Raw genomic sequence first — 57,545 nt, forward strand, 5'->3', positions numbered from 1 at the left:
TTCAGGCGCACCGCCTCTTCGACCGCGATCTCGTCGAAGGGGTTCATGCTCATCTTCACGTTGGCAATGTCCACACCGGTGCCGTCGCTCTTCACGCGCACCTTGACGTTGTAGTCGACGACCCGCTTGACGGGGACAAGAATCTTCATGGGGGTTGCTCCTTCGGTTCTGAAATTATTCGAGCTTGGCGCCCGATTGCTTGATCAGGCGCTCCCAGACCGGGCGCTCCTGCTTGTAGGCGGCAGCGAAGGCCTCGGGCGAGCTGTCCTTGAGCTCGAAGCCCATCGCCGCGACTTTCGCCTGCACGTCGGGTTGCTGCGTCGCCTTGCGCACCTCGTCCGCGAGGCGCTGCACAACGGGCTTGGGCGTGTGGGCCGGCGCCGCGATGGCGAGCCAGCCGGTGACGCGGTAAGCCTCGTCCTTGAGGCCCTGCTCGGCCAGGGTCGGCACATTGGGCAGCGTGCTCATGCGGCGCTCGCCGGTCACGCCGATCGCCTTGAGCTTGCCGGCCTCGATGTGCGGCTTGGCCACCAGCGCGCTGGCATAGGCCATCTGGATCTGGCCGCCGATGAGGTCCTGCAGCATCGGCGCCTCGCCCTTGTAGGCCACGTGGTTCATGTCGGCTTGCTGGGTCAGGCTCATGTGGGCGCCGGCCAGGTGCGGGTAGGCGCCCACGCCGTAGGAGCCGTAGGCCACCTTGCCCTTGTTCGCGCTCACGTACTTGAGCAGCTCGGGGCCGGTCTTGGCCGGCACGCTCGGGTGCACCACCAGCACCAGCGGCGCCATCGCGATCTGGTAGACCAGCGTGAGGTCGCGCTGTGCGTCGTAGGGCAGCTTCTCGTACAGGAACTGGTTGGTCATGAGCGAATTGCTCAGCGACAGCACGATGGTGTAGCCGTCCGGCGCCGCCTTGGCGACCGCATCGGTGCCGATGATGCCGGCCGCGCCGGGCTTGTTGTCGATGATCACGGGCTGGCCCAGGCCGGCCGCCATCTTCTCGCCGATCACGCGCGCCAGCACGTCGGTGGCGCCGCCGGCCGCGAAGGGCACGACCATCTTGATCGGCTTGGTCGGATAGGTCTGCGCCTGGGCGGGCACGAGGGCGCACAGCGCGGCCGCCGAGGCGGCTGCGCAGAGCCATGCGCGGCGGTTCGAGGGTTGGGGGCTCATGGGGTGTCTCCGATTCATGGCTTGAGAAAAAAGGGGTCTATTGCAGGACGACCTGTGTCTTGAAGGGCAGCCGTCCCAGCGCCTGCTGCAATTGCTGCCGCAGCGGCTCGGCCTGCGGCCCGGCGGCCGAGGCGTCGACGATTACCTTGAGCGCGCTGTCGCCGTCGGCCTGCACCTGCGGCCGGGCCGCAGCGGCGATGCCCATGGCGGCGCAGGCCTCCTCGACCAGCGCCGCGGCCACCTGGCGTGCGGCCAGCGCGCGCAGTTCGGGCTTGTAGATCTTGCCGACATTGGTCATCGGCATGCTCTCGATCAGGGTCACCGAGCGCGGCTTGGCCGGTGCTTCGTCGACCCGTTCGGCCGTGAAGGCCAGCAGCTCGGACTCGGTCGCCGACGCGCCCGGCACCAGCGTCGCGAACACCACCGGGAGCTCGCCGGCGTAGGCGTCCGGCGCACCGACCGCGGCGCAGAGCTGCACCGCCGGATGGGCGCCGAGCGCGTCTTCGATCGTCTTCGGGTCGATGTTGTGGCCGCTGCGGATGATCAGGTCCTTCGAGCGGCCGCTGAGGTTGAGCCGGCCCTCACCGTCGATCCATCCGAGGTCGCCGGTGGCGAGCCAGCCGTCGGCCGTGAAGGCCTTCGCGTTGTCGGCCGGATCGACGAAGCCCGAGAACAGGTTGGGCGACTTGAACAGCACCATGCCCTGCTCGCCGGCCGGCAGGTCGCGCTCGCTGGCGTTGCCGTTCTCGTCGAGCGCCACGATGCGCAGCTGCGAGTAGGGCAGCCGGAAGCCGACGCAGCCCGCCGGGCCGACCACGCCGGGCGGCGTGATGGTCGAGATGCCGGCCATCTCGGTCATGCCCAGGCTTTCGTGCACGTGCAGGCCGAACAGGCGCTCGAAGCGCGCGGCGAGTTCCGGCGCCAGCACCGCGGCGCCGGTGCGGCAGTAGTTGATCGAGGAGATGTCGGCGCCCGCCAGCGGCACGTTGGCCAGCGCAGCCAGCACCGTGGGCACCGCCGACAGCGAGGTCGGACGGTATTTCTCGACCAGCCGCCAGTAGTTGGCCAGCACCTGCTTGTTGCGCAGCAGCGCGGTGGTCGGAACGATCACCTCGACGCCGGCCGACAGCGAGGCCAGCGACGCCGGCAGCACGCCGGCCACGTGGAACAACGGGTAGCCGTTGATCGACGCGTCCTTCGGGCCCTGGCCGGTCATGTTGACGCTGGCCCAGGCCGTGAACACCTGGGCGCCATGGCTGTGGCGCGCGAGCTTCGGCGCGCCGGTGGTGCCGCCGGTGTGAAAGTAGGCGGCGATGTCGTCCGGCGCGATGTCGCGGCCGCTCACCAGCCGGTCGTCGGGCTCGGCGGCGCGCAAGGCGGCGAAGTCGGCCACGCCATCGGGCAGGTCGCCGGCGCTGCCGGGCGCCTCGTCGTGCGGCGCCACGCGCAGCACGGTGGTCAGCGTCGGCACCTGGCCGCGCAGCCGCATGGCCTTGGCCCACATGCCCGAGTCGGCATCGCTGCCATAGGCGATCAGTACCTTGGCGCGGCCCGCGGTCATCAGCGCGACCAGCTTGTCGTCGGTCAGGAGCGGGTTCAGCGGCTGCACGATGCCGGCCGCCTCGCCGCCCCACAGCGCCAGGTGGTAGTCGAGGCAACCCGGCAGCAGCACGGCCACCGCGTCGTCGGGGCCGACGCCGAGACGGTGCAGCAGGTTCGCGGTCTGGTGGATGCCGGCCAGCAGTTGGGCGTAGGACCAGCGGATCGGCTCGTCGGCCGGGTCGCCGGTGCGCAGGAAGGTCAGCGCCGGCTTGTCGCCGAAGGCCGCGCCGGAGTTGCGGAAGATCTCGTAGGTGCTGCGCACCGTGAGCGCCTCGGCCAGCGGCGTGGCCTCGAGCCGTCGGATGTCATCGAGGCCGCGAATCGGAAACGATGCGCTGAAGGGCGCTGCACTCATGGTCCTGTCTCCTGCAAATGTCGTCCCGCGATCATGCGCCGGGCGGGCCGCGGCGCATACCGCCGGCTACTGGTTCTTGATGTTGTTGTCGCGGATCACCTTGCCCCAGCGCTCGTAGTCCTGGCGCATGCGCGCGGCCATCTGCTCGGGCGTCTGGAAGGCGGCGAAGGTGCCGACGCCTTCGAGCTTCTGCTGCACTTCCTTGTCGGCCAGCGCCTTCTGGAGCTCGGCATTCAGGCGGACGATCACGTCCTTGGGGGTTCCGGCCGGGGCCAGCATGCCGCCCCACGAGGTGGCGTCGAAACCGGGGAAGCCCTGCTCGGCCACGGTCTTCACGTCGGGCAGCAGGCTCAGCCGCTTGGACGAGCCGACCGCGATGGCGCGCAGCGTACCCGAGCGGATGTGCGGCAGCACCGCGATCAGGTCCGAGAACATCATCGGCACCTGGCCGCCGATCAGGTCGGTCACGGCCGGCGCGCTGCCGCGGTAGGGCACGTGCTGCATGTCGAAGCCGCCGGCGGTCTTGAGCATCTCGGTCGTCAGGTGGCCGAAGCTGCCGTTGCCGGCGGTCGTGTAGTTCAGCTTGCCGCCGTCGGCCTTGGCCCTGGCGATCAGCTGCGGCAGCCCCGTGACCTCGGGCATCGCCTTGGGGTTCACGACCATCACGATCGGCAGGTCGTAGGTGGTGCCGACGGGCGTGAAGCTCTTGAAGATGTCGTAGCTGGTGGGACCATAGAGGTGGCCCGCCAGCAGCGTCGGCGTGGCCAGCATCACGAGCGTGTAGCCGTCGGGTGCCGCCTTGGCCGCGGCGGCCGCGCCGATGGTGCCCGAGGCGCCGCCGCGGTTGTCGATCAGCACCGGCTGCTTGAGCCCGAGCGCCATCTTCTGGCCGATGATGCGGGTCGCGACGTCGGTCGGGCCGCCGGCCGGGAAAGGCACGATGATGGTGATCGGCTTGGCCGGAAAGGCCTGGGCGAAAGCAGTGCCCGCGATGAGCGGCAGTGCCAGGGCGAGCAGGGCGCGGCGCGCGGGGTTGCGCACGGAGGAAGCAAGGCGAGAGGACATCGGGATCGGTTCGATGGCGTCAGAGGACGCCGTTGGATTTCAGTTGGGAGAGCTTGTCGTCGGACAGCCCCAGCAGCGACTGCAGCACCTCGTGCGTGCCTTCGCCGAGCTGCGGCGGCGCGTTGCGCACCGGCAGCCGTTCGCCGTCGAAGCGATAGGGCGGCGCCAGCACGTTGACGCTGCCGGCCACCGGATGCGGCTGCGTGGTCACCAGGCCGCCATCGGTCGCGCGCTTCGAATTGAGCGCCTCGAGCAGGCCGAGCACCTCGCCGCAGGGAATGCCCGAGCGGGTCAGCTGGTCGAGCAGCGCGCGGCGCTTGCGCTTGCCGAGCTCGCGGTGGATCTCGGGCATCAGCGCCTCGCGGTTCGCCGCGCGCAGGATATTGGTCTTGAAGCGCTCGTCGGCCGCCAGGTCGGGCCGCTCGATGACGTCGGTGCAGAAGCGCGCGAACTGGCTGTTGTTGCCGACCGTGATCACCAGCGGGCCGTCTTCGGCGTCGAACACGCCATAGGGCACGATCGACGGATGGGCATTGCCGTAACGCGGCGGGTCCTCGCCCATCAGCAGCGCCTCGAGGCCGTAGTAGGCGGTGATCATCAGGCCGCAGTCGAACAGCGCCATCTCGACGTGGCGGCCACGGCCGGTCTTCTGGCGCTCGAACAGGGCTGCGAGGATCGCCTGCGCCGAGTACATGCCGGTGAACAGGTCGACCGCGGCGACGCCGAACTTCAGCGGCGGCTGGTCGGCCTCGCCGTTGAGCGCCATCAGGCCGGCCTCGCCCTGCACGACCAGGTCGTAGCCGGGGCGCGCGGCTTCGGGGCCGGTGCGGTCGTAGCCCGAGATCGAGCAATAGACCAGCCCCGGATTGAGCTCGCGCAGCGCCTCGTAGCCGAGGCCGAGCTTGTCGATGCCGCCGAACTTGAAGTTCTGGATCAGCACGTCGCTTTTCTTCGCCAGTTCGCGCACGATCTCCTGGCCTTCCGGCGTCTGCAGGTCGATGCCGATCGAACGCTTGTTGCGGTTGACGCTGTTGAAGTAGGCGGTCTCGGTGTTGCCGATGCGCAGGCCCCAGTCGCGCGTGTCGTCGCCGCGGGCCGGATGCTCGACCTTGATCACTTCGGCGCCGAGGTCCGCGAGCACCATGCCGCACCAGGGGCCGGCGAGGATGCGCGAGAGATCGAGCACGCGGACGCCCGCGAGCGGAAGGGTGCCGTTCATAGGGGGACCTCCCTGCCGAGTGCGATGTAGCGCTGCAGGTGATGGTCCTCGTCGCCCAGTTCATGGTCGATCATCACGAGCCGCTTGGCGTAGTGGGCCAGCGGCAGCTCCCAGGTCATGCCGATGCCACCGTGCAGCTGGATGCTCTCCTCGGCGACCAGCGTGCCGATGCGGCCGACGCTGAATTTGGCCGCCGACAGCGCGCGTTCGCGCGTGACGCGGTCGGCATCGATCGCCGCTGCCGCATTGATCACGGCCGAGCGCGCCTGCTCGATCTCCAGCAGCAGGTCGGCCATGCGGTGCTGCAGCGCCTGGAAGCTGCCGATCAGCAGGCCGAACTGCTTGCGCGTGCGCAGGTACTCGAGCGTGGCCGTCTTGGCCGCTTCCATGGCGCCCAGCGATTCCGCGCTGAGGGCCAGCAGACCGCGGCCGATGGCGCGCTCGAGCGTCGCGTGGCCCTGGCCTTCGGAGCCGAGCAGTGCGTCGGCGCCGAGCCTGAGCTGGTCGAAGGAGAGCTCGGCCACGCGGCCGCCGTCGATGGCCGGGCAGTCGCGCAGCACAAGGCCCGGCGTTGTCGCCGGCACCAGGAACAGCGAGATGCCGGCCTCGTCGTCGACCGCGCCCGAGGTGCGGGCCGAGACCACGAACAGCTGCGCCCGCGCGCCTTGCGGGACGACCGACTTGGCGCCGTTCAGCACCCAGCCGTCGCCGCTGCGTTCGGCGCGCGTCTGCACGCGGGCGAGTTCATAGTGACCCTCGGGCTCGTCATGCGCGAGCGCCGCGATGGTGGTGCCGCCGATGATCTCGGCCAGCAGGCCCTTCTGCGCCGCGTTGCCCGCGGTCGAGATCGCCTCGCCGGCCATCACGGCGCCCAGCAGCGGCTCGACCACCAGGCCGCGGCCCAGCGCCTCGAAGACCACGGCGATGTCGAAGCCGGCGCCGCCGAAGCCGCCATCGGCCTCGCTGAACAGCGCGCCGATCACGCCGAGCTCGGCGAACTGCCGCCAGATGTCGGTGCTGAAACCCTCGGGCGACCTGGCGATGCGGTCGCGCGTCTCGAAGGCGTACTGCTCGGCGATGAAGCGGTTCAGGCTGTCGGCGAGCATGCGCCGGTCTTCGGTGTGTTCGAAGTTCATGCCGTTTCCTTTACAGACCCAGAATCATCTTGCTGATGATGTTCTTCTGGATTTCATTGGAGCCGCCGAAGATCGACAGCTTGCGGTTGTTGAAGTAGCGGGCCGCCGCAGGGGCCGCATAGGCGGGGCCGAACGGAACGCCGTCGTGGCCTTCTTCCAGCGCCTCGGCCACGAAGGGCCGGGCGTACGGGCCCATCGCACGGCGCGCCAGCGAGGAGATCTCCTGGCGGATCTCGGTGCCGCGGATCTTGAGCATCGAGCTCTCGGCGCCCGGCACGCCGCCGCCGGCCACGGCCGCGATCACGCGCAGGTTGGTCGTCTTCATGTTCTCGAGGTCGATCTCGACGCGCGCCATGCGGGCGGCGAAGCTCGGGTCTTCGGCGAGCGGCCGGCCGTTCTTCATCTGCTTCGCGGCGATCGCCTTAAGCTGCTCCATCGCGGCCACCGAGAAGCCGACGCCGGCGATGTTGGTGCGCTCGTAGGTCAGCAGGAACTTGGCGCAGGTCCAGCCCTTGTCCTCCTCGCCGACCAGGTTCCCGGCCGGCACGCGGACGTCGGAGAAGAACACCTCGTTGACCTCGTGCTCGCCGTCGAGGGTGATGATCGGGCGCACCTCGACGCCGGGCGACTTCATGTCGATCAAGAGGAAGCTGATGCCCTCCTGCTTCTTGGCTTCGCGGTTGGTGCGCACCAGGCAGAAGATCATGTCGGCGTGCTGGCCCAGCGTGGTCCAGGTCTTCTGGCCGTTGACGAGGTAGTGATCGCCCTGGGCGTCGATGCCGCGCACGGCCGAGGTCTTGACCGAGGCCAGGTCGGAACCCGCGCCGGGCTCCGAGTAGCCCTGGCACCACCAGTCGGAGCCGTCGAGGATGCGGGGCAGCCAGTGGCGCTTCTGCGCCTCGTTGCCGTACTTGATCAGTACCGGGCCGAGCATGTTGACGCCGAAGGGCACGATGCGCGGCGCATGGGCCAGCGCGCATTCGTTCTCGAAGATGAACTTCTCGACCGCGGTCCAGCCCGGGCCGCCGTACTGTTCGGGCCAGTGGTTGGCGAGCCAGCCGCGCGTGTTCAGGATGGCGTGCCATTCCTGCATGTCGGCCTTGGAAAGATGCTTGCCGGTCGCGACCTTGGCCGAAAGGCGTACGGGCAGCTTGTCGGCCAGGAAGGCGCGCACTTCACTGCGGAAGGCCTCTTCTTCGGGGGTGAAGTTCAAGTCCATGACGAGTCTCAGTAGATTTCGAACAGGCCTGCCGCGCCCATGCCGCCGGCGATGCACATCGTGACCACGGCGTACTTCGCGCCGCGCCGCTTGCCTTCGATCAGCACGTGGCCCGCGAGCCGCGCGCCGGTCATGCCGAACGGGTGGCCGATGGAGATCGCGCCGCCGTCGACGTTGAGCCGCTCGGACGGAATGCCCAGCTTCTCCTGGCAGTAGATCGACTGCGAGGCGAAAGCCTCGTTGAGTTCCCACAGGTCGATGTCGTCGACCTTGAGGCCGTGGCGCGCCAGCAGCTTGGGCACCGCGAACACCGGGCCGATGCCCATCTCGTCGGGCTCGCAACCGGCCACGGCGAGGCCGCGGAAAGCGCCGAGCGGCTTGAGGTTGGCGCGTTCGGCGTCCTTGGCTTCCATCAGCACGCAGGCCGAGGCGCCGTCCGAGAGTTGCGAGGCATTGCCCGCGGTGACGAACTTGTCCGCGCCCATCACGGGCTGCAGCTTGGCGAGCGCCTCGTAGGTGGTGCCGCGGCGGTTGCAGTTGTCTTCCGTGGCAGTGACTTGGGCGTGCGTGACGGCCTTGGTCTCCTTGTCGGTCACGGCCATCGTGGTGGTGCAGGCCACGATCTCTTCCTTGTAGCGGCCGGCGAGTTGCGCCTCTTCGGTCTTGCGCTGGCTCTCGGCCGAGAAGCGGTCCTGCGTCTCGCGGCCGATGCCGTAGCGCTGGGCCACGATGTCGGCGGTCTCGATCATCGCCATGTAGAGCGCGGGCTTGTGTTCCTGGATCCACGGGTCGATGCCGCTGTCGCCGGCGTCGGTGGCGCTGCGGCTGCGGATCTGCGAGATGCTCTCGACGCCGCCGGCGATCATCGCCGGGGCGCCGTCGACCACGATGCGGCCCGCGGCCATCGCGATCGCCTGCAGGCCCGAGGCGCAGAAGCGGTTGACCGTGGTGCCGGCGATCGAGATCGGCAGGCCGGCGCGGATGATGCTCTGGCGCGCGATGTTGCGGCCGGTGGTGCCTTCGGGGTAGCCGCAGCCGAGGATCGCGTCCTCGATCAGCGCCGGATCGAGCCCCGAGCGCTCGACCGCGGCGCGCACCGCGAAGGCGGCCAGCGTGGCGCCGGAGGTGATGTTGAATTCGCCGCGGTGCGCCTTGGTGAGCGGGGTGCGGGCGGTGGAAACGATGACGGCTTCGCGCATGGGGTGTCTCCTGGGACGGGTTTGGGCGTTTACTCGGATTGATTCAGGCTGGCGAAATCGGCGCCGCGTTCGACCAGCTCGACCAAGAGCGGCGAGGGCTTCCAGAACACCGGGTCCTGCTGGGCGAATTCGCGGATGTCGGCCAGCACCTTCGGCAGGCCCACCATGTCGGCGTACTTCATGGGCCCGCCGCGAAAGCGCGGGAAGCCGTAGCCGTAGAGGAAGGTGACGTCGACGTCGAGCGGCCGCAGCGCGATGCGCTGGTGCACCACGTTGGCGCCCTCGTTGATCATCGCGGCCATGTAGCGGCGCATGATCTCGTCGTCCGTGAAGCTGCGCGGCGTGACGCCGGCGCGCTGGCGCTCGGCGTCGATGATCGCCAGCACCTCGGGGTCGGGCGAGCCGGTGCGGGCGCCCTCCGGGTAGAGGTAGTAGCCGCGCTGGGTCTTCTGGCCGAACCAGCCGCGCTCGCAGATGCGGTCGGCCACCTGCACGTAGCGCGCCTTCGGGTCGCGCGTGGCGGCCTTGCGCTTGCGCGTGGCCCAGCCGATGTCGCCGCCGGCCAGGTCGGCCACCTGGAACGGGCCCATCGGGTAGCCGAAGTCGCGCACCGCCTGGTCGATCTGGTAAGGCGAGGCGCCGTCTTCCATCATGTGGTCGGCCGCCTGGCGATAGACCGCGAGGATGCGGTTGCCGATGAAGCCGTCGCAGACGCCGGCGCGCACCGGCACCTTCTTGAGCTTCTTCGCCAGTTCGAAGCCGGTCGCGACCACGTCGGCGCTGACCTTGGCGGGCACCACGATCTCGAGCAGCTTCATGATGTTGGCCGGCGAGAAGAAGTGCAGGCCCACCACGTCGCCCGGGCGCGAGACGCTGGCCGCGATCTCGTCGATGTCGAGGTAGGAGGTGTTGGTGGCCAGCACGGCGCCGGGCTTGCAGACCCGGTCGAGTTCGGCGAAGACGGCCTTCTTGACGCCCATGTCCTCGAACACGGCCTCGACCACGATGTCGACCTGCGCCAGGGCGTCGTAGGCGGTCGAGCCCGAGAAGCGCGCCATGACCGCGGCCTTGGCCTCGGCCGTCATGCGGCCCTTCTGGATCAGGCCGTCGTAGACCTTCTCGACGTTGGCGCGCCCGCGCGCGAGCTGCGCTTCGTCGCGCTCGATCATCGTGACCGGCATGCCGGCGTCGAGCATCGCCACCGCGATGCCGGCGCCCATGGTGCCGCCGCCGACGATGCCGGCCGAATCCAGGGCGCGCGGCCTGGCGGCCCTGGTCTCGGGCGCCTTCAGCACCTCGCGCTCGGCGAAGAAGGCGTGGATCAGGCCGGCGCGCTGCGGGCTGTCGATGCACTGCAGGAAGAGCTTGCGCTCCAGCGCCATGCCGTCGGCGAAGGGTTGCGTGAGCGCGGCTTCCACGGCTTCGATGATCTTCATCGGCGAGAACAGGCCGCGGCTCTTCTTCGCGGTCTCGGCGCGCGCGGCATCGAGCGCGGCGCGGCTGGCTTCGGTGTCGGCCAGGGCCCCGGCATCGCGCGTGCGGCGCACGGGCGCCTTGGCGGCCACCAGCTCCTGCGCGTAGGCCAGGCCCGGGGCCAGGGCCTCGCTGCCTTCGGCCAGCCGGTCGATCAGGCCCAGCGCCAGCGCTTCCTTGGCGCTGGCGTGGCGGCCGCTCAGGATCAGGTCGAGCGCAGCCTTGGCGCCGATCAGGCGCGGCGCACGCTGGGTGCCGCCCGAGCCGGGCAGCAGGCCGAGCGCGACTTCGGGCAGGCCGAGCTTGGCCGAGCCCACCGCCAGGCGGTAGTGCGCCGACAGCGCGATCTCCAGTCCGCCGCCGAGGGCCGCGCCCTGGATCGCGGCCACCACGGGCTTGCTGCAGTTCTCGATGGCCGCGCACACCTCGGGCAGCGAGGGCGGCTGCGGCGTCTGGCCGAACTCGCGGATGTCGGCGCCGGCGATGAAATTGCGCCCCGCGCCCACGATCAGCACCGCCTTGGCGCCGTCGTCGGCTTCGGCGGCGGCGATCGCCGCGGCCAGCCCGCGCCGGACGTCGACGCCGAGCGCATTCACCGGGGGGTTGTCGATCGTGACGACCAGCACGTTGGCTTGACGCTCGAAGCGCACGGTCGCGGACGCAGGAAGGGTGGGAGAGATGGCCATGGTGATTGTCTCCGTGAGCGAACCGGAACGGTTCCTTGAGGGTGAGCCCGGCATTCTTGATCCGGGCCGCCGCTTTGACAATTGCATTGCCGATTGACAGACTGTCAAAGAAGTTTTGACAAAATGGCCTCATGGACCTGCAATCGCTGACCCTCCTTGTCGAAATCCTCGACGCCGGCAACCTGAGTGCCGCCGCGCGCCGCCTCAACATGAGCCGCGCCAACGTCAGCTACCACCTGAACCAGCTCGAGCGCTCGGTCGGCGCGCAGCTGGTGCGGCGGACCACGCGGCGGGCCGAGGCGACCGAGATCGGCCTGCGGCTGTACCAGCACGGCCTGGCCATCCAGGGCGAGCTGCTGGCGGCGAAGGAATCGGTGACCACGCTGGGCCAGGGGCTGCAGGGCCGCGTGCGGCTCAGCGTTCCGAGCGGCTACGGCCAGCTCGTGATGTCCGGCTGGCTGATTGCCTTCAAGCGCCTGTACCCGGGCATCGTGCTCGACGTGCTGTTCGAGAACCGCATCGAGGACCTGCTGCGCGACGAGGTCGACATCGCGATCCGCGTCATGGCCGAGCCGCCGCAGAACCTGGTGGCGCGCGAGCTCGGCCCGGTGCGCTACGTGGCCTGCGCATCGCGCGGCTACGCCGAGGCGCATGGGCTGCCGACCCAGCTCGACCAGTTGCAGGGGGCGCCGGTCGTGACCTCGGCGGTGATCGGCCGGCAGCTGCGCGTGTCGGCCTACCAGGGCGAGGAGCGGCGCGAGGTAATCCTCGAGCCGACGCTGATCTCGGAGAACTTCCTGTTCCTGCGCCAGGCCGTGCTCGCCGGCCTGGGCATCGGGCTGGTGCCCGACTACGTGGTGCAGGACGACCTGCAGCGCGGGGAGGTCGTGACCACGCTGGACGACTGGCGGCTCAGCATCTTCGGCACCGGGATGTACATGCTCTACATGCCGAACCGGCAGCACACGCGGGTGGCGCGGACCTTCATCGATTTCATTCTGGAGCGGGTGCGGGGCGCGGCGACCACGATGGGACAATCGGCGCCATGACCACCCCTGCCGACACCCTCACGATCACCCGCCCCGACGACTGGCATCTCCACGTGCGCGATGGCGCCGCGCTCCAGGCCGTGGTGCCGCACTCGGCACGCCAGTTCGGCCGCGCGTTGATCATGCCCAACCTGCGCCCGCCGGTGACCACCGCGCAGCAGGCGCTGGACTACCGCGCCCGGATCCTCGAAGCGGTGCCGGCCGGCCTGCGCTTCGAGCCCGTGATGTCGCTCTACCTGACCGACAAGCTGCCGCCCGAGGAGATCGAGCGCGCCGCGGCGGCCGGGGTTCGAGCCCTCAAGCTCTACCCCGCCGGCGCCACCACCAACAGCGATGCCGGCGTGACCGACATCAAGAAGACCTACGCCACGCTCGAGGCGATGCAAAAGCACGGCCTGCTGCTGCTGGTGCACGGCGAGGTCACCGACCCGGCGGTCGACCTGTTCGACCGCGAGGCGGTGTTCATCGACCGCGTGATGATCCCGCTGCGGCGCGACTTCCCCGAGCTGAAGGTGGTGTTCGAGCACCTGACCACGAAGGAGGGCGCCCACTACGTGCGCGACGCGAGCCGCTTCACGGCCGCCACCATCACGCCGCACCATCTGCTCTACAACCGCAATGCGATCTTCACCGGCGGCATCCGGCCACACTACTACTGCCTGCCGGTGCTCAAGCGCGAGAGCCACCGCATCGCGCTGGTCGAAGCGGCCACCAGCGGCAGCGACCGCTTCTTCCTCGGCACCGACAGCGCGCCGCATCCTGCGCACCTGAAGGAGCATGCGCTGGGCTGCGCCGGCTGCTACACCGCGCTGACGGCGCTCGAGCTGTATGCCGAGGCCTTCGACAACGCCGGCGCGCTCGACAAGCTCGAGGGCTTCGCCAGCTTCCACGGCGCGGATTTCTACGGCCTCCCGCGCAACACCGACCGCGTGACGCTGCGGCGCGAAAGCTGGACCGTGCCCGAGACCGTGCCTTACGGCGATGCGACCTTGAAGCCCCTGCGTGGCGGCGAGACCGTGGCCTGGAGGCTCGCATGAGCGCCGCGCCGGGCCGCCCCAAGCAAGCTCGCACCGCAGTGCGCAGCACGGAGGTACTCCAATGAGCCGTACGGCCGCTCCGCGCGTGATCTTGCTGGTCGACGCCGACAACGTGTCGTCCGACGTCATCGAACAGGCGGTGGAGCGCACCCTGTCCGAGCACGGCGCCGTGCACGTGCGCCGCGCCTACTGCAATGCCGAGACCGCGCTCAAGCAGCAGGCGCTCTTCAAGCGGCTGTCGATGCGGCCGATGGTCAATCTGTCGGCCGGCAAGAACAGCACCGACATCGCGCTCGCGGTCGATGCCATCGACCTGGTGATCGCGGAACGGCCGGACATCGTCGTGCTGGTGTCCTCCGATTCCGACTTCGCGCCGCTGGTGATCCGGCTGCGCGAAAAGGGCTGCCGCGTCTGCGGCATCGGCCAGCAGGGCAAGACCGGCGACGAGACCGTGGCCGTCTACGACAGCTTCGTCGACCTGCAGCACCATCCGGCACCCAAGGCGACCAAGGCCCGCGCGGCGGCGGTGGCCAAGCCGGCCGCCAAGCGCGCCGCGCGCGCCCCCCGGCGCACCAAGGCCGAGGCGCCCGCACCAGCCCCTCGCGCACCGGTGCTGCCCGACGACGTGCTGCGCATCCTCGACGCGGTGGTCGAGCTCGGCATGGGCAACAAGGTCGAACTCAATGTCGCGGCCGAGCGACTGCGCGCCGCGAAGCTGCTCGGCAAGAGCGCGAGCTCGCCCAAGCTGTTCAAGAAGCACCCCGAGCTGTTCCTGCTGACACCCGAGAAGACGCCGAACAAGGTGCAGTACGTCGGCCCGATGCCGGCGTGAATCCGGTGGCCGGCGGCGTGATCGTCGATGCCTCGCCGCCCTGGCTGGCGCCCCTGGCGCCGTGCGCGCAACGGGTGGCCGCGAAGACCGCAGCCGGCGACAGCGTGGCCCGTGCGCTGTCGGCCGAGCCGGTGGCCATCGAACTGCCCGCCGGGCCGCTGAGCTTCGTGCCCGGCGACAGCGCGGCGCCGGGCGAAGCCTACGAGGCCTTCATCTTTCGCACCGCCTGCGTGCCGACGCGCGACAACCTGCACGATCTTCTCAATGGCCTGGTCTGGCTGCACTTCCCGCGCGCCAAGCGCCGCCTGAACGAACTGCAGGCCGCCGAGATCGCGCGCACCGGCATCGGCGGCACGCGGGGCCCGCTGCGCGATGCGCTGACCCTCTTCGACGAGAACGGCGCCGTGCTCGACGCGCCGCCGGCCCTGTGGGAGGCACTGGTCGCCCGCGACTGGCAGCAGCTCTTCGTCACGCGGCGCAGCCTGTGGCGCGAAGCGCGGCTGCTGGTGTTCGGCCACGCGCTGCTCGAAAAACTGCACACGCCCCGCAAGGCGGTCACGGCGCATGTGCTGGTGCCGTCGGGCGCGAACCCCTCGCTCGCGATCAGCGACGCTTCGATCGCGGCCGCCCTGGACGCCGGGCACCTCGCCACCAAGCCCTTCGTGCCGCTTCCGGTGCTCGGCGTGCCCGGCTGGTGGCCGCCCAACGAGAACTTTTCCTTCTATGATGACTCGGAGGTTTTCCGACCTCGCAGGGTTCCACAACCAAAGCCAACCAAACCGGCCCTGCAGCCTGGCTCCGCTTGAAGCGGGCCGCCCCGTCCCATCTGTACACGTCGTTTCCCCACGGAGAATCCAACTTGAAACGCATCCTTCTGTTTGTCCTGACCAACGTCATGGTGGTCGCTGTTCTGGGCGTGGTCGCCAGCCTGCTGGGCGTCAACCGCTTCCTCACGGCCAACGGGCTCAACCTCGGCGCGCTGCTCGGCTTCGCGCTGATCATGGGCTTCGGCGGCGCGATCATCTCGCTGCTCATCAGCAAGCCGATGGCCAAGTGGTCGGCCGGCGTGCGGATCATCAACGTCCCGCAGTCGCCCGACGAGGCCTGGATCGTGCAGACCGTGCGCAACTTCGCCGACAAGGCCGGCATCGGCATGCCCGAGGTCGGCATCTTCGAAGGCGACCCGAATGCCTTCGCCACCGGCGCGTTCAAGAACTCCTCGCTGGTCGCCGTCTCGACCGGCCTGCTGCAGAACATGACGCGCGAAGAGGTCGAGGCCGTGATCGGCCACGAAGTGGCGCACGTGGCCAACGGCGACATGGTCACCATGACCCTGATCCAGGGCGTGATGAACACCTTCGTCGTGTTCCTGTCGCGCGTGATCGGCTATGCGGTCGACAGCTTCCTGCGCCGCGACGAGCGTTCGTCGGGCCCCGGCATCGGCTACTTCGTGACCACCATCGTGCTCGACATCGTGCTCGGCTTCGCCGCCGCCATCGTGGTGGCCTGGTTCTCGCGCCAGCGCGAATACCGTGCCGATGCCGGCGCCGCCCAGCTCATGGGCCGCAAGCAGCCGATGATGAACGCGCTGGCGCGCCTGGGCGGCCTGACGCCCGGCGAGCTGCCGAAGTCGGTCGAGGCCATGGGCATCACGGGCAAGCTCGGCAGCCTGTTCGCGACGCACCCGCCGATCGAGCAACGCATTGCGGCGCTGCAGAACTCTCAGGTCTGAGACGCTCACGCCCGCCAGGAAGCCGCCTTCGGGCGGCTTTTTTGCGTCGGACGATTCCGCATCTTCTTCTGTCTTGGCTGATTCCGACGTTTGCCTGATCCAGGCGCGGCGATAGCTCTTAGGGTCGCACCTACGCCATCCCGCCTCGGGTTGCGCGGCAGAGAAAGAACGGAGAGAGACAACCCATGGATTCGACCGAGCATTTCCAGCGCGTCGTCGCGCAAGAAGAAGGCCTGCGGCGCACCTTGACCGGCGCGCAGATGGCCATGATCGCCATCGGTGGCGCCATCGGCACCGGGCTTTTCATGGGCAGCGGATTCGCCATCGGCTTCGCTGGCCCCAGCGTGATCCTCAGCTACGCGATCGGGGCGGTGATCGCGCTGCTGCTGATGGGCTGCCTGGCCGAGATGACCGTGGCCCATCCCACGCCCGGCTCCTTCGGCGCCTTCGCCGACTACTACGTGAGTCCGTGGGCCGGTTTCCTGGTCCGCTACGCCTACTGGGCCTCGATCGTGCTGGCCATCGGTGCCGAGGTCACGGCGGTGGCGATCTACATGCAGTACTGGTTTCCAAGCTCGCCGGCCTGGGTCTGGATCCTGGCCTTCGCGGGCAGCCTGGTGTTCGTGAACGCACTCAGCGTGAACGTGTTCGGCTTTGTCGAATACTGGTTCTGCATGATCAAGATCGCCGCCATCGCGGCCTTCATCCTGGTCGGGGCCTATGTGGTGTACGGCGCGCCGATCGGCGGCGACATCGGCTTCCGGAACTACGTGGTCCACGGCGGCTTCTTTCCCAAGGGGATCTGGGGCACCTGGGTGGCCGTGATCGTCGCGATCTTCAGCTACCTCAGCATCGAGATGATCGCGGTTGCCGCCGGCGAGGCCCGGGAGCCCGAGAAGGCCGTCACCAGCGCCTTCCGCGGCGCGATGGTGCGGCTGGTCGTGTTCTACCTGTTGACCCTGACGCTGATGCTGGCCATCGTGCCATGGACCGAGGCCGGCAGCGCCAAAAGCCCCTTCGTGCAGGCCATGGAGGCGGTGCGCATCCCGGGCGCCGCCCACATCATCAATTTCGTGGTGCTGATCGCGGCCCTGTCGGCCATGAACAGCCAGCTCTACATCACGACCCGGATGATGTTCAGCCTGTCGCGCGGCGGCTATGCCTCGCCGGTGCTGGGCGCCCTCAACGCGCAGGGCGTGCCGGTGAATGCGCTGGGCCTGTCGTGCATCGGCATCGCAGTCGCGGGAGCGCTCAGCGTGGTCTACAAGGAAGCGTCGTTCATGCTGATGATGGCGGTCTCGATGTTCGGTGCGCTGTTCACCTGGATGATGATCTTCATCACGCATTTCTTCTTCCGCCGCCGCTGGGTGCGCGACGGCAATCCGCGCCTGGCGTTCCGGATGTGGGCTTTCCCGTGGTTGACCCTGCTCGGCGCGGCGCTGATGCTGGCCGTCATGGCGACGACGCTGTTCACGGCCGAATTCAGGGCCACGCTGTGGACAGGGGTCCCCTTCCTGCTCCTGCTTTCCGCGGTGTACTGGTGCTTCTACCGCGACACGACGGCGCGGGCCACGGCCTCCGCGACCTTGATACCGTCCACACCCGCCGACAGGATCCCGCCGGCATAGCTCGCGCCTTCGCCGGCCGGGTACAGGCCGCGCACGTTGAGGCTCTGGAAATCCTCGCCGCGCGTGATCCGGATCGGCGACGAGGTGCGGGTCTCGACGCCGGTCAGCACCGCGTCGTGCAGGTCGAAACCCTTGATCTTGCGGCCGAAGGCCGGAAAGGCCTCGCGCATGGCCTCGATCGCGTAGCCGGGCAGCGCGCCGTGCAGGTCGCCCGGCGTCACGCCCGGCTTGTACGAGGGCAGCACGCTGCCGAGCGCCGTGGAGGGCCGGCCGGCGATGAAGTCGCCCACCAGCTGGGCCGGCGCACGGTAGTCGCCACCGCCGAGCACGAAGGCGTTCGATTCCAGCGTGCGCTGCAGCTCGATGCCGGCCAGCGGCGATCCGGCGCGGCCCTCGCCCCAGCCCGGGAAGTCGCCGGGTTCGATGCCCACCACGATGCCCGCATTGGCGTTGCGCTCGTTGCGCGAATACTGGCTCATGCCGTTGGTCACGACCCGGCCCGGTTCGCTGGTCGCGGCCACCACGGTGCCGCCCGGGCACATGCAGAAGCTGTAGACCGAGCGGCCGTTGCTCGCGTGGTGCACCAGCTTGTAGTCGGCCGCGCCCAGGAGCGGGTGGCCGGCATGGCGGCCCCAGCGCGCGCGGTCGATCAGGCCTTGCGGATGCTCGACCCGGAAGCCGATCGAGAAGGGCTTGGCCTCGATGTGCACGCCGCGCGCGTGCAGCATCTCGAAGCTGTCGCGCGAGCTGTGGCCCAGCGCCATCACGACATGGTCGGCGCGCAGCTCGCTGGTCTGGCCGGTGCGCTGGTCGAGCACGACCAGGCCGCGCAGGTGTCTGCCTTCCGGTCCGTCCTCGATCAGCACGTCACTCACGCGCTGCTCGAAGCGGATCTCGCCGCCCAGCGCCGTGATCTGCTCGCGCATGTGCTCCACCACCTTCACCAGCTTGAAGGTGCCGATGTGCGGGTGCGCCACGTAGAGGATCTCGGGCGGCGCGCCGGCCTTGACGAACTCTTCCATGACCTTGCGGCCGAGGAAGCGCGGGTCCTTGATCTGGCTGTAGAGCTTGCCGTCGGAGAAGGTGCCGGCGCCGCCTTCGCCGAACTGCACGTTCGACTCCGGGTTCAGCACGCTCTTGCGCCACAGGCCCCAGGTGTCCCTGGTGCGCTGGCGCACGGTCTTGCCGCGCTCGATCACGATCGGCTTGAAGCCCATCTGGGCCAGCAGCAGCGCGCAGAAGATGCCGCAGGGGCCGAAGCCCACCACCACGGGCCGCAGCGGCAGCTCGGCCGGCGCCTGCGCCGGGGCGTGCCACGCCATGTCGGGCGTCGGTCCGATGCGCGGGTTCTCCGCGAACCTGGCCAGCAGGCTGGCCTCCAGCGCGGGGTCGGACAGCGCCACGTCGACGATGTAGACCTGCAGCAGGTCGACCTTGCGGGCGTCGAAGCTGCGCTTGAAGACCTTGTGCTCGGCCAGGGCCGCGGCGGGGACGCCGAGGATCCCGGCGATGGCCTGGAGCAGCGCCGCGTCGTCGTGGGCGAGCGGCAGTTTGATTTCAGAGATTCTCAGCATGTCGTGGGCTTGTGTTTATCAAGCAGGGACGCCGATTATCGCAACGCCGCCCGGGCCGCGGCGCGGCGCCTCCAGTCCTCCAGTCAGTTGTGGGCGGAGCAAGAACCGCTGCGCGGTTTCTTGGTCTGTCCCGCAATGTCTCACGAGGGCAGGAAACCGTCGACCGACAGGTAGCGCTCGCCGGTGTCGTAGTTGAAGCCCAGGACCACCGCGTCGGCGGCCAGCGAGGGCAGTTTCTGCGCGATCGCGGCCAGGGTGGCGCCGGACGAAATCCCGACCAGCATGCCTTCCTCGCGCGCACAGCGGCGCGCCATTTCGCGCGCCGGCTCGGCATCGACCTGGAGCACGCCGTCGAGCAGGTCGGTGTCGAGGTTCTTCGGGATGAAGCCGGCGCCGATGCCCTGGATCGGGTGCGGCGCGGGCGGGCCGCCGGAGATCACCGGCGAGGCCACCGGCTCGACCGCGAAGACCTTGAGCTTCGGCCACTTCTTCTTGAGCACGCGGGCGCAGCCGGTGATGTGGCCGCCGGTGCCCACGCCGGTGATCAGCACGTCGATGCCGCCCGGGAAATCGGCCGCGATCTCCTCGGCCGTGGTGCGCACGTGCACGTCCACGTTGGCCGGATTGTCGAACTGCTGCGGCATCCAGGCGCCGGGCGTGCCGGCGACGATCTCCTCGGCCCGTGCGATCGAGCCCTTCATGCCCTTCTCGCGCGGCGTCAGGTCGAAGCTGGCGCCGTAGGCCAGCATCAGGCGGCGGCGCTCGACCGACATGCTGTCGGGCATCACCAGCACCAGCTTGTAGCCCTTGACCGCCGCCACCATCGCCAGGCCGATGCCGGTGTTGCCGGAGGTGGGCTCGACGATGGTGCCGCCGGGCTTCAGCGCGCCCGAGCGTTCGGCATCCTCGACCATCGACAGGGCGATGCGGTCCTTGATCGAGCCGCCCGGGTTGGCGCGCTCCGACTTGATCCAGACTTGCTGCGTCGCGTGGCCGAAGAGGCGCTGGATGCGCACATGCGGCGTGTTGCCAATGGTTTGGAGGATGGTGTCTGCTTTCATGCGGTCTCCTTGGGGCTGGCCCCGGCTGAACGAAAAGGGAGCGCCATTGTGGCGATAATCGACGGGTGAAGCGCGCCGGACCGCCGCTGGTGCAAGTCTCGAAAGAGCGCACTGGAGGAACGTCCGGACTGCACAGGACAGCGCAGGAGCTAACGGCTCCCCACCGCGAGGTGAGGATCAGAGCAACAGAGACGAGTCGGCCGGGGGCAACCCCGGTCGGGTGAAACGGGCAATCTCTGCGCGCAGCAACACCAAGTAGGCCAGCGTCGATGTGGTTCCGCAGAGCTGGCGGGTAGGTGGCATCGAGCCGTTTGGCGACAAACGGCCCAGAGTAATGGCGGTCACGCTGGGGTCTCGCAAGAGGCTTCAGTGCACAGAATCCGGCTTACAGGCGCGCTTCACACTTTTTTCGCTCGCCCCCAGGTTGGCTCACTTCGTGTAGCCGCCCACCCCCGACCGGAGGCGGCCCGGCGCGGCGGGCCCCACGAAGGGAGCGTGCCTCGACGGGTCAGAAGCGTTCGTTGGGCGTCAGGTAGCGCCACTGGCCGGCCAGCAGGCCCGACAGCGGCACGCGGCCGATTCGGATGCGCTTCATGGCCAGGATCTGCAGGCCGGCGTCGTCGCAGAGGTGGGCGATCTGGCCCGGGCGGGGGCCCTTGAGGGCGAAGCGCAGGCCGGTGTGGCCTTCGGCCTGCTGGCCGATGCTGACGCGGGCCGGGCCGCGCTCGAAGCGCGCCAGCGTCTCGGGGCCGACCGGGCCGGCGACGTCGACCATGACCTCGTGCTCGAGGACGCCGGCGTCCTCCTGCAGCTTGCGCTCGATGCGCCACTCCTGCGTGAACACCACCAGGCCGCTGGCGCCGGTCTCGAGCGGCGTCATGCAGCGCTGCGCCGCCACGTGGCGCGGCAGGAAGCGCAGGCCGGCGCGCTCGGGCTCGTGATGGTTGGCGGCCAGCAGCAACCGGTGCGCGTGGTCGGTCGGCGTGCCGGCGGGCTTGTGCAGCAGCAGCGTGACCGGCACCACCGGTTCGGGCCGGGCGCCGGCCTCGATCTCGACCTGCTGGTGCGGCAGCACGCGCGCCTGCGGCAACAATGCCGGCTCGCCATCGACGCGCACCGCGCCGTTCTCGATCAGGAGTTCGGCCTCGCGCCGCGAACAGCCTGCCAGCGCCGCCACCCGCTTGGCCAGGCGGATGCCCTCGTCCGCATCTTTCATGGCTGGGTCGTCTGGCGTATGCGCTCGACGTGTGCCGCCAGCGAACGCGCGGCCACCGGCCACATGCGTTCGGGGACGTCGTCGTAGGCCAGCGGCAGCCATTCCTCGGGCGTGCCCTCGGGCCGCTGGCGCATCGCGGCGGCGATCTTGGCCTCGCGCCGCAGGCGGTGCGCCTTCAGGTGGGCGATGGCCGCGCGGGCGTCGCCCAGCACATAGCCGTGCGCGGGCAGGATGAAGCCGACGCCGCCTTCGGCACAGGCGGCGTCGAGCTTGTCGAGCGAGTCGAGGTAGGCGTTCATGTTGCCGTCCGGCGGATCGACCACGGTGGTGCTGCCGTTCAGGATGTGATCGCCCGAGAACAGCAGTCCGTCTTCCTCGAGCAGCAGGCACAGGTGATTGGCCGCGTGGCCGGGCGTGTGGATCACGCGCAGCGTGTGAACGTCCAGCACCAGGCGCTCGCCGTCCTGCAGCACCCGGTCGGGCGTGAAGCGGGCGCTGGCGCGTGCGGTCGGCGCCGACGGCATGCCGAGGATCGGCGGCAGGTTCTTGCACAGCTGCTGCAGCGGCAGGGCGCCGGGCGAGTGGTCCGGGTGCGAATGGGTGCAGACGATCAGACGGATGTCGCCGCCGGTCGCTTGCCACAGCCGGCCGATGTGGTCGACGTCGTTCGGCCCCGGGTCGATCACGATGTAGCCGGTGGCCGCATCGCCCACGATGTAGCTGTTGGTGCCGGGGCCGGTCATCGCGCTCGGGTTGGGCGCGGTCAGGCGCTGCACGTTCTTCAGCAGCGGCACCGCGCGCTCGCTCTGCCAGTCGAGCGCGTGGACGATCTGGCCGTCGGGGCTGACCAGAGCGAGCTCGCCGAACGGCGACTCGGTTTCCATGTAGCGGGCTTCCTGTCCGGCCAGCCAGCCTGCGCGCGGACAACTGGTCCACAGCGGACCTTCGCCCGCATCGCGGTGGCCGCAGGCGTCGAGCACGGCGGCGACCGTCGGGTAGGCGGCCAGCCGCTCGAGCGTGCGCACGGTCGGGAAGATCATGAAGAAGCTGCCCGCCGCATGGCGCGCCAGCGCATCGGCCGGCCGGACCCAGCAGGGTTCGAACTGCTCGGTCTCGTCGGCCGTCGGCGTCTGGCCTTCGGGCATGGGGGCGACCAGGAAGGGCACGTCGAAGCGCTTGGGCAGGTCGCGGTCGGTGATCCAGTGCGCGAAGGTGAACACCTTGTCGGTCGACAGCAGCAGGCCGCGCGCCGCGCACTGGTCGGCGAAGGCGACGGTGGTGCTGGCGGTGCTGCGGTCCATGGCGGCGACTTCCTCGGCGCTCACCGGGCGGCCGTCCGGAAAGTGGGCCAGCAGCACGCCGAGTTCCTCGAAGCTCTCGCGGATCGCGGCGATCGCCTGGGTGAGCTGAGCCTCGCCCTGGGTGGGGCGGCGCGTTGCGATGGCGCGCGCGGTGGCGTCGCCTTCGTCGATGCGTCCGCCCGGGAACACGTAGGCGCTGGGCGCGAAGCTGGCGCTGGCGGAGCGCCGGGTCATCAGCACTTCGATGCCTTCGGGCGTGTCGCGCAGCAGAAGCACGGTCGCGGCGGCGCGCACGGGCGCCGCTTCGCGTTGGGGGTGGAGCAGTTGGGTGGGGCGTACCATGGGTCGAGATTATCGGGAGATCGGCGAACCCGCGTGCAAAGGCGGCGGCGCATAAGCTTCTACACGAATCCCCATGAGCAAAGCGCCACAATCCGGACCTGCCCATTTCGTCACCAGAGATCGCCATGCCCAGCTCTTCTTCAGGCCCCCTGCGCCATCTTGCCGCGTGGTCGGCGCTCGCCCTCTGGGCCCTCGCGCCGGTCGCTTCCGCCCAGCCGGACTGGCCGCACCAGCCGATCACGATGATCATGGGCTTCCCGGCCGGCTCGGGCGTCGACGTGGTGGCGCGGGCGATCCAGGAGCCGCTGCAGCAGAAGCTCGGCCAGCCGGTGGTGATCGACTACAAGTCCGGCGCCGCCGGCAACATCGCGAGCGAATACGTGGCGCGCGCCCGGCCGGATGGCTATACGCTGGCCTTCGGCACCGCGGCCACGCACGGCAGCAATGCGGCGCTCTACAAGAAGCTGCCCTTCGATGTCGAGGCCGACTTCATCCCGGTGGCGCCGGTGCTCGATGTCTCGAACGTGCTCACGATCAACCCGGACGTGATCAACGTGAAGACCCTGAAGGAATTCGTCGAGCTCGTGAAGGCCCATCCGGGCAAGTACAACTACGCCTCCACCGGCAACGGCGCCGGCACCCACATGGCGTTCGCGGAGTTCAACTCGCGCCTGGGCCTGGACATGGTGCATGTGCCCTACAAGGGCGGGCCGGAGGCCATCACGTCGGTGGTGCGCGGCGAGACCTGCTGCATCATGAACCAAGTGCAGACCGTGCTGCCGCAGTACAAGGCCGGCAAGGTGCGGCTGCTGGCCGTCACCACCGCCAAGCCGGTGGCCGCCATCAAGGAGGTGCCGACCATCGCCTCGAGCGGGATCCCGGGCGCCCAGGGCTTCGACAGCTCGATCTGGTTCGGCATCTTCGCGCCCAAGGGCACCGACCCGCGCGTCGTCGAAAAGCTCAACGCCGCCATCGCGTCGGTGCTCGAGCAGCCCGAATTGCGCGAACGCTTCGAAAGCCAGGGCAACACGGTGCGCATCGAGTCGCCGGCGCAGTTCAAGCAGACCGTCCACGCCAACCGCGTGAAGTGGGCCGAGGTCGCCAGGGCGGCGAACATCCAGATAGATTGAGCTCGCCCCCAGGTTGGCTCACTTCGTGTAGCCGCCCACCCCCTACCGGGGGCGCAGTCAGCGGCCCGGCGAAGCCGGTTCCGCGACTGCCCACGAACAGGCGCGCTGCGCGCAGCCGTAGAAAACCCCAGCGCCGATTGCCTTGGCCGGCGCAGCCAGGCCCGTTGGTGGAACACCGCGGAACCGGCTTCGCCGGGCCGCTGGTGTTGCCCCCGGTAGGGGGTGGGCGCCCGGACACGAAGTGCCGGGCAACCTGGGGGCGAGCCCAATGACAGGGGCGAGCTAAGTCTTGTTTCGCTTGTAGGTCTCGATCTTCTCCTTCAGCTCCGTGTACTGCTCGCAAGGCAGCCAGCAGAGCTTGTTGAGCGCCTTCAGATGCACTTCGGCATCTTCGAGACGTCCCACCTGGAGATAGGCTTCGCCCATGTATTCGTGGGCGTCCCGATGGCGGGGATTGATCTGCAGGGCTCTTTCGTAGTGCTTGAAGGAGTTGTCCATGTCGCCCATGTGCCGGTAGGCGAAACCCAGCAGGTTCCAGGCGTCCGCGTTGTTCGGATCGGTCTGGATCACCAGGGTCAGCCGCCCGACGGCGTCGGTCCACTGCTCCGCCTTGATGGCGGCTTCTCCGGCGCGGTAGTTCGGGTCGACGTTCTTCACTTCGGTACCGCCGCCCCCGCCGCCTCCGCCGCCTCCGCCGCCTCCGCCGCCTCCGCCGCCTCCGCCGCCTCCGCCGCCCGCAGGCCATGCCGGAAAGCTCAGGAAGACGAGGCACGCGGCTGCCGCCAATGCTCTCTTTCGCATGATGAGTGCTCCTAGATCGTTGCTTCCCAGCCCTCGCCTTGTGAGTAGTCCGCCAGTTCGCCCCGGCTGAATTCGATCTCCGCGGCGCGCGGGTGTCAACACGCAGCCGCATAGACAACTCGCGTCCATGGTGTTTGGCCGCCCCGGTTGTCTCCTGGTTTCCTGAATGCCCGCGATGTGACAGCGCTCGGCCCGATCCCTAGAATGAGCAATGGCGTACGCCAGAACATGGTTGGTGGGACTGGTCCTCCTTGCCTGCGCGGTGGGAGCGGCCCATGCCCAAGCCGTGCCTGCCACCGCCGCCTCGGCCGACGCCTCTTCCGCCGGGCAAGCCGGCACGGTCGTCCTGATGGAGGTCGACGGCGCGATCGGCCCCGCCGCCGTCGACTACCTGCACCGCGGACTCAGGCTGGCCGACCACGAGCATGCCCGGCTCGCGGTGATCCTGCTCGACACCCCCGGCGGTCTCGACAGCTCGATGCGCCGCATCATCAAGGACATCCTCGCTTCCCCGGTTCCGGTGGCGACCTTCGTGGCGCCGGACGGAGCCCGCGCCGCCAGCGCAGGCACCTACATCCTCTATGCCAGCCAGATCGCGGCCATGGCGCCCGCCACCAACCTCGGTGCCGCGACGCCGGTCGAGATCGGCATGCCGACACCGACGGCCCCGACGGCCAAGCCTGACGGCCAGGGCGCCGGGGCGGCGCCGGATGCCATGGCGGCCAAGCGCCTGGCCGACGCCTCGGCCTACATCCGCAGCCTGGCGCAGCTGCGCGGGCGCAACGCCGACTGGGGCGAGCAGGCGGTGCGCGAATCCGTCAGCCTGTCGGCTTCGGAGGCGCTGGAGAAGAACGTCATCACGCTGATCGCGCTCGACGTCGCCGACCTGCTGCGGCAGGTCGACGGCCGCGAGGTGCGCACCCCGCTGGGCGATGTGCGGCTGGAGACGCGGCACGCCCAGGTGCTGGTGTTCGACGCCGACTGGCGCAGCCGCCTGCTGTCGGTGGTCACCGAGCCCAGCCTTGCGCTGGTGTTGCTGATGGTGGGCATCTACGGCCTGCTGTTCGAGTTCTCCAATCCGGGCTTCGTGCTGCCCGGCGTGGTGGGCGCGATCTGCCTGTTGCTGGCGCTGTACGGGCTGCAGATGCTGCCGGTCAACTATGCCGGCCTGGGGCTGATCTTCCTCGGCGTGGCCTTCCTGATCGCCGAGGCCTTCCTGCCGACCTTCGGTGTGCTGGGGATTGGCGGCATCGCGGCCTTCTCGATCGGCGCCGTGCTGCTGATCGACAACGACGCCCCGGGCTTCGGCGTGCCGCTGTGGCTGATCGCCGTGCTGGCCGCGGCCTCGGCGGTCTTCATCCTCGTGGTGGCCGGCATCGCCGCGAAGAGCCGGCGGCGGCCGCAGGTGGTCGGCGTCGCGACGCTGGTGGGCGCCACCGGCGAACTGGTCGAGTTCGCCAACGGCGAAGGCTGGGCCCAGATCCAGGGCGACTACTGGAAGGTGAGCGGCGCGGACGGCCTGCGTCCGGGGCGGCGCATCCGCGTGACCCGCGTGCAGGGGCTGGCCCTGCAGGTGGCCGAAGACAACCCGGAGGGCCCGGCAAGGGCTTGAACCATGTTCTTCAACTTCAGTGTCGTCCTGGTGGCGCTCCTCATCCTGCTGCTGGCGATGATCGCGGCGGCCTCGCTGCGCATCCTGCGCGAGTACGAGCGCGGCGTGGTGTTCCAGCTGGGGCGCTTCTGGAAGGTCAAGGGGCCGGGGCTGGTGATCCTGATCCCGGGCGTGCAGCAGATGGTGCGCGTGGGATTGCGCGTGATGGTGCTCGACATCCCGAGCCAGGACGTGATCACGCGCGACAACGTGTCGGTCAAGGTGAACGCGGTGCTGTACTTCCGCGTCATCGATCCCGAGAAGGCCATCATCCAGGTCGAGCGCTACCTCGAGGCCACCAGCCAGCTGGCTCAGACCACCTTGCGCGCGGTGCTGGGCAAGCACGAGCTGGACGATCTGCTGTCCGAGCGCGAGCGCCTCAACCTCGACATCCAGAAGATCCTCGCGGCCCAGACCGACCTCTGGGGCATCAAGGTGACCAACGTCGAGATCAAGCACGTCGACCTCAACGAGAACATGGTGCGCGCGATTGCGCGGCAGGCCGAGGCCGAACGCGAGCGGCGCGCCAAGGTGATCCATGCCGAAGGCGAGTTGCAGGCCTCGGCCAAGCTGGCCGAGGCGGCCGAGATCCTGGGCCGCCATCCGCAGGCGCTGCAGCTGCGCTACCTGGAAACCCTCACGGTGATCGCCGCCGACAAGAATTCGACCATCGTGTTTCCGCTGCCGGTGGATCTCATCGGACCTCTGCTGAAGAGGTGGGTCGAGACGCAGGGCGACGCGCCGGGGGGGTAGCGGCTCGCCGGGTCCGACGGCGCTCAGGCGCCCGCTTCCTCGAACGCAAGGCCGACGCCGTAGACCGATCGGATCCCGTCCGCCGCCAGGCGTTCGAGGTTGATCTTCACCGACAACCGGCGCTTCTGACTCAATCCGCGCCGCCGGGCGGCACGTACCAGCGGGTCGCGGCCAGCTCGGGCTCGTCGTGGGCCTGCAGCAGTTCCCAGTGGCGGTCGGCGTCCTCGACGAACAGGTCGCGCGCGATCGCCTGGGCCAGCCGCGTGGCGCCGATCGCGAGGCCGGGAATGTCGCCGGCCAGCGCGCCATGGCTCATGGTCGCACCCCAGTTGAAGAGGCGCATGCGGGCCAGCGCCGGGGCCTTCGGACCCGCCGGCTCGGCGCTGCGCAGCTCGAAGCCCGGTCCCAGGTAAGGAAAGCGCGCCGGTTCGGGATGGTGCTGTGCCTCCGTCGCCGAGACGTGGCGGGCCCAGGTGTCGATCTGCGCGGTGAAGCCTGCGATCTCGGGCCGGTCGATCAGGTCGACGTCGAAACCGGTGCCGAAGATCACCGCGTCGAAGCGCTCGCTGCCGCCGTCCGGCAGGGTGACCGTCACGCCATCGGCGTCGGCTGCCACGTCCTCCCAGGGCGAGCCCAGACGCAGCTCGAAGGCGTCGTGGGCGTCGCAGCGGCGGACGGTTTCCCAGGGCGGCGGCACCTGCTCGTCGAAGATGTAGGTGTAGACCCGCCACTTGCGGGCGTCGTCGAGCCCTTCGAAGCCGCGCAGGAAGCCGTGGCTCGAGGCCGCCTTGCTCTTGTTGACCTGCGGCAGCTCGGTGCGGCGCGCGAACAGGGTGACGCCCGCGGCCCCGGCTTCCAGCGCGCAGGCCGCGTTGTCGAAGGCCGAGGCGCCGGCGCCCAGCACGGCGATGCGCTGCCCCTCCCAGGCCGCGAAATCGATCGCGTCGGCGGAATGGAACACGCGGGCAGCCGCCTGCGGATCGTCGCGGCGCAGCGACGGGAAGGCGGGCCAGCGCGGTGCGCCGCTGCCGTCGCGGCCGAGCGCGAGCACGAGCTGGCGCGTGCGCACCGTCTCGCGCCGTCCCTGCGGGTGTTCGAGCTCGATCGCCAGCAGGCGGCCGTCTTCGGCCTGAGACACCGAGCGCAGCGCGACGCGGTTTTCCACCGGCAGGCCGACCGTGTCGCGCACCCACAGCAGGTAGTCGCGCCAGTCGACCCGGCCGATCTTGTGCAGCGCCTGCCAGCCCGGCGTGGCGCCGTCCGCGGAGGCATCGTCGGCGCCGTGCTGTGCCTCGTACCAGGCGCGAAAGCTCAGCGAAGGCACGCCGAGTTCGGGCCCGCCCACGTGCTTGGGGCTGCGCAGCGTCAGCATGCGTGCGTAGGTGCCCCAGGGCCCCTCTTCGCCGCGCGCGGCCTGATCGACGACGCGGATGTTGGTGACGCCTTCGCGGCGCAAGGCATAGGCCGCCGTCTGGCCGCACATGCCGGCACCGGCGATCAGCACGTCGAGCACCGGCGCTTCGGCGGTCGCCGATTCGGCCGGCAGCACCCAGGCGGGCGGCGGCAGGTTGATGCGTTCGAGATCGTCGCGGGCCTGGGCCGCGAGCCGGGCCAGCGCCGCGGCGTTGCGCGGGCTGGCAATGAATTGCAACGGCACCGGGGGCAGTGCGTCGGAAGAGGAAGCGTCGGAAGCCATGGCCTGAAGATAATCCAGATGGGGCAGCAGATAATCCCCCGATGCGAATCCGCTTCACCAAGATGCAGGGTGCCGGCAACGACTTCGTCGTGCTGGACGAAACCCGCGGCCCGCTCGGCCTCCGCGGAGCGCAATACCGCTTCCTGGCCGACCGCCACTTCGGCGTCGGCGCCGACCAGATCCTCTCGGTGCGGCCCTCGCCGGCCGAGGGCATCGATTTCCAGTACGTGATCCACAACGCCGACGGCGGCGAGGTCGAGCAGTGCGGCAACGGTGCGCGCTGCTTCATGCGCTTCGTGCGCGAGCACAGCCTCACGGCCAAGGATGTGGTGCGCGTGCAGACGCTCGCCGGCGTGATCGAGCCGCGCATGGGCGCCGACGGCCGCGTGACGGTCGACATGGGGGCCCCGGTCTTCGAGCCGGCCCGGGTGCCCTTCGACACCGCGGGCCTCGATCCGCAGCCCGAAGGCGGCTGGCACACCTGGCACCTGGCGCTCGACACCCATGCCGGCAGCGCCATCGTGGCGGTGGCCGTGCTGTCGATGGGCAATCCGCACGCGGTGCAGATCGTCGCCGACGTCGACAGCGCACCGGTCGCCACCCAGGGCCCGCTGATCGAGCACCATCCGCGCTTTCCGCAGCGCGTCAACGCCGGCTTCATGCAGGTGGTCGACCGCGCCCACGTGCGCCTGCGCGTCTTCGAGCGCGGCGCCGGCGAGACCCTCGCCTGCGGCACCGGCGCCTGCGCGGCGGTGGTCGCGGGCATCCGGCTCGGCCTGCTCGAGCGCCAGGTCGACGTCCAGACCCGGGGCGGACTGCTCACCATCGAATGGGCCGGCGACGGCGCACCGGTGCTGATGACCGGCCCCGCGGTTACCGTGTTCGAAGGCAGCATCGAGGTGCCGGACCCGTCATGAACAATTTCAACTCCAACGCCATGAACCCGATCACCGAAGACGATATCGCCAACTACCTGTCGAACACGCCCGACTTCTTCGAGCGCCATGCCCAGCTGCTTGGCCAGGTGCAGCTCACCAGCCCGCACGGCAATCGGGCCGTGAGCCTGCAGGAGCGCCAGGCCGAGATGCTGCGCGAGAAGATCAAGGCGCTGGAGCACCGCGTGATGGACATGGTGCGCCACGGTACCGAGAACGCGGTCACGGCCGACCGTCTGCAGCGCTGGACCCGCGGCCTGCTGACCACCCGCGACCCGCGCGCGCTGCCGGCGCAGATCGCCGCTCAGCTGCAGGCCCTGTTCATGGTGCCGCAGACCGCGATCAAGATCTGGGACTTCGACAGTGCCTACCAGGACGAGGCCTACGCCCAATGGGTCAGCGACGACGTCAAGGCGCTCGCCACCTCGCTGACCGCGCCCTACTGCGGCCTGAACTCCGGCTTCGAGGCCGCCGGTTGGCTCGCCGAGCCGCAGGCGGCGGTCTCGATCGCGCTGATCCCGCTGCGGCCCGAGCCCGAGGCGCCGGCTTTCGGCCTGCTGGTGCTGGCCTCGCCTGATGCCCAGCGCTACAACGCCGAGATGGGCACCGACTTCCTGGAGCGCATCGCCGAGCTGGCCTCGGGCGCGCTGTCGCGCCTGCGTCCTTGAGCCCGAGCCTGCGGCGCGGCCTGCTGGGCGCGGTGGCGGTTCTGCTGCTGGGCTATGTGTCGATCCACGCGATAGTCTGGCGGCATGCGCTCGCGCGCCTCGCAGAGCCACCTCAGCGCCCGGCCGATGCGGCGCTGATCCTGGGCAACCGGGCTTACAAGGACGGCAAGCCGAACCCCTGCCTGACCGGACGGGTCGACGCCGGCATCGCGCTGGCGAAGGCCGGCACGGTCCGCCAGCTGGTGTTCTCCGGCGGCGTCGACAGCGAGGACGGCCGCATCGAGGCCGAGGTGATGGCGCAGCATGCGCGCAATGCAGGCTACCCCGGACGGCTGCTGCTGGAGCCGGTGTCGCAGTCGACCCGCGAAAACCTGTCGATGTCGCGCGCCGTGCTGCAGGCCGCGGGCGTGCGCAGCGTGATCATCGTGACCGAGCCCTACCACCTGTGGCGGGCCGAGCGGCTGGCGCGCGCCTCCGGATTCGACCGCCTGTTCGATGTCCAGTTCGCCGCCGCGCCGACCAGCTGCTGGCAGCGCTGGAGCATGGCCTTCAAGGGCGCGTTGCGCGAGCCGCTGGCCATCGTCAACAATGCAGTGAATGGGTACTTCTAGCTCACCCCCAGGTTGGCTCACTTCGTGTAGCCGCCCACCCCCTTCCGGGGGCAACACCAGCGGCCCGGCGAAGCCGGTTCCGCGGTGTTTCACGAAGGGGCCTGGCTGCGCCGGCCGGAAGGCGCCGGTTTCCGGATTTCTGGCAGGAGCCGGATCTTGAACTCGGGTTGGATCGAAAAGTATCTGGAGCATGTGCGGGTGGAGCGCCGGCTGGCGGCGCGCACGGTCGAGCTCTATGCCCTCCACCTGGCGGTGCTGGCGCAGAACGCCGCCGTGGCCGGCCTGGCGCTGGACCAGGTGCAGACGGCGCATGTGCGGCGCTGGATGGCCCAGCTGCACGGCGCCGGGCGCGAGCCGCGCGGCATCGCGCTGGTGCTCTCGTGCTGGCGCAGCTTCTACCGCTGGCTTGGCCACGAGGGGTTGGTCGGATCGAACCCGGTGCAGGACGTCCATGCGCCCAAGGCCGCCCGGCCGCTGCCGAAGGCGCTCGCGGTCGACGATGCGGTGCGGCTGGCCGAGCTGCGCGACGCCGAGGCCGACCCCTGGGGCGAGGCGCGCGATCGCGCGATCGTCGAATTGCTCTACGGCTGCGGCCTGCGTGTCGGCGAACTGACCGGCCTGGATGTGCGCGCAAGCGGCACGGCGCGCGGCTGGATCGACCTCGACGCCGCCGAAGCCAATGTGCTGGGAAAGGGCAGCAAGCGCCGCCTCGTGCCGGTGGGCAGCAAGGCGATCGAGGCCCTGCAGGCCTGGCTGGCGGTGCGCGACGGCTGCGCGGCGCTCGGGGCCGCGCGGCTGCGCGACCCCGGGAGCGCCGCGGCGCTCTTCATCGGCCGCAATGGCACCCGCTTCTCCGCTCAATCGGTGTGGAAGCAGCTGCGCCAGCGCAGCCTCAAGGCGGGCCTGCCGGCGCCGGTGCACCCGCACATGCTGCGCCATTCGTTCGCCAGCCATCTGCTGCAGTCCAGCAGCGACCTGCGCGCGGTGCAGGAACTGCTGGGCCACGCCAACATCTCGACCACCCAGGTCTATACGCGGCTCGATTTCCAGCATCTGGCCCGCGCCTACGACGCCGCGCATCCGCGGGCCCAGGCCCGCGACGAGGGCCCGCCGCCGATCGGCGAATCATTGCAAAAGAACAAGGGTAGGAATCCATGAAAGTTCTCCGTCTGCGGCCCGGCAAAGAGCGTTCGCTGCTGCGCCGACACCCCTGGGTATTCGAGTCCGCGATCGCGAAAGGCGGCGGCGATGCCGGCGAAACGGTCCGCATCGAGTCGGACGACGGCCGCTTCCTGGCCTGGGCCGCCTACAGCCCGCATTCGAAGATCCGCGCCCGGGCCTGGAGCTTCGACGAGACGCAGCGCATCGATGCGGCTTTCCTGGCGGCGCGGGTCGCGCAAGCGGTCCGGGCGCGCGAGCTGTTCGACCTGCAGAGCGACGGCATGCGGCTGGTCCACGGCGAGGCCGACGGCCTGCCCGGACTGATCGTCGACCGCTACGGCGACACGCTGGTGGCGCAGTTCCTCTCGGCCGGCGTCGAGCGCTGGAAGGCGCCGCTCGCCGACGCGCTGCTCGCCGCCACCGGCCTCGGCAAGCTGTATGAACGCTCCGACGCCAGCGGCCGCGAGCGCGAGGGCCTGAAGCCGGTGACCGGCTGGCTGCGTGGCAGCGGCCCGACCGAGCTCCAGATCCGCGAGCACGACTGGCGACTGGGCCTGGACATCGCCACCGGTCACAAGACCGGCTTCTACCTCGACCAGCGCGACAGCCGCAAGCGCTTCGCCGAGCTGGCCGGGCAGCGCCGCTTCCGCCGGGTACTGAACTGCTTCTGCTACACCGGCGGCTTCACGGTCGCCGCGCTGGCCGGCCTGAAGGCGGCGGGCGCGGTCGAGGGGGCCGAACTGATCTCGATCGATTCCTCCTTGCCGGCGCTGGAGCGTGCCCGGGCCCATGTGGCGCTGAACGGCTTCGAGGGCGCCCGTACCGAGTTCCTCGATGCCGACGTCAACGCCAGCCTGCGCCGCTTCGTCGACGAGGGCCGCCAGTTCGACGCCATCGTGCTCGACCCGCCGAAGTTCGCGCCGACCGTGGCCCACGCCGAGCGTGCCGCGCGCGCCTACAAGGACATCAACCGGCAGGCCTTCAAGCTGCTGGCGCCCGGAGGGCATCTGCTGACTTTCTCGTGTTCGGGCGGCATCGGGGCCGACCTGTTCCACAAGATCGTGGCCTCGGCCGGCATCGATGCCGGGGTGGATGGCTACATCACCGCGCGCCTGGGCGCCGCGCCCGACCATCCGATGACGATCGAGTTTCCCGAGGGCGAGTACTTGAAGGGGCTGGTGGTGGTGCGCAAGTAGGCTTTGCCCCTGCCGCAGCGCGGCCGGGCGCCGCTCGCTAAACTTTCCGCCTTCCCCGACCCCCCCTCGTTTCCCCGGAGCACCCTCAATGGCCCTTATTCCCGCCACCATCCTCACCGGCTTCCTCGGCTCAGGCAAGACGACCTTGCTCAAGCGCATCCTGAGCGAGGCGCACGGCCAGAAGATCGCGGTGATCGAGAACGAGTTCGGCGAGGAGAACATCGACAACGACATCCTGGTCACCGAGTCCAAGGAGCAGATCGTCCAGATGAGCAACGGCTGCATCTGCTGCACGATCCGCGAGGACCTGCGCGAGGCCTTGCAGCTGCTGGCGGCCAAGAAGCGCAAGGGGCTGCTCGACTTCGACCGCGTGGTGATCGAGACCACCGGCCTGGCCGATCCGGGCCCGGTGGCCCAGACCTTCTTCATGGACGACGAGATCGCCGAGAGCTACCTGCTGGACTCGATCCTGACCCTGGTCGATGCCAAGCATGCGCCCCAGCAGCTCAATGACCGCCAGGAAGCGCGCCGCCAGGTCGGCTTCGCCGACCAGATCTTCATCAGCAAGAGCGACCTGGTCGCCGCCGAGGAAACCGATGCGCTGATCCACCGCCTGAAGCACATGAACCCGCGCGCGCCGCAGCAGAAGGTCCATTTCGGCGAGGTGCCGCTCAAGGACGTGTTCGACCTGCGCGGCTTCAACCTCAATGCCAAGCTGGACATCGACCCCGACTTCCTGAAGGAGGAAGAGGCCCACGACCACCATGACCACGCGCATGGCGAGGAATGCGACCACCCCTCGCATGCGGGCGAAGGCCATGGCCACCACCATCACCACGACGACGATGTCAAGAGTTTCGTCTACCGCTCGGACCGGGCCTTCGATCCGGCCCGGCTCGAGGACTTCCTCGGCGCGATCGTCAACATCTACGGTCCGCGGATGCTGCGCTACAAGGGCGTGCTGCACATGCAGGGCACCGAGCGCAAGGTGATCTTCCAGGGCGTGCACCAGCTCATGGGCAGCGACCTCGGCCCGGCCTGGAGCGCCGACGAAAAGCGCACCAGCCGCATGGTGTTCATCGGCATCGACCTGCCGCGCGAGATCCTGGAGCAGGGCCTGGACCAGTGTCTGGTATAGGCTGACCCCCCGAAGCGCCTGCGGCGCCTCCCCCCTTCCGGGGGGCGATACCAGCGGCCCGGCAAAGCCGGTTCCGCGGTATCCCTGGCTTTGCCGGGCGCCGGTTTTGGCGGCTGGGGCGTTCCGGCACCGATCTCTCTATACAATCGCGCGCCTGTTCCGGAGGCTGCGATTGACCTTCTTTGACCAAGTGTGACTTCCGGCATAGGGCCGGGCGCGTTTCCAGGCTGAATTCGGGGGTATAACCCCGGGGTTCGCCATCGGCGAGCACCCATGATTTGAATGCGCGTTCGAGTTCATCGAAGGAGCCAGTCACCGTGAAGAAACCCGCCGCAAAGCCCAAGCCCGCGCCGAAGCCGGCCGTCAAGACGACGGCGGCTGCGAAGCAGGCTGTACCCGCGGCGAAGAAGGTTTCCGCCAAGCCCGCCGCGCCGCCAAAGGCCCCTGCCAAGAGCAAGACCTCTGCCGCCACCGCGAGCGCCCCCTCATCCAAACCGGCCGGCCCCCGTGCCGCGCCACCTGCACCATCGACTCCCATGAAAAAAACGGCTGCCGCCTCCTCCACTTCCGCCCCGGCGACGCCCGCAACGACCGCCGCACCCGCGCCCGCACGCGGGGGCCGCGTGTCGCGGCTGTCGCAGCTGACGGTCCCCTCCATGCCGCAATCGGTGGCGTCCACCGCAGCCAAATCGAGCTTCGTGCAGATCACCTCGAACGCGCTGGTGCCGCCGCCGCCGATCGCGGTCAAGAAGGATCCGAAGCTGGTCAACAACTGGAAGACCAAGTCCGCCGAGGAACTCACCGACGCCGAAGTGATCGCGATGCCGGACACCGAGTACATGAACGACAAGCAGATGGCCTTCTTCCGCCTGAAGCTGCAGGAACTCAAGCGCGGCATCCTCGAGAATGCCGGCGAGACGACCGAGCACCTGCGCGAGGACACGGTGGTCGTGCCCGACCCGGCCGATCGCGCCACCATCGAGGAAGAGCATGCGCTCGAGCTGCGCACGCGGGATCGCGAACGCAAGCTCCTGAAGAAGATCGAGCAATCGATCCAGCGCATCGATGCCGGCGACTACGGCTACTGCGACGAGACCGGCGAGCCGATCGGCGTCGGCCGCCTGCTGGCCCGACCGACGGCCACCCTGTCGCTCGAAGCGCAGCAGCGCCGCGAGCTCAAGCAGAAGATGTTCGGCGACTGATCGCTCGGGGAGCCGGACGGAGACGCTGCGCATGGCCAAGGAAGATTCCGGTCGCTTGCTGTCCAAGGTGGCGAAGTTCGTTCGCAATCCCTTGAAGGATTGGTCCGAGCTCGATGCCGACGAGTCATCGACGCTCGAAAACGGCTACAGCCGCGAGATGCTCAAGGAGATGATCGAGCGGCGGCAGCGCAACGATTTCGTGCGCCGCCGCGAGTTCGACATGCTGCGCAAACTGCGCCAGCGCGAAGCGGCCGGCGAGCGCGACCCCGCCGCCACGCCGTCCTCCTTCAATGTCAGCAGCACCTCCGGCAAGACGGAGGGCAGGGCGCTCACGCTCAAGAAGATCGATGAGATCGAAGAGCAGATGTCTCAGCAATGGTGGAAGGGCCGCAGCCCCCGCGGCGCGCCGGACAGCGAGGGCGCGGCCGCCGATGGCGCGCCCATGGCCGAGCAGCACGCGCGCGCCTATGCCGACACCGTGCCCGGCGTGCCGCAGGGCGGCGTCCAGGGGCTGCAGGTGCAGCTGCCGGCCCACGACGGCAGCATCGAGGAGGCCGCGATCCGCTACGCCCACGGCGACGACGCGGGCGCCGAGGCCATCCTGCTGCAGGCGCTCGCGCCCGACAGCCCGTCCGGCGAGCATGACGACACCTGGCGGACGTTGTTCGATCTCTATCGCGCCATCGGCGATGCCGAGAAGTTCGTGGCCGCCAGCACCCGTTATGCGCAGCGCCTGAAGCAGCCGGCGCCCGATTGGATCTCTTTCCGCACCCTGGCCAACACCCTTCGGGCCTCGATCACGACGCAAACCCCGACAGGGCCGGTGCCGGCCGGTGACGCCGACTGGGCGAGCCCGCCGCGGCTCTCTCGCGAGGGTCTGCTGGGCCTGACGCGTGCGCTCGGCGCCGCGGGCCCGTCCTGGCGGCTCGACTGGAGCCTGCTTGACGCCATCGAGCCTGATGCCGCCGGGCCGCTGCGGGCCCTGTTCACCCATTGGGCCGATTCGACCGTGCAACTGCGTTTTCGCGGCAGCGATCGCCTGCTGCTCGCGCTGGCCGAGGCCACGCCGGCCAACGACCGCGGCGTGGACGCGGTCTGGTGGCAGCTGCACATGGCCGCGTTGCGCGTGATGCACCGGGCGGACGAGTTCGAGCTGCTGGCGCTCAACTACTGCATCACCTACGAAGTGTCGCCTCCGCCCTGGGAGGATCCCAAGGGCGACTACGTGTCCCTCGACGGGGTCCCGGCGGCCAGGCCGGCCGCGGGCGCTTTCTCGATCGCCTCCGCGGCCGGCCAGCCCGCCGCCGCGCCGGCCACCGCGGACATCGGCAGCAGCATGCTGGTCGGGGAGCTGGTCGGCGAATCGCTGTCGACCTGGCAGCGGCTCGACACCGAGCTGGGCGATTCGGCAAGTCCGACGGTGTCCTGCGCGGCGCTGGTCCGGATCGACTTCGCCGCCGCCGGAACCTTGCTCAACTGGGTCACCGACCATCATGGCCGCGGCCAGAAGGTCCAGTTCGTCGATGCCCACCGCCTGGTCGCGGCCTTCTTCGACGTCATCGGCATCGCCGACCACGCCTCGGTCGCCATCAGAAAAGACTAGCCGCGGCGCCCGCCGGGGGTTGAGATCCGGGCCTTTGCCCTGAGATTGCTTCGATGGAACAATTTCACGGAACCACCATCATCAGCGTCCGCCGCAAGATCGCCGGCGGCGCCGACCAGGTCGCCATCGGCGGCGACGGCCAGGTCACGCTGGGCAACATCGTCATCAAGGGCACTGCGCGCAAGGTCCGCCGGCTCTACCACGGCAAGGTGCTGGCCGGCTTCGCGGGCGCGACCGCCGATGCCTTCACCCTGTTCGAGCGCTTCGAGGCCAAGCTCGAGAAGCACCAGGGCCACCTGGCGCGGGCCGCGATCGACCTGACCAAGGAATGGCGCACCGACCGCGTGCTGCGCCGCCTCGAGGCCATGCTGGCGGTGGCCGACGCCACCACTTCGCTGATCATCACCGGCAACGGCGACGTGCTGGAGCCCGAGAACGGCATCATCGCGATCGGCTCCGGCGGTGCCTACGCGCAGGCCGCCGCCAAGGCGCTGCTCGACAACTCCGAGCTGCCGGCCGAGCAGATCGTCAAGAAGTCGCTCGAGATCGCCGGCGAGCTCTGCATCTACACCAACATGCACCACACGGTCGAGACCCTCTGAGAACCGCGAGCCACTCCATGTCCATGACCCCCCAGGAAATCGTCTCCGAGCTCGACCACCACATCGTCGGGCAGCCCCAGGCCAAGCGCGCGGTCGCGATCGCGCTGCGCAACCGCTGGCGCCGCCAGCAGGTCGAGGAGACGCTGCGCGCCGAGATCACGCCCAAGAACATCCTCATGATCGGCCCCACCGGGGTCGGCAAGACCGAGATCGCCCGCCGGCTGGCGCGGCTGGCCGACGCGCCCTTCATCAAGGTGGAAGCCACCAAGTTCACCGAGGTCGGCTATGTCGGCAAGGATGTCGATTCGATCATCCGCGACCTGGCCGAGATCGCGATCAAGCAGACCCGCGTCGCCGAGAGCGCCAAGGTCCGGATGCGGGCCGAGGACGGCGCCGAGGAGCGCATCCTCGACGTGCTGCTGCCGCCGGCCCGCGGTGCCGAGGGCGCGAGCGCCGATGCCGGCAACGCGACCCGCCAGGCCTTCCGCAAGAAGCTGCGCCAGCACGAGCTGGACGACAAGGAGATCGAGATCGACCTGGCCGAAGCGCGCACGCCGCTCGAGATCATGGGTCCGGCCGGCATGGAGGAGATGACCGAACAGCTGCGCGGCATGTTCGGCCAGCTGGGCCAGGCCAAGCGCAAGACCCGCAAGCTCAAGATCGCCGAGGCGATGCGGCTCCTGATCGACGAGGAGGCCGCCAAGCTGGTCAACGAGGACGAGATCCGCACCCAGGCGATCCACAACGCCGAGCAGAACGGCATCGTCTTCATCGATGAGATCGACAAGGTCGCGAGCCGCAGCGATTCGCAGGGCGCCGACGTCTCGCGTCAGGGCGTCCAGCGCGACCTGCTGCCGCTGGTCGAGGGCACGGCCGTCAGCACCAAGTACGGCGTGGTGCGCACCGACCACATCCTGTTCATTGCCAGCGGCGCTTTCCACCTGAGCAAGCCGAGCGACCTGATCCCGGAACTGCAGGGGCGCTTCCCGATCCGGGTCGAGCTGCAGTCGCTATCGGTGGCGGACTTCGAGAGTATCCTGACGCAGACCCAGGCATCGCTGGTCAAGCAGTACCAGGCCTTGCTCGCGACCGAGGGCGTCACGCTCGAATTCACTCCGGACGGCGTCACCCGGCTCGCGAGCATCGCCTTCGACGTCAACGAGCGCACCGAGAACATCGGCGCGCGCCGCCTGTCGACCGTGATGGAGCGGCTGCTGGACGAAGTGAGCTTCGATGCCGCCAAGCTGGATGGCCAGGCGGTGTGCATCGATGCCGCCTACGTCGACCAGCGACTCCAGGCACTCAGTCACGACGAAGACCTTTCTCGATTCATCCTCTGAGATGTGGCTCGCCCCCAGGTTGCCCGGCACTTCGTGTCCGGGCGCCCACCCCCTGCCGGGGGCAACACCAGCGGCCCGGCGAAGCCGGTTCCGCGGTGTTTCACCAACGGGCCTGGCTGCGCCGGCCAAAGCCATCGGCGCTGGGTTTTTTCTACGGCTGCGCGCAGCGCGCCTGTTGGTGGGCAGTCGCGGAACCGGCTTCGCCGGGCCGCTGACTGCGCCCCCGGAAGGGGGTGGGCGGGCTACACGAAGTGAGCCCAACCTGGGGGCGAGCTATCTCTTGCATTACTTTCATTGCGTGAGCTAAGTGCTTCATTTGCAACGGAATTCGGGGTTTCCGCGGTTGCAAAAACACCGCTAAGTCGTTGATTCCATTACAAAAAATACCCGTGACGTCCGGTTGCGCAGTAGTTGTTTCCTGCTACAGTGCAAAAAAGTGCAGTTAAGTGGGAAAAAGTGTCGAGTGAGGCCTGATTCGGGCCTCGCGGCAGCTCCCATCACCGGGGTCTCGTGGTCGTGTTTCAAGGCGCTTCATCGCTCAGTCTGGATGCCAAGGGGCGGCTCTCCGTGCCGACCCGGCATCGTGACGTCCTGAGCGCGACCGCCGAGGGCCATCTCACCATCACCAAACACCCGCACGGCTGCCTGATGGTGTTCCCGCGTCCCGAATGGGAGAAGTTCCGTGAGCGCATCGCCGCGCTGCCGATGTCGGCACAATGGTGGAAGCGCGTTTTCCTCGGCAACGCGATGGACGTCGAGATGGACGGCACCGGCCGCGTGCTGATCTCGCCCGAACTGCGCGCCGCTGCCGGCATCACGCGCGATGCGCTGCTGCTCGGCATGGGCAACCACTTCGAACTCTGGGACAAGGCGACCTACGACGCCAAGGAAGCCGAGGCCACGCAAGGGCAGATGCCCGACGTTTTCCAGGACTTTTCGTTCTGAGGCGCACTGTGGAACAACCATGGACCCATACGACCGTCCTGCTGCAGGAAGCAGTGGACGCGCTCTTTCCGGATGCGTCGCACACCACGGGAACGTACGTGGACGCGACTTTCGGGCGCGGCGGCCATGCCCGCGCCATCCTGGCCAGGCTGGGGCCGACGGGCCGGCTGATCGCGTTCGACAAGGACGCGGAAGCGGTGGCCGAAGCAGCGCGCATCGAGGATGCGCGTTTTTCCATTCGGCACCAGGGTTTCAGGGATCTGGGGGAACTGCCGCCGTCCAGTGTGGCCGGCCTGCTGATGGACCTCGGCATCAGCTCTCCCCAGATCGACAACCCCGCACGGGGTTTTTCTTTTCGTTTCGACGGACCGCTCGACATGCGCATGGACACCACGCGCGGCGAGAGCGTTTCCGAATGGCTGGCGACAGCCGAGCAGCAACAGATTGCGGAGGTGATTCGTGACTATGGCGAAGAACGGTTTGCTGTTCAGATTGCAAAGGCGATTGTTGCTCGCCGACAAGAACGGGGCCCAATTTCAACCACCGCCGAGCTGGCCGAGCTCGTGGCTGGCACGGTCAAAACCCGCGAGCCGGGCCAGAACCCTGCAACGCGCACATTTCAGGCTTTTCGGATTTTCATCAACGCCGAGCTTGAAGAGCTGCAACAGGCGCTAGAGGCCAGCCTGACCGTGCTGCAGCCCCAGGGCCGCCTCGCGGTGATCAGCTTCCATTCGCTGGAAGACCGCATCGTGAAGCAGTTCATCGCCCAGCATTCGAAGGAGGTCTACGACCGCCGCGCGCCCTTTGCCGCGCCGAAGGCGATGAAGCTCAAGGCCCTGGCGCGCATCAAGCCCTCGAAGGCCGAGGTGGCCGGCAATCCGCGTTCGCGCAGCGCGATCCTGCGCGTGGCCGAGCGCACGAGCGAGGGCCATTGATATGGCTCGGCTCAACCTGCTGCTGCTGATCGCCGTTCTCGGCTCGGCCGTCTACCTCGTCCACACCCAGTACCTGTCGCGCCAGCTCTTCACCGAACTGCACCGCATCGAGCTCGAGGGCCGGCGCCTGGAGCTGGACCGCGACCGGCTGCAGGTCGAAAAGCGCGCCCAGGCGACGCCGCTGCGGGTCGAGAAGCTGGCCAAGGAGCAGCTCAAGATGCGCACCACCACGCCGGCCATCACGCAGTACGTGCGCCAGGACGGGACCGTGATCCCGGCGGTGGTGGCGCCCGCGCCCACCGCGCCGGCGGGGCGCGCCGCGCCTTCCAAGGGAGCGCACTGATGGCGCGCCGCAGCCGCAGCGTCCAGTACACGACCAGCCCCTTGCTTGCGAGCAAGACGCCGGTCTGGCGCAGCAAGTTCATCGTCGCGGCCATCGCCGGCGGCTTTCTGCTGCTGGCGGCCCGCGCGGCCTATGTTCAGGTGCTCGACAACGATTTCTTCCAGCGCCAGGGCGAGGTGCGCTTCACGCGCACGCTGGAGCTGCCGGCCAACCGGGGCCGGATCCTCGACCGCAACGGGCTGCTGCTGGCCTCCAGCGTGGTGGCGCCGAGCATCTGGGCCATTCCGGAAGACATCGAGCGCGACGATCCCGAGGTCAGGGCCAAGCTGAAGCAGGTCGCCAGGCTGCTCGAGATGCCGCTGAAGGATTTCGACAAGAAGCTCGAAGACGAGGACAAGACCTTCGTCTGGATCAAGCGCCAGGTCGACGAGCCCATCGCCAAGCAGATCGCCGCGCTCAACATCAAGGGCATCTACCAGCGCAAGGAATACAAGCGCCAGTACCCCGAGGGCGAGTCGGCCGCGCACGTGGTCGGCTTCACCAATGTGGAGGATCACGGCCAGGAAGGCATCGAACTCGCGTTCAACAAGGACCTGGCCGGCAAGATCGGCTCGCGCCGCGTGATCAAGGACCGGCTCGGCCGCGTGGTCGAGGGCGTCGGCGAGCAGGTGCCGCCGGTGGACGGCAAGGACATCCAGCTCAGCGTCGACAGCAAGGTGCAGTTCTTCGCCTACCAGAAGCTGCGCGACGCGGTGACCATGCACAAGGCCAAGGCCGGCAGCGTGGTGGTGCTCGACGCCATCACCGGCGAGGTGCTGGCGCTGGCCAACTACCCGAGCTACGTGCCCGACAAGCGGCAGAACCTGACCGGCGAGCAGCTGCGCAATCGCGCCCTGACCGACACCTTCGAGCCCGGCTCGACCATGAAGCCGGTGACGGTCGGCATGGCGCTGGAGGCCGGCCGCGTGACGCCGCAGACCGTGATCACCACCGCGCCCGGGCGCATGAGCATCGGCGGCTTCACGATCAGCGACACCCACAACTACGGCTCGCTGACGGTCGAGGGCGTGATCCAGAAGTCGAGCAACATCGGCGCCCTCAAGATCGCCCAGAAGATGACGCCGCGCGAGATGTGGGACACCTACACCGCACTCGGCTACGGCCAGAAGCCGCAGATCCAGTTCCCCGGCGCGGTCACCGGCCGCCTGCGGCCCTGGAAGTCGTGGAAGCCGGTCGAGCAGGCCACGATGGCCTACGGTTACGGCCTGTCGGCCTCGCTGTTCCAGATGGCGCATTCGTATACCGCCTTCGCGCACGACGGCGACATCATCCCGGCGACCATCCTCAAGAGCCCCGAGCCGGCGGTCGGCGTCAAGGTGTTTTCGGCCCAGAACGCGCTCGCGGTGCGCAAGATGCTCCAGATGGCCGCCGGCCCGGGAGGCACCGGTCCGCTGGCGCAAACCATCGGCTACTCGGTGGGCGGCAAGTCCGGCACCGCGCACAAGCAGGTCGGCAAGGGCTATGCCAGCAGGCAGTACCGCGCCTGGTTCACCGGCATGGCGCCGATCGACAAGCCGCGCATCATCGTCGCCGTGATGATCGACGAGCCGAGCAACGGCCAGTACTTCGGCGGCCTGGTGGCGGCGCCGGTGTTCAGCGAAGTCGTGCAGCAGACCCTGCGCATGATGAACGTGGCGCCCGATCTGGCAGTCAAACCCCTGGTCGTGACCAAGGGTGTGGAAGAGAGTTTCTGATGATCGCGAAGCTGCACAGCCCCGCCGAAGCCGCCGCCTGGCTGAAGTCCCGCGTGCGCGGCGTGCTGCACGCCGACAGCCGTCCGGTGGGCGCGGGCGACGGTTTCATCGCCTGGCCCGGTGCGGCCACCGATGGCCGGCGTTTCGTCGCCGCCGCTCTGGCGCAGGGCGCCGCCGCCTGCCTGGTGGAGCGCGAGGGCAGCGAGGCCTTCGGCTTCGACAGCGAGGCGATCGCCACCTACGCCGGCCTGAAGGCCGCGACCGGTCCGATCGCCGCGGCCTTCTACGACGCGCCCTCGGAGGCGCTGGAGGTGCTGGCGGTCACGGGCACCAACGGCAAGACCTCGACCGCCTGGTGGCTGGCCCAGGCGCTGTCGTCGCGGGCCGCGCAGGCTCTGCGCTCGCCTTGCGCCGTGGTCGGCACGCTGGGAGTCGGCGTGCCGCCCGAACTCACCTACACCGGGCTCACCACGCCCGACCCGGTGCTGCTGCAGCGCGAGCTGCGCGGCTTCGCCGACCGCGGCTTCGGCGCCTGCGCGATCGAGGCCTCGTCGATCGGCATCGCCGAGCGGCGGCTCGACGGCACCCGGATCGGCGTCGCGGTGTTCACCAATTTCACCCAGGACCACCTGGACTACCACGGCAGCATGGACGCCTACTGGCAGGCCAAGGTCGAGCTGTTCCGCTGGCCCGGGCTGCGCGCCGCGGTGATCAACATCGACGACGTGCATGGCGCCTCGCTGCTCGCCAACATGGTCGAGACCGGTGTCGGCGCGCTCGACGTCTGGACGGTGTCGGCGGACGGCGCGCCGGCCAGGCTGGTGGCACGGGACATCGGCTACGACGACCAGGGGCTGCATTTCACGGTGGTGGAGCGGGGCGCGCCGGTGCAGCGACTCGCGACCTCGCTGATCGGGCAGTACAACGTCGCCAACCTGCTGGGCGTGCTGGGCGCGCTGCGCGCCCTGGGCCTGTCGCTCGAAGAGGCGGTGGCGGCCTGCGCCGGCCTGGACAGCGTGCCGGGCCGCATGGAGCGCCTGACCCTGCCCGGCCAGCCGCTCGCGGTGGTCGACTATGCCCACACGCCGGATGCGCTCGACAAGGCGCTGGCCGGCCTGCGCCCGCTGGCCCGTCAGCGCGGCGGCGCGCTGTGGTGCCTGTTCGGCTGCGGCGGCGACCGCGACAGCGCCAAGCGGCCCATGATGGCCGCGGTGGCCGAGACGCAGGCCGACCGCGTGGTCGTGACCAGCGACAACCCGCGCAGCGAAAAGCCCGCGGCGATCATCAGCCAGATCCTGCGGGGGCTGGCGCGCCCTGAAGCGGCCCATGTCGAGCCCGACCGCGCCCGCGCGATTGCCGAGACGCTGGCCCAGGCGCGGCCTGAGGACGTGGTGCTGCTCGCGGGCCGCGGCCACGAGGCCTGGCAGGAGATCGGGGGCGAGCGCATCGCGTTCTCGGACCGGACGCATGCGATCGATGCGCTGACGCGAAGGAGCGCAGCATGAGCGAAGTGTCCGGGATGCCCGTCCCGGTGCCGATGATGACGCTGGCCCAGGCCCTGGCCTGGGTGCCCGGCGCCCGGCCGGTCGGCGACCTCGCCACGCCGATCCAGCGGGTGCATACCGACACGCGCACGCTCGCGGCCGGCGATCTGTTCGTCGCCTTGAAGGGCGAACGCTTCGACGCCAACGCTTTCCTGGCCGACGCCCGGGCGCGCGGCGCGGTGGCGGCGATCGCGCACGGCGGCCTGGCCGAGGCCGGCCTGCCCGGACTCGAGGTGCCCGACAGCCTGGCCGCCCTCGGCGCGCTGGCGGCGGGCTGGCGCGCGCAGTTCGAGCTGCCGCTGATCGCGGTCACCGGCAGCAACGGCAAGACCACCGTGACGCAGATGATTGCCTCGATCCTGCGTGCCGCCTGCGGCGACGGCGGGCTGGCCACGGCCGGCAATTTCAACAACGAGATCGGTGTGCCGCTGACACTGCTGCGCTTGCGCGCGCGGCACCAGCGCGCGGTGGTCGAGCTCGGCATGAATCATCCGGGCGAGATCGCGCGCCTGGCGCGGATCGCGCGGCCCACCATCGCGCTGGTCAACAACGCGCAGCGCGAGCATCAGGAATTCATGGCCACGGTCGAGGCGGTGGCGCGCGAGAACGCGGCGGTCTTCGAGGCGCTGCCGCCTCAGGGCACGGCCGTCTTCCCCTATGCGGACGAATTCACGCCGCTGTGGAACGAGATCGCGCGCCGCGGCGCCTCGCGCCGCTGCCTGACCTTCGGCGAGCAGCCCGGCGCGGACATCTCGCTGGTGTCCGCCGAATGGGGTCACGGTGCCTGGCAGGTCCAGGCCCGCACGCCGCTGGGCGATCTGGGCTTTGCGCTGCGCATCGCCGGCCGCCACAACGTCGTCAACGCGCTGGCGGCGATCGCCAGCGGCCTCGCCAGCGGGGTTTCGCTGGACCGCATCACCGACGGGCTGACCGCCTTCGAGCCGGTCAAGGGCCGTTCCAAGGCCAGCGAGCTGCGGTTGGCGGGCCCGCGCTCGATCACGCTGGTCGACGACACCTACAACGCCAATCCCGATTCGATGCTGGCTGCGATCGACGTCCTCGCCGGTCTGCCCGGCCCGCGCCTGCTGGTGCTCGGCGACATGGGCGAGGTCGGCGACCAGGGCCCGCGCTTCCATGCCGAGGTCGGCGCCCGGGCGCGCGAGCGCGGCATCGAGACCGTGTTCGCGCTCGGCCGCGAATCGGCGCACAGCATCGCTGCCTTCCAGGGCGGCGCCGGCCCCGGCATGGGCGAGGGCCGGCATTTCGAGGACATCGATTCGCTCAACGCCGCCGTCCGCGCGCAGCTGCCCCGGGCCGCCAGCGTGCTGGTGAAGGGCTCGCGCTTCATGCAGATGGAGCGCGTGGTCCAGGCCGTCGCCGGCTGGGCCGAATCACAACCACAAGACAAGGAGGCCGGTCATGCCGCATGAGTTGCGCATCGAGGCCTGTTCGCAGATGAATCATTTCCCGTCGAGGTTCAGCCCATGCTGCTGAGCCTCGCCACGTGGCTGCAAGGCCTGTCGCCGGAGTTCGGATTCCTGCGCGTCTTCCAGTACCTGACCTTCCGTGCGCTGATGGCGGCGCTGACCGCATTGCTGCTCGGCCTGGCGGCGGGACCCTACGTGATCCGGCGCCTGAGCGCGCTCAAGATCGGCCAGCCGGTGCGCGGCTACGGCATGGACACGCACCTGACCAAGAGCGGCACGCCGACCATGGGCGGCGTGCTGGTGCTGTTCTCGATCGCGTTCTCGACGCTGCTGTGGTTCGACCTCTCGAACCGCTTCGTCTGGATCGTGCTGTGGGTCACGCTGGGCTTCGGCGCCATCGGCTGGGTCGACGACTGGCGCAAGGTGGTGCGCAAGGACCCCGAAGGCATGCGCTCGCGCGAGAAGTACTTCTGGCAATCGGTGGTCGGCCTGGTGGCTGGCTTCTACCTGCTGTTCAGCATTTCCGAGAGCTCCAACTGGCGGGTGCTCGAGCTGTTCTACGCCTGGGTGCGCTCGGGCTTCGATCTCGACTTCCCGCCCAAGATCAACCTGCTGGTGCCCTTCTTCAAGGAAGTGAGCTATCCGCTCGGCGGCATCGGCTTCGTGATCCTGACCTACCTGGTGATCGTCGGCGCGAGCAATGCGGTGAACCTCACCGACGGGCTCGACGGCCTGGCGATCATGCCGGTCGTGATGGTGGGCTCGGCGCTGGGGGTGTTCGCCTACGTCACGGGCAGCGCGGTGTATTCGCGCTACCTGCTCTTTCCCCACATCCCGGGCTCGGGCGAACTGCTGGTGTTCTGCTCGGCGATGGCCGGCGCGGGGCTCGCGTTCCTGTGGTTCAACACCCATCCGGCGCAAGTCTTCATGGGCGACGTGGGCGCGCTCGCGCTCGGCGGCGCGCTGGGCACCATCGCGGTCATCGTGCGGCAGGAGATCGTGTTCTTCATCATGGGCGGCATCTTCGTGGTCGAGGCGATCTCGGTGATGGCGCAGGTCAGCTACTTCAAGTACACCAAGAAGCGCTTCGGCGAAGGCCGGCGCGTGCTCAAGATGGCGCCGCTGCACCATCATTTCGAAAAGAGCGGCTGGCGCGAGACGCAGGTCGTGGTCCGCTTCTGGATCATCACGATGCTGCTGTGCCTCGTGGGTCTTTCCACCCTGAAGCTGCGTTGACACCATGCGGCATCTGAAAGACCTCCACGTCCTGATCCTGGGCCTCGGCGCGTCCGGCCTGGCCATGGCGCGCTGGTGCGCGCGCCATGGCGCGGTGCTCACGGTGGCCGATACCCGCGAGGCGCCGCCGCAGCTGGCGACGCTGCGCGCGGAGCTGCCCGATGCGGTGTTCGTCGGCGGCCCCCTGTCGGCCTCGCTGGTCGAAGGCACGCCGGTGCGCGCGGTCTATCGCTCGCCGGGGCTGTCGCCGGCATCGGTGGCGGTGGTGCTCGATGCGGCGCGGGCGATGGGCCTGCCGGTCGGTGGCGAGCTGGACCTGTTCGCGCGTGCGCTGGCGGACCTGCGCACGGTCGAGGTCGCCGATGCGGTCGAGGAGGCCGAGGCGGCAGAACCCGCGCCGGCGGCCGATGCCGTCGAGGCGCCGCCGCCGGAGCCGGTCGATGAGCCGCTGCCGGAATCGGAAGACCCGGCGCGTGCGTTCGAACCGCACGCGCCGATCGCCGAAGCATCCCCGCTCGACGAAGCCGAGCCGCCGGCGGCGGTTGCCGCTTCGCTGCCCGACGACGACGACGATTCCTTCACGCCGCTGCCGCAAGTCGTGGTCGCACCGCCGCCGCCCCGGGGCTACACGCCGGCCGTGCTCGCCATCACCGGCACCAACGGCAAGACGACCGTGACTGCGCTGACCGGCCAGCTGGTCGAGCGCGCGGGCAAGACGGTGGCCGTGGCCGGCAACATCGGTCCGACGCTGCTCGACACGCTGGCGGCCCGCATGGACGCGGACGACCTGCCCCAGGTCTGGGTGCTCGAGCTGTCGAGCTTCCAGCTCGACGGCGTGCAGGGCTTCGAGCCGACCGCCGCCACGGTGCTGAACCTGTCGCAGGACCACCTCGACTGGCACGGCGACATGGCGGCCTACGCGGCAGCCAAGGCGCGCATTTTCGGCACGCGGGGTGCGATGGTTCTCAACCGCGAGGACGACGCCGTCATGGCGATGCGGCCGGCGCCGGTCAAGCTGGCCAAGGGCCAGGTGGCGCGCAGCGTCGTCACGTTCGGCGCCGCGATGCCGCTGCGCCCGGGCGACTACGGCCTCGAGCGGCTCAACGGCATGGCCTGGCTGGTTCGCGCGCTGGAAGCCGACGAGACCCAGAAGCGCAAGCGCGGCGCCGCGATCGAGGAAGAAGAGATCCACATCCAGCGCCTGATGCCCGCCGATGCGCTGCGCATCCGCGGCCGCCACAACGCGCTCAATGCGCTGGCCGCGCTGGCGCTGGCCACCGCGGCGGGCTGCCAGCTGGCGCCGATGCTCTACGGCCTGCGCGAGTACCGCGGTGAGCCGCACCGCGTCGAACCGGTGTCGATCGTCGGCGATGTCGAATACTTCGACGACAGCAAGGGGACCAACGTCGGCGCGACCGTTGCGGCGCTCGTCGGCCTGGGCGAGGAGCGCCGGGTCGTCGTGATCCTCGGCGGCGAGGGCAAGGGCCAGGACTTCGGGCCGTTGGCCGCACCGGTGCGCCAGTACGCCCGTGCGGTGGTGCTGATCGGCCGCGACGCGCCTTTGATCGAAGCCGCGCTGGCCGCCACCGGCATCCCGCTGCTGGCGGCGGCCTCGCTGCCCGAGGCCGTGACGGTGGCGGCCGGACGCGCCCATCCGGGCGATGCGGTGCTGCTGTCGCCCGCCTGTGCCAGCTTCGACATGTTCAAGGATTACGCGCATCGCGCCGAGGTGTTCTGCGAGGCCGTGCAGGCGCTCGCCGATGGGCCGGCGGACTCCGGGGAGGGGGCGGCATGACCACCGCGACCGCCGCCACGCCCAACAAGGCCGGCCGCTTCGGCGGCTGGTTCAGTCGCGCCAAGAGCGGCATCGACGCCTTGCCCATGCATCTGCCGGTGCGGCTCGGCAACGCCGGCATGACGCAGACCAAGGCGGCGCCGGTGCGCGTGCTGGGCTTCGATCAGGCGTTGGTCTGGGTCACGGTGGCGTTGCTGGCCTGGGGCCTGGTGATGGTCTATTCGGCCTCGATCGCGCTGTCGGACAGCCCGCGCTTCGCGCGCGCCGGCTACAGCTCGACCTTCTTCCTCACGCGCCATGCGGCCTCGCTGGTGATCGCGGCGATCGCCGGTCTGCTGGCCTTCCAGGTGCCGATGAAGACCTGGGAGCGCGCCGCGCCCTGGCTTTTCGTCGCCTCGCTGCTGCTGCTGGTCGCGGTGCTGATCCCGCACATCGGCATCAACGTCAACGGCGCCCGCCGCTGGCTGCCGCTGGGCTTCATGCGCTTCCAGCCCTCGGAGCTGGCCAAGCTCGCGATGGTGCTCTACGCCGCCAGCTACATGGTGCGCAAGATGGAGATCAAGGAGCGCTTCTTCCGCGCCGTGCTGCCGATGGGCATCGCGGTGGTGGTGGTCGGCATGCTGGTGATGGCCGAGCCCGACATGGGCGCCTTCATGGTGATCGCGGTGATCGCGATGGGCATCCTCTTCCTGGGCGGCGTCAACGCGCGCATGTTCTTCGTCATCGCGGCGCTGGTGGTGGCGGCCTTCGGCACCATCGTGGCCACCAGCCCGTGGCGGCGCGAGCGGATCTTCGCCTACCTCGATCCGTGGAGCGAGGAGCATGCGCTCGGCAAGGGCTACCAGCTCTCGCATTCGCTGATCGCGATCGGCCGCGGCGAGGTCTTCGGCGTTGGGCTCGGCGGCAGCGTCGAGAAACTGCACTGGCTGCCCGAAGCCCACACCGACTTCCTGCTGGCCGTGATCGGCGAGGAGTTCGGCCTGGTCGGCGTGCTGCTCGCCATCGGCCTGTTCCTCTGGCTTACGCGCCGGATCATGCACATCGGCCGCCAGGCGATCGCGCTCGACCGCGTGTTCGCGGGCCTGGTGGCGCAGGGCATCGGCATCTGGATCGGCTTCCAGACCTTCATCAACATGGGCGTGAACCTGGGCGCGCTGCCGACCAAGGGCCTGACCTTGCCGCTGATGAGCTTCGGCGGCTCGGCGATCCTGATGAACGTGGTGGCGCTGGCGGTGGTGCTGCGCATCGACTACGAGAACCGCGTTCTCATGCGCGGAGGCCGCGTATGAGCCGCCGGGCCGCTCCCAAGGCGAATACCGAAGTGCGGATGCACGGAGGTTCCCAATGAGCAGGACAGCACTGGTCATGGCCGGCGGTACCGGCGGCCACATCTTCCCGGGGCTGGCAGTGGCCGAAGCCCTGCGCGAGCGCGGCTGGCGCGTCCACTGGCTGGGCGCGCCCGGCAGCATGGAAGAAAAGCTGGTGCCGCCGCGCGGCTTCGCGTTCGAGCCGGTTCAGTTCGGCGGCGTGCGTGGCAAGGGCCCGCTCACGCTGGTGCTGCTGCCGATGCGCCTCTTGCGCGCCTTCCTGCAGAGCATCGCCGTGGTGCGCCGCGTGCGACCCGACGTGGTCGTCGGCCTCGGCGGCTACATCACCTTCCCGGGCGGCATGATGAGCGTGCTGCTGGGCAAGCCGCTGGTGCTGCACGAGCAGAACTCGGTGGCCGGGCTTGCCAACAAGGTGCTCGCGCGCGTCGCGGACCGCGTCTTCACGGCCTTCCCCGACGTCCTCAAGAAGGCGCAATGGGTCGGCAATCCGCTGCGCGCCGCCTTCCTGTCGCAGCTCGACCCGGCCACGCGCTTCGCCGGCCGCGGCGGCCCGCTCAGGCTGCTGGTGGTGGGCGGCAGCCTCGGCGCGCGGGCGCTCAACGCCGTGGTGCCGAAGGCGCTGGCCCTGATCGCACCGGCGCAGCGCCCGCAGGTCACCCACCAGAGCGGCGCCAAGCAGATCGACGAACTGCGCGCCAACTACGCGGCCGCCGGGGTCGAAGGCGTGCTCACGCCCTTCATCGAGGACACGGCGCAGGCCTACGCCGACGCCGACCTGATCGTCGCGCGCGCCGGTGCCAGCACCGTCACCGAAATCGCGGCCGTCGGCGCAGCAGCGCTGTTCGTGCCTTTTCCTTCCGCCGTGGACGACCACCAGACCACCAATGCCCGCTTCCTTGTCGACGCGGGCGGCGGCTGGCTCGTTCAACAAACCGAACTGACACCTGAATTGCTGGCTGATTTGCTACAGAAGACCGGGCGCGCTGCGCTCATGGAACGCGCCGTGAAGGCCAAGATGATGCAGAAAACCGAAGCGGTCGACCATGTCGTCCGCGCTTGCGAGGAGCTTGCGAAGTGATGCCCACCCTCGTTGCTTGCTCACTTCGTGTAGCCGCCTCCCCCCTCAAGGGGGCGACGCCAGCGGCCCGGCAAAGCCGGTTCCGCGGCATCTCCCGAACAGGCTTCGCTGCGCTTGCCGTTGTGCTGCAAGCGTCGATGGATGGAGGTCGCGTATGAAGCATGCCATTCGTCACATCCATTTCGTCGGCGTCGGCGGCTCGGGCATGAGCGGCATCGCCGAAGTCCTGCTCAATCTCGGCTACACGATCTCGGGTTCCGACCTGTCCGACAGCGCGACACTGAAGCGCCTGGCCAGCCTCGGCATCGCGACCTTCGTCGGCCACGATGCGGCCCACATCGCGGGTGCCGACGCGGTCGTCACCTCGACCGCGGTCAACGCCGAGAACCCCGAGGTGGTGGCGGCGCGCGAGAAGCGCATCCCGGTGGTGCCGCGGGCGATGATGCTGGCCGAGTTGATGCGGCTCAAGCAGGGCATCGCGATCGCCGGCACGCACGGCAAGACCACCACCACCAGCCTGGTGGCGAGCGTGCTCGCGGCCGCCGGGCTCGACCCGACCTTCGTGATCGGCGGCCGGCTCAACAGCGCCGGCGCCAACGCGCAGCTCGGCAGCGGCGACTACATCGTGGTGGAGGCCGACGAATCCGACGCCTCGTTCCTGAACCTGCTGCCGGTGATGGCGGTGGTGACGAACATCGACGCCGACCACATGGAGACCTACGGGCACGACTTCGCGAAGCTCAAGAAGGCCTTCGTCGACTTCCTGCACCGCATGCCTTTCTATGGCGTCGCGATCCTGTGCACCGACGACGCCGCGGTGCGCGAGATCGTGACCGAGGTGTCCTGCCCGGTCACGAGCTACGGCTTCGACGAAGGCGCGCAGGTGCGCGCGGTCAACGTGCGCGCGGTCGGTTCGCAGATGCATTTCACGGCGCAGCGCCGCAACGGCGTCACGCTGCCCGACCTGGACATCGTGCTGAACCTGCCGGGCGAGCACAACGTGCGCAATGCGTTGTCGGTGATCGCGGTGGCGGTCGAACTCAACGTGCCCGACGAGGCGGTGCAGCGCGGCCTGGCGGACTTCAAGGGCGTGGGTCGGCGCTTCCAGCGCTATGGCGAGGTGCCGCTGGCCGGCGCCCGCACGGGACATTTCACGCTGATCGACGACTATGGGCACCACCCGGTCGAGATGGCGGCCACCATCGCCGCGGCGCGCGGCGCCTTTCCGGGCCGGCGCCTGGTGCTGGCCTTCCAGCCGCACCGCTTCACACGCACCCGCGACTGCTTCGAGGATTTCGTCAAGGTGATCGGCCAGGCCGATGCGGTGCTGCTGGGCGAGGTCTATGCCGCCGGCGAGGCGCCGATCGTGGCCGCCGACGGCCGTTCGCTGGCGCGCGCGCTGCGCGTCGCGGGCAAGGTCGAACCGGTGTTCGTCGACGAGATCGCGGCCATGCCGCAGGCGATCCTGGACAACGCGCGCGAGGGCGATGTCGTGATCTGCATGGGCGCGGGCTCGATCGGTGCCGTGCCCGCCAAGGTGGTAGAGATCGGCGCCCAGGCGCCGCAGACAACAGAGCGCTTCACGCGCGAAGGGAGGGCGCTGTGAGCGTCGTGGATCCGAAGGCCTTCGGCAAGGTGGCGGTGCTGTTCGGCGGCAGTTCGGCCGAGCGCGAGATCTCGCTGATGTCGGGCCGCGGCGTGCTCGAGGCGCTGCGTTCGCGCGGCGTCGATGCGCATGCCTTCGACCCGGCCGAGCGCGATCTGGCCGAACTCAAGCGCGAGGGCTTCGCGCGCTGCTTCGTGGTGCTGCATGGCCGCCACGGCGAGGACGGCACGGTGCAGGGCGCGCTCGAGCTGCTCGGCATTCCCTACACCGGCTCCGGGGTGATGGCCTCGAGCGTGGCGATGGACAAGGTCATGACCAAGCGCATCTGGCAGGCCGACGACCTGCCCACGCCGCGCTACGTACGGCTGGCCTTCGACCAGCAGAGCCGCGAGCAGATCAACGCCGTGCCCGACGTGCTGGGCCTGCCACTGATCGTGAAGCCTCCGCGCGAAGGTTCTTCCATCGGCGTCACCAAGGTGCAGGGCTACTCGCAGATGCAGGATGCGGTCGCCCTCGCGGTGCGCTACGACGCCGACGTGCTGTGCGAGGAATTCATCGAGGGAGAGGAAGTCACCTGCGCCGTGCTGGGCAGCGGCCTCGATGCCGTGGCGCTGCCGGTGGTGCGCATCGCCGCGCCCGAAGGCGCCTACGACTACCAGAACAAGTACTTCACCGACGACGTGAAGTACCACTGCCCGAGCGGCCTGCCGGAAGCCGAGGAGCACGAGATCCGCCGCATCTCGCTGGCCGCCTACCACCAGCTCGGCTGCCGCGGCTGGGGCCGCGCCGACCTGATGATCCGCGCCAGCGACCGCAAGCCCTTCCTGCTCGAGATGAACACCTCGCCGGGCATGACCAGCCACTCGCTGGTGCCGATGTCGGCCCGGGCCGCCGGCATCGCCTACGAGGATCTGTGCCTGCGTGTGCTGGCGACCGCCACGCTGGATTCCGGAACGCCTGGAGGCGCCGCCACGCCATGACACGCAGCCTCCCCGTGCCCTTCGACGTCAAGCTCATGAACGTGCTCGCGACCCTCGTGTTCGCGCTGTTCGCGGTCATGCTGCTGGCGGCGGGCGCCTGGTGGGTACTGCGTCAGCCTTTCTTCCCGCTGGCCGGCATCAAGGTCGACGGCGAGGTCACGCACAACAACGCGGTCACGCTGCGCGCCAACGTGGCGCCGCAATTGGCGGGCAACTTCTTCACGGTCGACCTGGCCCGCGCGCGCACCGCCTTCGAGTCGGTGCCCTGGGTGCGCAAGGCCGTGGTGAGGCGCGAGTTCCCGAACAAGCTGCGCGCCACGCTGACCGAGCACGTGCCGGTGGCGCACTGGGGCGACGAGGCCGGCTCGAAGCTGATCAACGGCTTCGGCGAGGTCTTCGAGGCCAACGTGGCCGAGGTCGACGACAACCTGCCGCGGCTGGACGGCCCGGCCGAGCAGGCCGGCCAGGTGCTGGGCATGTACCGCGTGCTGGCGCCGCTGTTCCAGCCCTACGACCTCGGCATCGACCAGCTCACGCTGACCAGCCGCGGCAGCTGGCGCGCGCTGCTTGACACCGGCGCCGTGCTGGAACTCGGGCGCGGGCAGGGCGAGGAGGTGGTGATCCGCACGCAGCGATTCCTGCGCACCGTGACGCCGGTGGCGGGTCAGTACGGGCGCACGGTCGCGTCGGTGGAGGGTGCCGACCTGCGGCACAACGAGGGCTACGCGCTGCGGCTGCGTGGCGTGACGACGGTCGTTGCCGACCCGAAGAAAAAATAGAGCGAGCGAACAGAGGAAGCTTCATGTCCAAAGAGTACAAAGATCTCGTTGTCGGTCTCGACATCGGCACCGCCAAGGTGATGGCGGTGGTGGCCGAGGTGCTGCCCAACGGCGAGCTCAAGCTGGCCGGCCTGGGCATTGCGCCGAGCAACGGGCTCAAGCGCGGCGTGGTGGTCAACATCGACGCCACGGTCCAGAGCATCCAGCAGGCGCTCAAGGAGGCCGAGCTGATGGCCGACTGCAAGATCAGCCGCGTCTACACCGGTATCACCGGCAGCCACATCCGCGGCATCAATTCGAGCGGCATGGTGGCGGTCAAGGACAAGGAAGTCACGCCGGCCGACGTCGCCCGCGTGGTGGAAACCGCGCGCGCGATCAACATCTCGAGCGACCAGCGCCTCTTGCTGGTCGAGCCGCAGGAGTTCGTGATCGACGGCCAGGACGTCAAGGAGCCGATCGGGATGAGCGGCATGCGGCTCGAGGCCAAGGTGCACATCGTGACCGGCGCCCAGAGCGCGGCCGAGAACATCATCAAGTGCGTGCGCCGCTGCGGCCTCGAGGTCGACCAGCTGATGCTGAACCCGCTGGCCTCCAGCCTGGCGGTGCTGACCGAGGACGAGCGCGAGCTCGGCGTGGTGCTGGTCGACATCGGTGCCGGCACCACCGACGTGGCGATCTTCACCAACGGTGCGATCCGCCACACGGCCGTGATCCCGATCGCCGGCGACCTGATCACCAGCGACATCGCGATGGCGCTGCGCACGCCGACCAAGGATGCCGAGGACATCAAGGTCGAGCACGGCTATGCCAAGCAGCTGCTGGCCGATCCCGACACGCAGGTCGAGGTGCCGGGGCTTGGCGACCGCGGCCCGCGCATGCTGAGCAAGCAGGCGCTGGCCGGCGTGATCGAGCCGCGCATCGAGGAGATCTTTTCGCTGGTGCAGCAGGTGGTGCGCGAGTCGGGCTACGAGGAGGTGCTGTCGTCCGGCGTGGTGCTGACCGGCGGCAGCGCCGTGATGCCCGGCATGGTCGAGCTCGGCGAGGACATCTTCCTGAAGCCGGTGCGGCGCGGCATTCCGAAGTACTCGAGCGCGCTGTCCGACATGGTTGCGCAACCGCGTGCCGCGACCGTGATGGGGCTGCTCGAGGAAGCACGCTATGCACGACTGCGCGGCTTCAAGGTGGCGCAGAAGAACGGCTCGGTGAAAACCGCGTTCGGGCGCTTCAAGGACTTCATCGTGGGGAACTTCTGATCATGACCACAGACCGACTCTGGCTGGCGCGTGGCAGCCCCCCGCTGCATTTCAACGAGCGATGGCGGCGGACCGGACCTCCGCCCTGAAGCGCTCAACGGTTCACAACAACAAGTTCATTCATCAATAAACGGCAACTGCAAATTCAAGGAGTCAGAAAAATGGCCATCGAAATGATCGAGATCGAAGAGTTCAACCAGGGCACCCAGATCAAGGTGATCGGCGTCGGCGGCGGCGGCGGCAACGCGGTCGCGCACATGATGGAACGCGGCGTGCAGGGCGTGCAGTTCGTCTGCGCCAACACCGACGCGCAGGCGCTGTCGCGCAGCAACGCCCACAAGACGATCCAGCTCGGCACCAACGGCCTGGGCGCCGGCAGCAAGCCCGAGAAGGGCCGCGACGCCGCCGAAGCCGCGATCGACGATATCCGCGAATCGATCGCGGGCGCGCACATGCTGTTCATCACGGCCGGCATGGGTGGCGGCACCGGCACCGGCGCGGCGCCGGTGATCGCACGCGTCGCCAAGGAGATGGGCATCCTGACCGTGGGCGTGGTGACCAAGCCCTTCGACTGGGAAGGCGGCCGCCGCATGACCAATGCCGATGCCGGCCTGGCCGAGCTCGAAGCGAATGTCGACTCGCTGATCGTGGTGCTGAACGAGAAGCTGCTCGACGTGCTGGGCGAGGACGTGACGCAGGACGAAGCCTTTGCGCACGCCAACGACGTGCTCAAGAACGCGGTCGGCGGTATCTCGGAAATCATCAACGAGTACGGCGGCGTGAACGTCGACTTCGAAGACGTTCGCACCGTGATGGGCGAGCCTGGCAAGGCCATGATGGGCACCGCGGCCGCGAGCGGCCCGGATCGCGCCCGCATTGCCGCCGAGCAGGCCGTGGCCTGCCCGCTGCTCGAAGGCATCGACCTGTCGGGCGCCAAGGGCGTGCTGGTGCTGGTGACGGCTTCGAAGTCCTCGCTCAAGCTGAGCGAATCGAAGCTCGCGATGAACACCATCCGCGCCTACGCCTCGCCCGATGCGCACGTGATCTACGGCGCCGCCTACGACGACGCCCTCGGCGACGAGATGCGCGTGACGGTGGTCGCGACCGGCCTGTCGCGCCAGGACGCACGCCGCCAGGCGCCGACGCTCGAAGTGATCCG

At 69.2% G+C, this 57,545-nt stretch carries 48 protein-coding genes, 1 other RNA gene and 1 pseudogene (1 of these 50 running past the window's edge); 35 read left to right on the plus strand and 15 right to left on the minus strand.

Features of this window, described 5'->3' with window-relative positions; all coding sequences use genetic code 11:
- The 9 genes and pseudogenes from AC1DYK_RS27040 to AC1DYK_RS27080 all read right to left on the minus strand — a co-directional run.
- Positions 1 to 149, minus strand: a pseudogene (locus AC1DYK_RS27040) (electron transfer flavoprotein subunit beta/FixA family protein); the annotation flags it as partial.
- 25 nt (positions 150 to 174) lie between these two features.
- Positions 175 to 1,170, minus strand: coding sequence for a Bug family tripartite tricarboxylate transporter substrate binding protein (locus AC1DYK_RS27045; RefSeq protein WP_478169100.1), 996 nt, complete (start codon positions 1,168 to 1,170; stop codon positions 175 to 177).
- A gap of 37 nt (positions 1,171 to 1,207) precedes the next feature.
- Complete coding sequence (locus AC1DYK_RS27050; RefSeq protein ID WP_478169101.1) at positions 1,208 to 3,127, minus strand: acyl-CoA synthetase; 1,920 nt, start codon at positions 3,125 to 3,127, stop codon at positions 1,208 to 1,210.
- A gap of 66 nt (positions 3,128 to 3,193) precedes the next feature.
- Positions 3,194 to 4,192 (minus strand): Bug family tripartite tricarboxylate transporter substrate binding protein, encoded by a 999-nt coding sequence (locus AC1DYK_RS27055; protein ID WP_478169102.1) that lies wholly within the window; start codon positions 4,190 to 4,192, stop codon positions 3,194 to 3,196.
- A gap of 19 nt (positions 4,193 to 4,211) precedes the next feature.
- Positions 4,212 to 5,411, minus strand: coding sequence for a CaiB/BaiF CoA transferase family protein (locus AC1DYK_RS27060; protein WP_478169103.1), 1,200 nt, complete (start codon positions 5,409 to 5,411; stop codon positions 4,212 to 4,214).
- On the minus strand, positions 5,408 to 6,547 hold the full coding sequence (locus tag AC1DYK_RS27065) for an acyl-CoA dehydrogenase family protein (protein ID WP_478169104.1): 1,140 nt from the start codon (positions 6,545 to 6,547) through the stop codon (positions 5,408 to 5,410). Before AC1DYK_RS27065 ends, AC1DYK_RS27060 begins: the two co-directional genes overlap by 4 nt.
- 10 nt (positions 6,548 to 6,557) lie before the next feature.
- Positions 6,558 to 7,766, minus strand: a complete 1,209-nt coding sequence (locus tag AC1DYK_RS27070) for an acyl-CoA dehydrogenase family protein (RefSeq protein ID WP_478169105.1) — start codon at positions 7,764 to 7,766, stop codon at positions 6,558 to 6,560.
- An 8-nt stretch (positions 7,767 to 7,774) separates the two neighbouring features.
- Positions 7,775 to 8,965 (minus strand): acetyl-CoA C-acyltransferase, encoded by a 1,191-nt coding sequence (locus AC1DYK_RS27075; RefSeq protein WP_478169106.1) that lies wholly within the window; start codon positions 8,963 to 8,965, stop codon positions 7,775 to 7,777.
- Between the two features lie 29 nt (positions 8,966 to 8,994).
- Entirely contained in the window at positions 8,995 to 11,124 is a 2,130-nt protein-coding gene (locus AC1DYK_RS27080; protein ID WP_478169107.1) for a 3-hydroxyacyl-CoA dehydrogenase NAD-binding domain-containing protein, read from the minus strand.
- Positions 11,125 to 11,255: 131 nt separating this feature from the next.
- Between AC1DYK_RS27080 and AC1DYK_RS27085 the strand changes: the two genes are divergently transcribed.
- The 6 genes from AC1DYK_RS27085 to AC1DYK_RS27110 all read left to right on the plus strand — a co-directional run bounded on the left by AC1DYK_RS27085 (position 11,256) and on the right by AC1DYK_RS27110 (position 17,402).
- Entirely contained in the window at positions 11,256 to 12,173 is a 918-nt protein-coding gene (locus tag AC1DYK_RS27085) for a LysR family transcriptional regulator (RefSeq protein ID WP_478169108.1), read from the plus strand.
- Positions 12,170 to 13,210, plus strand: coding sequence for a dihydroorotase (pyrC, locus tag AC1DYK_RS27090; RefSeq protein WP_478169109.1), 1,041 nt, complete (start codon positions 12,170 to 12,172; stop codon positions 13,208 to 13,210). Before AC1DYK_RS27085 ends, pyrC begins: the two co-directional genes overlap by 4 nt.
- A gap of 61 nt (positions 13,211 to 13,271) precedes the next feature.
- Positions 13,272 to 14,042: an NYN domain-containing protein gene (locus AC1DYK_RS27095; protein ID WP_478169110.1), complete on the plus strand. Its 771-nt coding sequence runs from the start codon at positions 13,272 to 13,274 to the stop codon at positions 14,040 to 14,042.
- Positions 14,039 to 14,848, plus strand: a complete 810-nt coding sequence (locus AC1DYK_RS27100) for a DUF3025 domain-containing protein (RefSeq protein ID WP_478169111.1) — start codon at positions 14,039 to 14,041, stop codon at positions 14,846 to 14,848. Before AC1DYK_RS27095 ends, AC1DYK_RS27100 begins: the two co-directional genes overlap by 4 nt.
- Before the next feature lie 53 nt (positions 14,849 to 14,901).
- Entirely contained in the window at positions 14,902 to 15,774 is an 873-nt protein-coding gene (gene htpX / locus AC1DYK_RS27105) for a protease HtpX (protein ID WP_478169112.1), read from the plus strand.
- 185 nt (positions 15,775 to 15,959) lie between these two features.
- Complete coding sequence (locus AC1DYK_RS27110) at positions 15,960 to 17,402, plus strand: amino acid permease (RefSeq protein ID WP_478169113.1); 1,443 nt, start codon at positions 15,960 to 15,962, stop codon at positions 17,400 to 17,402.
- Here the strand turns inward: AC1DYK_RS27110 and AC1DYK_RS27115 are convergent.
- Both AC1DYK_RS27115 and cysK read right to left on the minus strand, forming a co-directional pair.
- Entirely contained in the window at positions 17,321 to 18,976 is a 1,656-nt protein-coding gene (locus AC1DYK_RS27115; protein ID WP_478169114.1) for an NAD(P)/FAD-dependent oxidoreductase, read from the minus strand. The two genes, AC1DYK_RS27110 and AC1DYK_RS27115, sit on opposite strands and share 82 nt — an antisense overlap.
- 140 nt (positions 18,977 to 19,116) lie before the next feature.
- Positions 19,117 to 20,037, minus strand: coding sequence for a cysteine synthase A (gene cysK / locus AC1DYK_RS27120; RefSeq protein WP_478169115.1), 921 nt, complete (start codon positions 20,035 to 20,037; stop codon positions 19,117 to 19,119).
- 67 nt (positions 20,038 to 20,104) lie between these two features.
- On the opposite strand from cysK, the gene rnpB reads away from it, so the two are divergent.
- Positions 20,105 to 20,441: RNase P RNA component class A (gene rnpB, locus AC1DYK_RS27125), an RNA gene on the plus strand.
- Between the two features lie 104 nt (positions 20,442 to 20,545).
- Here rnpB and AC1DYK_RS27130 read toward each other — a convergent pair.
- On the minus strand, positions 20,546 to 21,253 hold the full coding sequence (locus AC1DYK_RS27130) for an RNA pseudouridine synthase (protein WP_478169116.1): 708 nt from the start codon (positions 21,251 to 21,253) through the stop codon (positions 20,546 to 20,548).
- On the minus strand, positions 21,250 to 22,896 hold the full coding sequence (locus AC1DYK_RS27135; protein WP_478169117.1) for an MBL fold metallo-hydrolase: 1,647 nt from the start codon (positions 22,894 to 22,896) through the stop codon (positions 21,250 to 21,252). Before AC1DYK_RS27135 ends, AC1DYK_RS27130 begins: the two co-directional genes overlap by 4 nt.
- 125 nt (positions 22,897 to 23,021) lie before the next feature.
- Here AC1DYK_RS27135 and AC1DYK_RS27140 point away from each other — a divergent pair, with 125 nt between their 5' ends.
- Positions 23,022 to 24,026: a Bug family tripartite tricarboxylate transporter substrate binding protein gene (locus tag AC1DYK_RS27140; protein WP_478169118.1), complete on the plus strand. Its 1,005-nt coding sequence runs from the start codon at positions 23,022 to 23,024 to the stop codon at positions 24,024 to 24,026.
- 282 nt (positions 24,027 to 24,308) lie between these two features.
- On the opposite strand, the gene AC1DYK_RS27145 is transcribed toward AC1DYK_RS27140, so the two are convergent.
- Entirely contained in the window at positions 24,309 to 24,827 is a 519-nt protein-coding gene (locus AC1DYK_RS27145) for a tetratricopeptide repeat protein (protein WP_478169119.1), read from the minus strand.
- Positions 24,828 to 25,062: 235 nt separating this feature from the next.
- Between AC1DYK_RS27145 and AC1DYK_RS27150 the strand changes: the two genes are divergently transcribed.
- A complete protein-coding gene (locus AC1DYK_RS27150; protein ID WP_478169120.1) occupies positions 25,063 to 26,439 on the plus strand; it encodes an NfeD family protein in 1,377 nt (458 codons plus the stop codon).
- Positions 26,440 to 26,496: 57 nt separating this feature from the next.
- Positions 26,497 to 27,231: a slipin family protein gene (locus AC1DYK_RS27155; protein ID WP_478169143.1), complete on the plus strand. Its 735-nt coding sequence runs from the start codon at positions 26,497 to 26,499 to the stop codon at positions 27,229 to 27,231.
- 130 nt (positions 27,232 to 27,361) lie between these two features.
- On the opposite strand, the gene AC1DYK_RS27160 is transcribed toward AC1DYK_RS27155, so the two are convergent.
- On the minus strand, positions 27,362 to 28,927 hold the full coding sequence (locus AC1DYK_RS27160; protein ID WP_478169121.1) for an FAD-dependent oxidoreductase: 1,566 nt from the start codon (positions 28,925 to 28,927) through the stop codon (positions 27,362 to 27,364).
- Positions 28,928 to 28,968: 41 nt separating this feature from the next.
- Between AC1DYK_RS27160 and dapF the strand changes: the two genes are divergently transcribed.
- The 25 genes from dapF to ftsZ all read left to right on the plus strand — a co-directional run.
- Positions 28,969 to 29,844 (plus strand): diaminopimelate epimerase, encoded by an 876-nt coding sequence (dapF, locus tag AC1DYK_RS27165; protein WP_478169122.1) that lies wholly within the window; start codon positions 28,969 to 28,971, stop codon positions 29,842 to 29,844.
- Entirely contained in the window at positions 29,841 to 30,530 is a 690-nt protein-coding gene (locus AC1DYK_RS27170) for a DUF484 family protein (RefSeq protein ID WP_442287169.1), read from the plus strand. Before dapF ends, AC1DYK_RS27170 begins: the two co-directional genes overlap by 4 nt.
- Entirely contained in the window at positions 30,527 to 31,141 is a 615-nt protein-coding gene (locus tag AC1DYK_RS27175; protein WP_478169123.1) for a YdcF family protein, read from the plus strand. The genes AC1DYK_RS27170 and AC1DYK_RS27175 overlap by 4 nt, the downstream gene beginning before the upstream one ends.
- Before the next feature lie 156 nt (positions 31,142 to 31,297).
- The gene (locus AC1DYK_RS27180) at positions 31,298 to 32,299 is read left to right on the plus strand and encodes a tyrosine recombinase XerC (RefSeq protein ID WP_478169124.1); all 1,002 of its coding nucleotides are present in this window, start codon (positions 31,298 to 31,300) and stop codon (positions 32,297 to 32,299) included.
- Positions 32,296 to 33,498 (plus strand): class I SAM-dependent rRNA methyltransferase, encoded by a 1,203-nt coding sequence (locus AC1DYK_RS27185; protein ID WP_478169125.1) that lies wholly within the window; start codon positions 32,296 to 32,298, stop codon positions 33,496 to 33,498. Before AC1DYK_RS27180 ends, AC1DYK_RS27185 begins: the two co-directional genes overlap by 4 nt.
- Positions 33,499 to 33,586: 88 nt before the next feature.
- Positions 33,587 to 34,636 carry a CobW family GTP-binding protein gene (locus AC1DYK_RS27190; protein WP_478169126.1) on the plus strand — a complete coding sequence of 350 codons (1,050 nt, stop codon included), beginning with the start codon at positions 33,587 to 33,589 and terminating at the stop codon, positions 34,634 to 34,636.
- Positions 34,637 to 34,953: 317 nt separating this feature from the next.
- Complete coding sequence (gene dksA, locus AC1DYK_RS27195) at positions 34,954 to 35,838, plus strand: RNA polymerase-binding protein DksA (RefSeq protein WP_478169127.1); 885 nt, start codon at positions 34,954 to 34,956, stop codon at positions 35,836 to 35,838.
- A 31-nt stretch (positions 35,839 to 35,869) separates the two neighbouring features.
- Positions 35,870 to 37,441 carry an STAS domain-containing protein gene (locus AC1DYK_RS27200; protein ID WP_478169128.1) on the plus strand — a complete coding sequence of 524 codons (1,572 nt, stop codon included), beginning with the start codon at positions 35,870 to 35,872 and terminating at the stop codon, positions 37,439 to 37,441.
- Positions 37,442 to 37,494: 53 nt separating this feature from the next.
- Positions 37,495 to 38,043, plus strand: coding sequence for an ATP-dependent protease subunit HslV (gene hslV / locus AC1DYK_RS27205; protein ID WP_478169129.1), 549 nt, complete (start codon positions 37,495 to 37,497; stop codon positions 38,041 to 38,043).
- A gap of 17 nt (positions 38,044 to 38,060) precedes the next feature.
- A complete protein-coding gene (hslU, locus tag AC1DYK_RS27210; protein WP_478169130.1) occupies positions 38,061 to 39,383 on the plus strand; it encodes an ATP-dependent protease ATPase subunit HslU in 1,323 nt (440 codons plus the stop codon).
- A 516-nt stretch (positions 39,384 to 39,899) separates the two neighbouring features.
- Complete coding sequence (gene mraZ / locus AC1DYK_RS27215; protein WP_478169144.1) at positions 39,900 to 40,328, plus strand: division/cell wall cluster transcriptional repressor MraZ; 429 nt, start codon at positions 39,900 to 39,902, stop codon at positions 40,326 to 40,328.
- Positions 40,329 to 40,336: 8 nt separating this feature from the next.
- Entirely contained in the window at positions 40,337 to 41,263 is a 927-nt protein-coding gene (rsmH, locus tag AC1DYK_RS27220; protein WP_478169131.1) for a 16S rRNA (cytosine(1402)-N(4))-methyltransferase RsmH, read from the plus strand.
- A gap of 1 nt (position 41,264) precedes the next feature.
- Entirely contained in the window at positions 41,265 to 41,606 is a 342-nt protein-coding gene (gene ftsL / locus AC1DYK_RS27225) for a cell division protein FtsL (RefSeq protein ID WP_478169132.1), read from the plus strand.
- Positions 41,606 to 43,360, plus strand: coding sequence for a peptidoglycan D,D-transpeptidase FtsI family protein (locus AC1DYK_RS27230; RefSeq protein WP_478169133.1), 1,755 nt, complete (start codon positions 41,606 to 41,608; stop codon positions 43,358 to 43,360). Before ftsL ends, AC1DYK_RS27230 begins: the two co-directional genes overlap by 1 nt.
- Positions 43,360 to 44,865, plus strand: coding sequence for a UDP-N-acetylmuramoyl-L-alanyl-D-glutamate--2,6-diaminopimelate ligase (locus tag AC1DYK_RS27235; protein ID WP_478169134.1), 1,506 nt, complete (start codon positions 43,360 to 43,362; stop codon positions 44,863 to 44,865). The genes AC1DYK_RS27230 and AC1DYK_RS27235 overlap by 1 nt, the downstream gene beginning before the upstream one ends.
- Positions 44,862 to 46,334, plus strand: a complete 1,473-nt coding sequence (locus AC1DYK_RS27240) for a UDP-N-acetylmuramoyl-tripeptide--D-alanyl-D-alanine ligase (protein WP_478169135.1) — start codon at positions 44,862 to 44,864, stop codon at positions 46,332 to 46,334. Before AC1DYK_RS27235 ends, AC1DYK_RS27240 begins: the two co-directional genes overlap by 4 nt.
- Before the next feature lie 54 nt (positions 46,335 to 46,388).
- Positions 46,389 to 47,567: a phospho-N-acetylmuramoyl-pentapeptide-transferase gene (gene mraY / locus AC1DYK_RS27245; protein ID WP_478169136.1), complete on the plus strand. Its 1,179-nt coding sequence runs from the start codon at positions 46,389 to 46,391 to the stop codon at positions 47,565 to 47,567.
- 4 nt (positions 47,568 to 47,571) lie between these two features.
- A complete protein-coding gene (gene murD, locus AC1DYK_RS27250) occupies positions 47,572 to 49,362 on the plus strand; it encodes a UDP-N-acetylmuramoyl-L-alanine--D-glutamate ligase (protein WP_478169137.1) in 1,791 nt (596 codons plus the stop codon).
- Positions 49,359 to 50,651, plus strand: coding sequence for a putative lipid II flippase FtsW (gene ftsW / locus AC1DYK_RS27255; protein WP_478169138.1), 1,293 nt, complete (start codon positions 49,359 to 49,361; stop codon positions 50,649 to 50,651). The genes murD and ftsW overlap by 4 nt, the downstream gene beginning before the upstream one ends.
- A gap of 55 nt (positions 50,652 to 50,706) precedes the next feature.
- On the plus strand, positions 50,707 to 51,768 hold the full coding sequence (gene murG, locus AC1DYK_RS27260) for an undecaprenyldiphospho-muramoylpentapeptide beta-N-acetylglucosaminyltransferase (protein ID WP_478169139.1): 1,062 nt from the start codon (positions 50,707 to 50,709) through the stop codon (positions 51,766 to 51,768).
- A gap of 154 nt (positions 51,769 to 51,922) precedes the next feature.
- Complete coding sequence (murC, locus tag AC1DYK_RS27265) at positions 51,923 to 53,374, plus strand: UDP-N-acetylmuramate--L-alanine ligase (RefSeq protein WP_478090852.1); 1,452 nt, start codon at positions 51,923 to 51,925, stop codon at positions 53,372 to 53,374.
- Entirely contained in the window at positions 53,371 to 54,354 is a 984-nt protein-coding gene (locus AC1DYK_RS27270; protein WP_478169140.1) for a D-alanine--D-alanine ligase, read from the plus strand. Before murC ends, AC1DYK_RS27270 begins: the two co-directional genes overlap by 4 nt.
- A complete protein-coding gene (locus AC1DYK_RS27275; RefSeq protein WP_478169141.1) occupies positions 54,351 to 55,133 on the plus strand; it encodes a cell division protein FtsQ/DivIB in 783 nt (260 codons plus the stop codon). Before AC1DYK_RS27270 ends, AC1DYK_RS27275 begins: the two co-directional genes overlap by 4 nt.
- Before the next feature lie 23 nt (positions 55,134 to 55,156).
- Positions 55,157 to 56,386: a cell division protein FtsA gene (ftsA, locus tag AC1DYK_RS27280; protein ID WP_478090855.1), complete on the plus strand. Its 1,230-nt coding sequence runs from the start codon at positions 55,157 to 55,159 to the stop codon at positions 56,384 to 56,386.
- Between the two features lie 161 nt (positions 56,387 to 56,547).
- Positions 56,548 to 57,545, plus strand: the 5' portion of a protein-coding gene (gene ftsZ / locus AC1DYK_RS27285) for a cell division protein FtsZ (protein ID WP_478090856.1). The gene runs 208 nt beyond the window's last position; only the first 998 of its 1,206 coding nucleotides appear in the window; it begins with the start codon at positions 56,548 to 56,550; its stop codon lies off the right edge, out of view.

Source organism: Variovorax sp. P2_H12 (genome assembly GCF_056403395.1).

Coding starts and splice junctions, on each gene's coding strand:
- pyrC (WP_478169109.1), top strand. CDS start 12,170: ATGACCACCCCTGCCGACACCCTCACGATCACCCGCCCCGACGACTGG.
- AC1DYK_RS27065 (WP_478169104.1), bottom strand. CDS start 6,547: ATGAACTTCGAACACACCGAAGACCGGCGCATGCTCGCCGACAGCCTG.
- AC1DYK_RS27145 (WP_478169119.1), bottom strand. CDS start 24,827: ATGCGAAAGAGAGCATTGGCGGCAGCCGCGTGCCTCGTCTTCCTGAGC.
- ftsW (WP_478169138.1), top strand. CDS start 49,359: ATGACCACCGCGACCGCCGCCACGCCCAACAAGGCCGGCCGCTTCGGC.
- AC1DYK_RS27275 (WP_478169141.1), top strand. CDS start 54,351: ATGACACGCAGCCTCCCCGTGCCCTTCGACGTCAAGCTCATGAACGTG.
- AC1DYK_RS27240 (WP_478169135.1), top strand. CDS start 44,862: ATGAGCGAAGTGTCCGGGATGCCCGTCCCGGTGCCGATGATGACGCTG.
- AC1DYK_RS27130 (WP_478169116.1), bottom strand. CDS start 21,253: ATGAAAGATGCGGACGAGGGCATCCGCCTGGCCAAGCGGGTGGCGGCG.
- AC1DYK_RS27140 (WP_478169118.1), top strand. CDS start 23,022: ATGCCCAGCTCTTCTTCAGGCCCCCTGCGCCATCTTGCCGCGTGGTCG.
- AC1DYK_RS27115 (WP_478169114.1), bottom strand. CDS start 18,976: ATGCTGAGAATCTCTGAAATCAAACTGCCGCTCGCCCACGACGACGCG.
- murG (WP_478169139.1), top strand. CDS start 50,707: ATGAGCAGGACAGCACTGGTCATGGCCGGCGGTACCGGCGGCCACATC.
- AC1DYK_RS27060 (WP_478169103.1), bottom strand. CDS start 5,411: ATGAACGGCACCCTTCCGCTCGCGGGCGTCCGCGTGCTCGATCTCTCG.
- hslU (WP_478169130.1), top strand. CDS start 38,061: ATGTCCATGACCCCCCAGGAAATCGTCTCCGAGCTCGACCACCACATC.
- AC1DYK_RS27230 (WP_478169133.1), top strand. CDS start 41,606: ATGGCGCGCCGCAGCCGCAGCGTCCAGTACACGACCAGCCCCTTGCTT.
- AC1DYK_RS27075 (WP_478169106.1), bottom strand. CDS start 8,965: ATGCGCGAAGCCGTCATCGTTTCCACCGCCCGCACCCCGCTCACCAAG.
- AC1DYK_RS27185 (WP_478169125.1), top strand. CDS start 32,296: ATGAAAGTTCTCCGTCTGCGGCCCGGCAAAGAGCGTTCGCTGCTGCGC.
- AC1DYK_RS27110 (WP_478169113.1), top strand. CDS start 15,960: ATGGATTCGACCGAGCATTTCCAGCGCGTCGTCGCGCAAGAAGAAGGC.
- AC1DYK_RS27155 (WP_478169143.1), top strand. CDS start 26,497: ATGATCGCGGCGGCCTCGCTGCGCATCCTGCGCGAGTACGAGCGCGGC.
- murC (WP_478090852.1), top strand. CDS start 51,923: ATGAAGCATGCCATTCGTCACATCCATTTCGTCGGCGTCGGCGGCTCG.
- AC1DYK_RS27085 (WP_478169108.1), top strand. CDS start 11,256: ATGGACCTGCAATCGCTGACCCTCCTTGTCGAAATCCTCGACGCCGGC.
- ftsL (WP_478169132.1), top strand. CDS start 41,265: ATGGCTCGGCTCAACCTGCTGCTGCTGATCGCCGTTCTCGGCTCGGCC.
- hslV (WP_478169129.1), top strand. CDS start 37,495: ATGGAACAATTTCACGGAACCACCATCATCAGCGTCCGCCGCAAGATC.
- AC1DYK_RS27200 (WP_478169128.1), top strand. CDS start 35,870: ATGGCCAAGGAAGATTCCGGTCGCTTGCTGTCCAAGGTGGCGAAGTTC.
- mraY (WP_478169136.1), top strand. CDS start 46,389: ATGCTGCTGAGCCTCGCCACGTGGCTGCAAGGCCTGTCGCCGGAGTTC.
- AC1DYK_RS27190 (WP_478169126.1), top strand. CDS start 33,587: ATGGCCCTTATTCCCGCCACCATCCTCACCGGCTTCCTCGGCTCAGGC.
- AC1DYK_RS27070 (WP_478169105.1), bottom strand. CDS start 7,766: ATGGACTTGAACTTCACCCCCGAAGAAGAGGCCTTCCGCAGTGAAGTG.
- AC1DYK_RS27055 (WP_478169102.1), bottom strand. CDS start 4,192: ATGTCCTCTCGCCTTGCTTCCTCCGTGCGCAACCCCGCGCGCCGCGCC.
- AC1DYK_RS27050 (WP_478169101.1), bottom strand. CDS start 3,127: ATGAGTGCAGCGCCCTTCAGCGCATCGTTTCCGATTCGCGGCCTCGAT.
- AC1DYK_RS27095 (WP_478169110.1), top strand. CDS start 13,272: ATGAGCCGTACGGCCGCTCCGCGCGTGATCTTGCTGGTCGACGCCGAC.
- cysK (WP_478169115.1), bottom strand. CDS start 20,037: ATGAAAGCAGACACCATCCTCCAAACCATTGGCAACACGCCGCATGTG.
- ftsA (WP_478090855.1), top strand. CDS start 55,157: ATGTCCAAAGAGTACAAAGATCTCGTTGTCGGTCTCGACATCGGCACC.
- AC1DYK_RS27160 (WP_478169121.1), bottom strand. CDS start 28,927: ATGGCTTCCGACGCTTCCTCTTCCGACGCACTGCCCCCGGTGCCGTTG.
- AC1DYK_RS27135 (WP_478169117.1), bottom strand. CDS start 22,896: ATGGTACGCCCCACCCAACTGCTCCACCCCCAACGCGAAGCGGCGCCC.
- murD (WP_478169137.1), top strand. CDS start 47,572: ATGCGGCATCTGAAAGACCTCCACGTCCTGATCCTGGGCCTCGGCGCG.
- AC1DYK_RS27045 (WP_478169100.1), bottom strand. CDS start 1,170: ATGAGCCCCCAACCCTCGAACCGCCGCGCATGGCTCTGCGCAGCCGCC.
- dapF (WP_478169122.1), top strand. CDS start 28,969: ATGCGAATCCGCTTCACCAAGATGCAGGGTGCCGGCAACGACTTCGTC.
- AC1DYK_RS27170 (WP_442287169.1), top strand. CDS start 29,841: ATGAACAATTTCAACTCCAACGCCATGAACCCGATCACCGAAGACGAT.
- AC1DYK_RS27235 (WP_478169134.1), top strand. CDS start 43,360: ATGATCGCGAAGCTGCACAGCCCCGCCGAAGCCGCCGCCTGGCTGAAG.
- AC1DYK_RS27080 (WP_478169107.1), bottom strand. CDS start 11,124: ATGGCCATCTCTCCCACCCTTCCTGCGTCCGCGACCGTGCGCTTCGAG.